Origin of the sequence: Bradyrhizobium sp. 27S5 (genome assembly GCF_037217225.1) — a bacterium.
Lineage (GTDB): Bacteria > Pseudomonadota > Alphaproteobacteria > Rhizobiales > Xanthobacteraceae > Bradyrhizobium > Bradyrhizobium septentrionale.
Window position 1 is genome coordinate 1,479,201 of sequence record NZ_CP147714.1, and the last position, 57,671, is coordinate 1,536,871.

48 protein-coding genes and 16 pseudogenes (1 of these 64 only partly in view) are annotated in these 57,671 nt (G+C 60.8%); 43 read left to right on the top strand and 21 right to left on the bottom strand.

What is annotated here, in order from left to right:
• The 5 genes and pseudogenes from WDM24_RS07045 to WDM24_RS07065 form a co-directional block, all read left to right on the top strand.
• Positions 1-116: the end of a nodulation protein NodZ gene (locus WDM24_RS07045; protein ID WP_338696204.1), read on the top strand. It extends 997 nt beyond the left edge of the window; only the last 116 of its 1,113 coding nucleotides appear in the window; the start codon falls outside the window, past its left edge; its stop codon occupies positions 114-116.
• Positions 117-658: 542 nt separating this feature from the next.
• Positions 659-1,122, top strand: a pseudogene (locus WDM24_RS07050) (IS630 family transposase); the annotation flags it as partial.
• Positions 1,123-1,649: 527 nt separating this feature from the next.
• Positions 1,650-2,562 (top strand): annotated as a pseudogene (ltrA, locus tag WDM24_RS07055) (group II intron reverse transcriptase/maturase); the annotation flags it as partial.
• 125 nt (positions 2,563-2,687) lie between these two features.
• Positions 2,688-3,999, top strand: a pseudogene (locus WDM24_RS07060) (IS1380 family transposase).
• A 604-nt stretch (positions 4,000-4,603) separates the two neighbouring features.
• Entirely contained in the window at positions 4,604-5,455 is an 852-nt protein-coding gene (locus WDM24_RS07065; RefSeq protein WP_338696206.1) for a nodulate formation efficiency C protein, read from the top strand.
• Between the two features lie 56 nt (positions 5,456-5,511).
• Here the strand turns inward: WDM24_RS07065 and WDM24_RS44265 are convergent.
• A pseudogene (locus tag WDM24_RS44265) lies at positions 5,512-6,111 on the bottom strand (IS66 family transposase); the annotation flags it as partial.
• A gap of 20 nt (positions 6,112-6,131) precedes the next feature.
• On the opposite strand from WDM24_RS44265, the gene WDM24_RS07075 reads away from it, so the two are divergent.
• The 4 genes and pseudogenes from WDM24_RS07075 to WDM24_RS07090 all read left to right on the top strand — a co-directional run bounded on the left by WDM24_RS07075 (position 6,132) and on the right by WDM24_RS07090 (position 9,113).
• Positions 6,132-6,458: a transposase gene (locus tag WDM24_RS07075; RefSeq protein WP_338696208.1), complete on the top strand. Its 327-nt coding sequence runs from the start codon at positions 6,132-6,134 to the stop codon at positions 6,456-6,458.
• A gap of 87 nt (positions 6,459-6,545) precedes the next feature.
• Positions 6,546-6,845, top strand: coding sequence for an IS66 family insertion sequence element accessory protein TnpB (tnpB, locus tag WDM24_RS07080; RefSeq protein ID WP_338823135.1), 300 nt, complete (start codon positions 6,546-6,548; stop codon positions 6,843-6,845).
• 104 nt (positions 6,846-6,949) lie between these two features.
• Positions 6,950-8,514 (top strand): annotated as a pseudogene (gene tnpC / locus WDM24_RS07085) (IS66 family transposase).
• A complete protein-coding gene (locus WDM24_RS07090; RefSeq protein WP_338830728.1) occupies positions 8,511-9,113 on the top strand; it encodes a plasmid pRiA4b ORF-3 family protein in 603 nt (200 codons plus the stop codon). Before tnpC ends, WDM24_RS07090 begins: the two are co-directional and overlap by 4 nt.
• A gap of 958 nt (positions 9,114-10,071) precedes the next feature.
• Here the strand turns inward: WDM24_RS07090 and WDM24_RS07095 are convergent.
• Positions 10,072-11,239: pseudogene (locus WDM24_RS07095) on the bottom strand (IS3 family transposase).
• A 363-nt stretch (positions 11,240-11,602) separates the two neighbouring features.
• Entirely contained in the window at positions 11,603-11,791 is a 189-nt protein-coding gene (locus tag WDM24_RS07100) for a hypothetical protein (RefSeq protein WP_338696214.1), read from the bottom strand.
• A 197-nt stretch (positions 11,792-11,988) separates the two neighbouring features.
• Here WDM24_RS07100 and WDM24_RS07105 point away from each other — a divergent pair, with 197 nt between their 5' ends.
• The gene (locus tag WDM24_RS07105; RefSeq protein ID WP_338696216.1) at positions 11,989-12,234 is read left to right on the top strand and encodes a hypothetical protein; all 246 of its coding nucleotides are present in this window, start codon (positions 11,989-11,991) and stop codon (positions 12,232-12,234) included.
• A 377-nt stretch (positions 12,235-12,611) separates the two neighbouring features.
• Here WDM24_RS07105 and WDM24_RS07110 read toward each other — a convergent pair whose 3' ends face one another.
• Complete coding sequence (locus WDM24_RS07110; RefSeq protein ID WP_338696218.1) at positions 12,612-13,013, bottom strand: hypothetical protein; 402 nt, start codon at positions 13,011-13,013, stop codon at positions 12,612-12,614.
• An 85-nt stretch (positions 13,014-13,098) separates the two neighbouring features.
• Entirely contained in the window at positions 13,099-13,566 is a 468-nt protein-coding gene (locus WDM24_RS07115) for a hypothetical protein (protein WP_338696220.1), read from the bottom strand.
• A gap of 309 nt (positions 13,567-13,875) precedes the next feature.
• On the opposite strand from WDM24_RS07115, the gene WDM24_RS07120 reads away from it, so the two are divergent.
• On the top strand, positions 13,876-14,694 hold the full coding sequence (locus tag WDM24_RS07120) for a YopT-type cysteine protease domain-containing protein (protein ID WP_338696222.1): 819 nt from the start codon (positions 13,876-13,878) through the stop codon (positions 14,692-14,694).
• On the opposite strand, the gene WDM24_RS07125 is transcribed toward WDM24_RS07120, so the two are convergent.
• The gene (locus WDM24_RS07125; RefSeq protein WP_338696224.1) at positions 14,672-15,418 is read right to left on the bottom strand and encodes a thioesterase family protein; all 747 of its coding nucleotides are present in this window, start codon (positions 15,416-15,418) and stop codon (positions 14,672-14,674) included. The two genes, WDM24_RS07120 and WDM24_RS07125, sit on opposite strands and share 23 nt — an antisense overlap.
• A 481-nt stretch (positions 15,419-15,899) precedes the next feature.
• A complete protein-coding gene (locus WDM24_RS07130) occupies positions 15,900-16,139 on the bottom strand; it encodes a phospholipase effector Tle1 domain-containing protein (RefSeq protein WP_338696226.1) in 240 nt (79 codons plus the stop codon).
• Between the two features lie 570 nt (positions 16,140-16,709).
• Between WDM24_RS07130 and WDM24_RS07135 the strand changes: the two genes are divergently transcribed.
• The 13 genes and pseudogenes from WDM24_RS07135 to WDM24_RS07195 all read left to right on the top strand — a co-directional run.
• On the top strand, positions 16,710-16,865 hold the full coding sequence (locus WDM24_RS07135) for a cytochrome P450 (protein WP_224924231.1): 156 nt from the start codon (positions 16,710-16,712) through the stop codon (positions 16,863-16,865).
• A gap of 16 nt (positions 16,866-16,881) precedes the next feature.
• Positions 16,882-18,084, top strand: coding sequence for a cytochrome P450 (locus WDM24_RS07140; protein ID WP_338696230.1), 1,203 nt, complete (start codon positions 16,882-16,884; stop codon positions 18,082-18,084).
• A gap of 92 nt (positions 18,085-18,176) precedes the next feature.
• Positions 18,177-19,463: pseudogene (locus WDM24_RS07145) on the top strand (cytochrome P450); the annotation flags it as partial.
• 6 nt (positions 19,464-19,469) lie between these two features.
• On the top strand, positions 19,470-19,778 hold the full coding sequence (locus WDM24_RS07150; protein WP_173640810.1) for a ferredoxin: 309 nt from the start codon (positions 19,470-19,472) through the stop codon (positions 19,776-19,778).
• Positions 19,779-19,841: 63 nt separating this feature from the next.
• Positions 19,842-21,185, top strand: coding sequence for a cytochrome P450 (locus tag WDM24_RS07155; RefSeq protein WP_176533541.1), 1,344 nt, complete (start codon positions 19,842-19,844; stop codon positions 21,183-21,185).
• 137 nt (positions 21,186-21,322) lie between these two features.
• Positions 21,323-22,312 carry a polyprenyl synthetase family protein gene (locus WDM24_RS07160; protein WP_166104103.1) on the top strand — a complete coding sequence of 330 codons (990 nt, stop codon included), beginning with the start codon at positions 21,323-21,325 and terminating at the stop codon, positions 22,310-22,312.
• 65 nt (positions 22,313-22,377) lie between these two features.
• On the top strand, positions 22,378-22,593 hold the full coding sequence (locus WDM24_RS07165) for a hypothetical protein (protein ID WP_176533540.1): 216 nt from the start codon (positions 22,378-22,380) through the stop codon (positions 22,591-22,593).
• Positions 22,590-24,137 carry a hypothetical protein gene (locus WDM24_RS07170; protein ID WP_338830729.1) on the top strand — a complete coding sequence of 516 codons (1,548 nt, stop codon included), beginning with the start codon at positions 22,590-22,592 and terminating at the stop codon, positions 24,135-24,137. Before WDM24_RS07165 ends, WDM24_RS07170 begins: the two co-directional genes overlap by 4 nt.
• Positions 24,134-25,036: a terpene synthase family protein gene (locus tag WDM24_RS07175; protein ID WP_166104093.1), complete on the top strand. Its 903-nt coding sequence runs from the start codon at positions 24,134-24,136 to the stop codon at positions 25,034-25,036. The genes WDM24_RS07170 and WDM24_RS07175 overlap by 4 nt, the downstream gene beginning before the upstream one ends.
• Before the next feature lie 86 nt (positions 25,037-25,122).
• Positions 25,123-26,142 (top strand): annotated as a pseudogene (gene fni, locus WDM24_RS07180) (type 2 isopentenyl-diphosphate Delta-isomerase).
• A gap of 126 nt (positions 26,143-26,268) precedes the next feature.
• Positions 26,269-26,702: pseudogene (locus tag WDM24_RS07185) on the top strand (IS630 family transposase); the annotation flags it as partial.
• Positions 26,703-26,846: 144 nt separating this feature from the next.
• Positions 26,847-27,011, top strand: coding sequence for a hypothetical protein (locus WDM24_RS07190; protein WP_338832348.1), 165 nt, complete (start codon positions 26,847-26,849; stop codon positions 27,009-27,011).
• 79 nt (positions 27,012-27,090) lie between these two features.
• A pseudogene (locus tag WDM24_RS07195) lies at positions 27,091-27,386 on the top strand (IS630 family transposase); the annotation flags it as partial.
• A 106-nt stretch (positions 27,387-27,492) separates the two neighbouring features.
• On the opposite strand, the gene WDM24_RS07200 reads toward WDM24_RS07195, so the two are convergent.
• Positions 27,493-28,791 (bottom strand): hypothetical protein, encoded by a 1,299-nt coding sequence (locus tag WDM24_RS07200; protein WP_338830730.1) that lies wholly within the window; start codon positions 28,789-28,791, stop codon positions 27,493-27,495.
• A gap of 604 nt (positions 28,792-29,395) precedes the next feature.
• On the opposite strand from WDM24_RS07200, the pseudogene WDM24_RS07205 reads away from it, so the two are divergent.
• From WDM24_RS07205 to WDM24_RS07235, 7 genes and pseudogenes are all read left to right on the top strand, one after another.
• Positions 29,396-29,716, top strand: a pseudogene (locus WDM24_RS07205) (transposase); the annotation flags it as partial.
• A 383-nt stretch (positions 29,717-30,099) separates the two neighbouring features.
• Positions 30,100-30,936, top strand: coding sequence for an SDR family oxidoreductase (locus tag WDM24_RS07210; protein WP_338823147.1), 837 nt, complete (start codon positions 30,100-30,102; stop codon positions 30,934-30,936).
• 252 nt (positions 30,937-31,188) lie between these two features.
• Positions 31,189-32,943, top strand: a complete 1,755-nt coding sequence (gene nifA, locus WDM24_RS07215) for a nif-specific transcriptional activator NifA (protein WP_338696246.1) — start codon at positions 31,189-31,191, stop codon at positions 32,941-32,943.
• 582 nt (positions 32,944-33,525) lie between these two features.
• Positions 33,526-34,368, top strand: a complete 843-nt coding sequence (locus WDM24_RS07220) for an electron transfer flavoprotein subunit beta/FixA family protein (protein ID WP_176533534.1) — start codon at positions 33,526-33,528, stop codon at positions 34,366-34,368.
• Between the two features lie 329 nt (positions 34,369-34,697).
• Positions 34,698-35,438 carry a hypothetical protein gene (locus WDM24_RS07225; protein ID WP_338696250.1) on the top strand — a complete coding sequence of 247 codons (741 nt, stop codon included), beginning with the start codon at positions 34,698-34,700 and terminating at the stop codon, positions 35,436-35,438.
• Between the two features lie 62 nt (positions 35,439-35,500).
• Entirely contained in the window at positions 35,501-35,716 is a 216-nt protein-coding gene (locus WDM24_RS07230) for a GFA family protein (protein ID WP_234600203.1), read from the top strand.
• A gap of 96 nt (positions 35,717-35,812) precedes the next feature.
• The gene (locus tag WDM24_RS07235) at positions 35,813-36,484 is read left to right on the top strand and encodes a 2OG-Fe(II) oxygenase (RefSeq protein WP_166072787.1); all 672 of its coding nucleotides are present in this window, start codon (positions 35,813-35,815) and stop codon (positions 36,482-36,484) included.
• A 445-nt stretch (positions 36,485-36,929) separates the two neighbouring features.
• On the opposite strand, the gene WDM24_RS07240 is transcribed toward WDM24_RS07235, so the two are convergent.
• Entirely contained in the window at positions 36,930-37,208 is a 279-nt protein-coding gene (locus WDM24_RS07240) for a hypothetical protein (protein WP_176533533.1), read from the bottom strand.
• A 116-nt stretch (positions 37,209-37,324) separates the two neighbouring features.
• On the opposite strand from WDM24_RS07240, the gene WDM24_RS07245 reads away from it, so the two are divergent.
• The 3 genes and pseudogenes from WDM24_RS07245 to WDM24_RS07255 form a co-directional block, all read left to right on the top strand.
• Positions 37,325-37,528 carry a hypothetical protein gene (locus tag WDM24_RS07245; protein ID WP_338696256.1) on the top strand — a complete coding sequence of 68 codons (204 nt, stop codon included), beginning with the start codon at positions 37,325-37,327 and terminating at the stop codon, positions 37,526-37,528.
• A gap of 44 nt (positions 37,529-37,572) precedes the next feature.
• Positions 37,573-37,749, top strand: a complete 177-nt coding sequence (gene tnpB / locus WDM24_RS07250) for an IS66 family insertion sequence element accessory protein TnpB (RefSeq protein WP_210284304.1) — start codon at positions 37,573-37,575, stop codon at positions 37,747-37,749.
• Positions 37,750-37,968: 219 nt separating this feature from the next.
• Positions 37,969-38,556, top strand: a pseudogene (locus tag WDM24_RS07255) (transposase); the annotation flags it as partial.
• A 6-nt stretch (positions 38,557-38,562) separates the two neighbouring features.
• Here WDM24_RS07255 and WDM24_RS07260 read toward each other — a convergent pair.
• The 4 genes and pseudogenes from WDM24_RS07260 to WDM24_RS07275 form a co-directional block, all read right to left on the bottom strand.
• A pseudogene (locus tag WDM24_RS07260) lies at positions 38,563-38,906 on the bottom strand (transposase); the annotation flags it as partial.
• 264 nt (positions 38,907-39,170) lie between these two features.
• Positions 39,171-40,317: pseudogene (locus WDM24_RS07265) on the bottom strand (IS1380 family transposase); the annotation flags it as partial.
• Between the two features lie 161 nt (positions 40,318-40,478).
• Complete coding sequence (gene groL / locus WDM24_RS07270; protein ID WP_207835117.1) at positions 40,479-42,119, bottom strand: chaperonin GroEL; 1,641 nt, start codon at positions 42,117-42,119, stop codon at positions 40,479-40,481.
• Between the two features lie 78 nt (positions 42,120-42,197).
• Positions 42,198-42,512: a co-chaperone GroES gene (locus WDM24_RS07275; protein ID WP_166072319.1), complete on the bottom strand. Its 315-nt coding sequence runs from the start codon at positions 42,510-42,512 to the stop codon at positions 42,198-42,200.
• A 413-nt stretch (positions 42,513-42,925) separates the two neighbouring features.
• On the opposite strand from WDM24_RS07275, the gene WDM24_RS07280 reads away from it, so the two are divergent.
• From WDM24_RS07280 to WDM24_RS07295, 4 genes are all read left to right on the top strand, one after another.
• The gene (locus WDM24_RS07280) at positions 42,926-43,654 is read left to right on the top strand and encodes a GNAT family N-acetyltransferase (protein WP_338823150.1); all 729 of its coding nucleotides are present in this window, start codon (positions 42,926-42,928) and stop codon (positions 43,652-43,654) included.
• 46 nt (positions 43,655-43,700) lie between these two features.
• A complete protein-coding gene (locus WDM24_RS07285; protein ID WP_338696269.1) occupies positions 43,701-43,925 on the top strand; it encodes a hypothetical protein in 225 nt (74 codons plus the stop codon).
• Positions 43,926-44,002: 77 nt separating this feature from the next.
• Entirely contained in the window at positions 44,003-44,329 is a 327-nt protein-coding gene (locus tag WDM24_RS07290; RefSeq protein ID WP_338823151.1) for a pyridoxal-dependent decarboxylase, read from the top strand.
• Positions 44,330-44,392: 63 nt separating this feature from the next.
• Positions 44,393-44,707 carry a hypothetical protein gene (locus tag WDM24_RS07295; protein ID WP_224924237.1) on the top strand — a complete coding sequence of 105 codons (315 nt, stop codon included), beginning with the start codon at positions 44,393-44,395 and terminating at the stop codon, positions 44,705-44,707.
• A gap of 306 nt (positions 44,708-45,013) precedes the next feature.
• Here the strand turns inward: WDM24_RS07295 and WDM24_RS44430 are convergent, their stop codons facing one another.
• Positions 45,014-45,298, bottom strand: coding sequence for a helix-turn-helix transcriptional regulator (locus WDM24_RS44430; protein WP_414645696.1), 285 nt, complete (start codon positions 45,296-45,298; stop codon positions 45,014-45,016).
• A gap of 229 nt (positions 45,299-45,527) precedes the next feature.
• On the bottom strand, positions 45,528-45,851 hold the full coding sequence (locus WDM24_RS07300; RefSeq protein WP_166072267.1) for a hypothetical protein: 324 nt from the start codon (positions 45,849-45,851) through the stop codon (positions 45,528-45,530).
• Between the two features lie 949 nt (positions 45,852-46,800).
• On the opposite strand from WDM24_RS07300, the gene WDM24_RS07305 reads away from it, so the two are divergent.
• Positions 46,801-47,094 carry an AsnC family transcriptional regulator gene (locus tag WDM24_RS07305; RefSeq protein WP_338830731.1) on the top strand — a complete coding sequence of 98 codons (294 nt, stop codon included), beginning with the start codon at positions 46,801-46,803 and terminating at the stop codon, positions 47,092-47,094.
• On the opposite strand, the gene WDM24_RS07310 is transcribed toward WDM24_RS07305, so the two are convergent.
• Positions 47,048-48,331: an IS256 family transposase gene (locus tag WDM24_RS07310; RefSeq protein ID WP_338830732.1), complete on the bottom strand. Its 1,284-nt coding sequence runs from the start codon at positions 48,329-48,331 to the stop codon at positions 47,048-47,050. The two genes, WDM24_RS07305 and WDM24_RS07310, sit on opposite strands and share 47 nt — an antisense overlap.
• On the opposite strand from WDM24_RS07310, the gene WDM24_RS07315 reads away from it, so the two are divergent.
• Entirely contained in the window at positions 48,278-48,703 is a 426-nt protein-coding gene (locus WDM24_RS07315) for an Lrp/AsnC family transcriptional regulator (protein ID WP_338696274.1), read from the top strand. The two genes, WDM24_RS07310 and WDM24_RS07315, sit on opposite strands and share 54 nt — an antisense overlap.
• A 500-nt stretch (positions 48,704-49,203) precedes the next feature.
• A complete protein-coding gene (locus WDM24_RS07320) occupies positions 49,204-49,851 on the top strand; it encodes an FkbM family methyltransferase (protein WP_176535211.1) in 648 nt (215 codons plus the stop codon).
• A gap of 210 nt (positions 49,852-50,061) precedes the next feature.
• Here the strand turns inward: WDM24_RS07320 and WDM24_RS07325 are convergent, their stop codons facing one another.
• Together WDM24_RS07325 and WDM24_RS07330 are read right to left on the bottom strand one after the other, a co-directional pair.
• A complete protein-coding gene (locus tag WDM24_RS07325) occupies positions 50,062-50,244 on the bottom strand; it encodes a hypothetical protein (RefSeq protein ID WP_338696276.1) in 183 nt (60 codons plus the stop codon).
• A 519-nt stretch (positions 50,245-50,763) separates the two neighbouring features.
• Positions 50,764-51,524 (bottom strand): IS5 family transposase gene (locus WDM24_RS07330; protein WP_224944040.1). Its coding sequence is split into 2 segments (ribosomal slippage): positions 50,764-51,195 and positions 51,198-51,524, totalling 759 coding nucleotides; the frame shifts between segments, so codons are not numbered across the junction.
• Between the two features lie 166 nt (positions 51,525-51,690).
• Here WDM24_RS07330 and WDM24_RS07335 point away from each other — a divergent pair.
• Positions 51,691-51,897: pseudogene (locus WDM24_RS07335) on the top strand (helix-turn-helix domain-containing protein); the annotation flags it as partial.
• Between the two features lie 282 nt (positions 51,898-52,179).
• Here WDM24_RS07335 and WDM24_RS07340 read toward each other — a convergent pair.
• From WDM24_RS07340 to WDM24_RS07350, 3 genes are all read right to left on the bottom strand, one after another.
• Positions 52,180-52,734, bottom strand: coding sequence for a hypothetical protein (locus WDM24_RS07340; RefSeq protein WP_176533522.1), 555 nt, complete (start codon positions 52,732-52,734; stop codon positions 52,180-52,182).
• A 905-nt stretch (positions 52,735-53,639) separates the two neighbouring features.
• Complete coding sequence (locus WDM24_RS07345) at positions 53,640-54,353, bottom strand: carbonic anhydrase (protein ID WP_224924238.1); 714 nt, start codon at positions 54,351-54,353, stop codon at positions 53,640-53,642.
• Positions 54,354-54,387: 34 nt separating this feature from the next.
• Positions 54,388-55,113, bottom strand: coding sequence for a thermonuclease family protein (locus WDM24_RS07350; protein WP_173640820.1), 726 nt, complete (start codon positions 55,111-55,113; stop codon positions 54,388-54,390).
• A 1,027-nt stretch (positions 55,114-56,140) separates the two neighbouring features.
• Here WDM24_RS07350 and WDM24_RS07355 point away from each other — a divergent pair.
• A pseudogene (locus tag WDM24_RS07355) lies at positions 56,141-57,268 on the top strand (IS3 family transposase).
• Positions 57,269-57,671: the final 403 nt, after the last annotated feature.

Here is a 57,671-nt window from a genome sequence, read left to right on the forward strand (position 1 = left end):
GCGCCTTCACGCGCTATGCGCGTCTCTTTGTGCCACGTGTGATAGAGTTCGACCTGAACGATCCGGGCCGATTGATCTTAACCGATGAAACCTCGCAAGAGCTCGTGGGTTTGTGAAAATCATAGCCCGTCTCATCGACCAGATGGCCGCGTTTTGCATCCGGCAGTACTGGCACTATTTCTCCAGACGGCAATTCATAGCCCAACCTGAGGATCCGACGCGACTTTTCATTGAAGAGGAGAAGAAAAGCGCTGGCTCGCCACCATCCGGTGAAGCGCAACTTGGATGAGAGAGCGCTTGTAGTGCTGCCACCGTGCCTACAGGTGGAACACGCCGGTGTCTTCGTCTCGCACCCGTAGAGTGGAAGCTGTCGCTGCTGCCCGATCGCAGGTCAAGCTGTCTGTCGAGCGGCGCGTTCGCCGCGGCGGTCGTCCTCTCGCTCGAGCGCGCTGGCGCACTCAGAGTCGATTATGTGGAACGTCTCGCTAGGCGTTCAGTCCCCGGCTCGCGGTCCCGACGTCAATTGACGCGCTGCTGCTGTACAGGATGGTGATCAAATCAGCGCTAGAGCATTTCATTGCTTAACTGAATCGGAGGGGATTCCGGTTTTGGGCGGTTTATGATTCAAGATGCTGACTGGATTGGAGGCCAGCATCGCATGACCCGACCTCTTTCCCTGGATCTTCGCGAGCGTGTGGTGGCGTCGGTTTTAGCGGGCGAGAGCTGCCGATCTGTGGCGGAACGGTTTGGTGTTGCGGTCTCGTCGGTTGTGAAGTGGTCACAGCGGCAGCGGGCGACCGGCTCGGTTGCGCCTGACAAGATGGGCGGTCACCGCAATCCCGTGCTTGATCCGCATCGTGCCTTCATTGTCGAGCGGATCACTCAGACGCCGCACCTGACGCTGCATGGTCTGAAGGCGGAACTGGCAGCTCGGGGGGCAAGGTCTCACACAACGCGGTCTGGCTGTTCCTGCGCCGGGAAGGACTGCGGTTCAAAAAAACACTGTTCGCCCTCGAACAAGCGCGCGCCGACGTCTCTCGTAGGCGCCAGCGTTGGCAATCCTGGCAGGCCGGACTTGATCCGGGCCGGCTGGTGTTTATCGATGAGAGTGTGCTGCAGACAGCGGAAGGAGTTCAACATGAACTAAAACCGATTGTGAAGCTGCGGGAAAGATGGGGCTGGCCCTCCGAGATCGGCTTTCAGGAGCGGGTCTCAAACCAGTCCGAGCTGCTGCGGTAAATAGCCGTGGTGGTGAGCGTCGGATCAAAAGTTCGGATCAAACCGAGCAGGTGAGTGTCCGAAAGACGAATGAAAGTGAACCCTTCGAGGACGCGTCGTTATGAATCCAAGCGTCGTCAAAACCAGGATCGTTTCGTCATCCTGGGACAAGTCCGCCAGATGCCTGATGACCGGGCGGACGGCGACCGGCGTAGAGGGGGCGTGAGTCGGACACAGGCTTTCGCGCGGAACTGCAGGAACCAGGCTCTTGATGCCAAGGGAGAAGCGCAAGCGGCGCCAACCGTGAGGCGAGAGTACCAATGCAAGAGACTGGGGCGGACCGATCCGTAGGAGCGTTGAGGGCCCTGTAATGGGGCCGGAGCAAAGGGATCGGGTCAGGTAGTCGTACTCTTGAACCAACTGGAAACAGGATGACTTCGAACGGTGCGATAAACAAGCCGTTCTCGATCGAGAAGCGGCGAGTGTACGAAGCGTACAAGGCGGTCAAATCCAATCGCGGTGCGGCCGGAGTGGACGGACAGACCTTGGAGATGTTCGAGACAGATCTGGCAGGGAATCTCTACAAGATCTGGAATCGGATGTCGTCAGGGACCTACTTTCCACTTCCAGTGCGCGCCGTCTCCATTCCAAAGAAGACGGGCGGCGAAAGGATTTTAGGTGTGCCCACTATCAGCGATCGGATCGCGCAGATGGTGGTCAAACAGATGATTGAGCCGGAACTGGAATCCATCTTCCTGCAGGACTCTTACGGATACAGGCCGGGAAAATCGGCTCTGGACGCCGTGGGCGTCACGCGTCAGCGGTGCTGGAAGTATGATTGGGGTCCTGGAGTTCGACATCAAAGGATTGTTTGACAATCTTCCGCATGATCTTCTGCTGAAGGCGGTCCGGAGACACGTGCAATGCAAATGGGCGCTGCTCTACATCGAAAGATGGCTGACGGCGTCAATGGAAAAGGACGGGAAGCTTGTTGAGCGGAGCCGCGGAACCCCGCAAGGGGGCGTGATCAGCCCAATACTGGCCAATCTGTTCCTGCATTATACGTTCGATCTATGGATGGCGCGGACACATCCCGACCTCCCTTGGTGTCGGTATGCCGACGACGGACTGGTGCACTGCCGGACCGAGCAAGAAGCAGAGGCCATTAGGGCGGAGCTTCAAGCGAGGTTGGAGGTGTGCGGACTTCAGATGCACCCGACAAAGACGCAGATCGTCTATTGCATGGACAACAGGCGTCGGCGAACGTATCAGAGGGTCAAGTTTGACTTTCTTGGATATCAGTTCAGGCCGCGGCAGGTGGCAACGTCACAGCGGAAGGAATTCTAACCCGTCTTATTCGTCAGAGGGCGCCCGAGAGGCTGGCGAGCGTGGTGTAAAGCGCTGAAGCGGCGTAGGATTCGGTTGCAAAGCCAACCCCATCACCTTTAGCCGCGAACACCACGCCCGCCATGACCGATGATACGATTCTGCCCTTCTCGTTTCCAGCCGTTCACGCCAAGAAAGTCACAGCTGCCTTCGATGGCGGTCGGCTGACCTCGAACGGGGGCGTGATGCTTCTGGCGATGGCCGAGCGGCGTCTCGGCTTGGCCGACAATTTGGCCCGCGTGTTCCCGGATCGGCGCGATCCGACGCGGGTCGTGCACAGCCTTGTCGATATGTTCCGCGCGCGCATGTTCGCGATCTGCTGCGGCTACGAGGACGCCGACGACCTCGATCATCTGCGGTCCGATCCCGCATTCAAGCTGGCCTGCGGTCGGCTGCCGGACACGGGTCGCGATCTGTGTTCCCAACCGACGCTGTCGCGGCTGGAGAATGCTCCGCGCCTTCGACGCATGGATGGATAGCTACCCGCGCGAGCCGGCATCCGTCACGCTCGACATCGATGATACCTGCGATGTCGTCCACGGCCATCAGCAGCTCTCGCTGTTCAACGCTCATTATGACGAACGCTGCTTCCTGCCGATCCACGTCTACGACACGGAGAAGAGCCGGCCCGTGGCGGTCGTGCTGCGGCCCGGCAAGACGCCGGGCGGCGTCGAGGTGCGTGCCCATCTGCGCCGCCTGATACGGCATATCCGGACGCGGTGGCACAACACGCGAATTACGTTCCGTGGCGACGGGCGCTATGCCCGGCCGGAGGCAATGGCGTGGTGCGAGACCAACGGCATCGACTACATCTTCGGTCTGTCCGGCACCAAGCCGCTCGCCAGAAAAGTCGACGAGGCCGCCGATGGCATCCGCACGCGACGCGCCATCGAGAACCTGCCGGTTCTGCGTGGCTATACCGAGACGCGCCACAAGGCAAAGTCCTGGGATCGCGAACGACGTACCGTCGCCCGTATTGAGGCGACGATGCTCGGCCTCAACATCCGTTTCGTCGTCACCAGCCTCGATGTCGGCTCGGCCGAGTGGATCTACGACAGCCTGTATTGCGCGCGCGGCCAAGCCGAGAATCTGATCAAGCTGCATAAGACGCAGCTCGCCTCCGATCGCACCAGCTGCCGTTCGGCGCTCGCCAATCAAGTCCGCCTCGTTCTCGACACCGCCGCTTATTGGCTGATGCTGACCGTGCGCGACGCGATTCCCAAAGCCCGGGAATTGGCCACAGCCGAGTTCGCGACGCTGCGTCTTCGTCTCTTGAAACTCGCTGCCCGTGTCGTCGAGACCACGAGCCGCATTCGCCTTGCGTTTGCCGCGGCATGTCCCGAAGCCGACCTGATCCGCGGCTTGCCAGGCGCGCTGCTGCCGCTCGGTCCTTGACCGGCGGGGCGTCCGCCCCCCGTTCGCCCAACCCATCCCTCAAGCGCGTTGCAAAGTACCGGTCGTCAGGCGGTGAAAAGCCGAAGGCAATCCCGCGCGCCTCGTCAGAGCAGATGTGCGGCCACATCAATCGGACCAAAAAAAACGCACTCTCACGAATAGGACGGGCTAGACTGTCGTCAGATACCTCGCCGCAAGTCGATCACCTGCGCCATCGGAGATTAAGCGCGTGATCAAGCGCGTGCCATGAATTCTGCAGGTCGAGGCGGACTGAAGGGACGCATTGCAACGTACGCAGGTCGGAAAGTCGACAAAGGCGACACAATTATAGTGCAAACGGCCGCCTATTAGCTGGCACGAAGAATGCAGGCACTCGGTAGCCCAGGCTTCTCCTCCTGGGTAGGTTCAGCATTGCAAGTTGAGGCTGTGGCTAGCCACCGAAGTTAGCGGCGCGTGACACAAAAGGGACTACGCCTGCTCGCGCGGGACACCAGCGGGCGCCCCCGTCACGTCGCCGCTAACTTCATGCGATCGCACATAGCGCGTTGAAGTTACCCGCCTCGGAATTGATGTGTGTGGATGAAAGCCAGACGAGCCGACAACTATGAAGCGTAAAACGGTTGGAAGACATGTGCTTTGGTTCTGGCTCATTCGATCGCTGATCTGCCACGCCGAGCTGGCCACGACGAGCAACAGTGTTCGCGCCAACGACAACGCCCTTGTCGAACGGGTCAGGTCAACATGGCGAGCGCAGGACGGCGAGACCATAGAACAAATTACCTCCAAAGTCTCGAAGGTGGCGCAGTTCGTCACTCAAACGTGGGGGGTCGCTGAAGGAGTTGACCGAACTGAATACGTGTATCTGTCGTGGACAAGGCACCACGAGCGTGCATCAGACGAAGTGTACGTTATCACCTGGAAGATCGCATCTGACGGAGGCATTGAAGTGGCGTCGACATATGCAAAGCCCATTGAACTGGGCTGGCACGCCTTTGCGCTCTCGCTGATCGCGGGTGAAATCGCAGATGGCGAAAGGACCGCTAATCTTCACTTTCTGCATGATCCGGCCAACTTCAACTTCGTGACGACGGCGCAAGGCAAGCTCGGCAATCTTCTGCGGCGCGGCCGCTGCAGCATCATAGAACCCGTTGTAGTGGATTACGTGCCGAAGCCGAATGAGAATGCGACCGATAACGGTGACATGTGGCGTGTCCTGCTTTTGGTGAACTGTAACATTCCAGGGCCGCGCTATTTTACCCGCAACGGGGTCATCACCTTCGAGAAGCGGGCGCGACGAGATTGGGAGCCACAATCCTTCTTTGCCAAGCGCATCGCGGCATTTCCTCCGGGCTCTTGGTTCGATCGCATAGAGCCAGATGAACATGACGCATTGGAGAAGGCGCGAAAGGCCTCGGCAAATGGCCCCACAAATCATGATCCCAGCATAACTCCTTGATACTGAGCGTCACGGAGCAGCCATGCGGTCTGCACTTAGCGCATTCTGTTACTCACGCGGACGTAGATGGCCTCCTGCCGGTAGAGCGGTTGGCCATCGGCATATTTGGCGACGGCGATCTGGGCTAAAAGCGCTTCGGTCGGAATGCCTCCTTCAATGACCGGGGCCGGGCCTGGATCACGCCGTCCTCCTTCTTGAAGGCACGTAGCGATCACACGGAACTTCACCGGCACCACATCCAGACGCTCTGACACGTTCTCGCCGATCAGCACCTTCTGCTTGACGGCATGCTCAGCCAGCTCTTCCGGCTCAATGACCGTTTCGATCCGTTCCAGATAGGGCGCAAAGCCCTGGCGCCGACGCGGTACGCTTGTCATCCGCTTGCTCACGGTCCTCGTTGACCTGGGCCTTGATCGCACCGATGCTTGTCTCGATTTCCTCGAAGAGAAAGGTCTGCTGTTCATCGTCACCGTTCGCAGAGCCGAGCTTTTCCGGTTCGTCGGCCGAACCGGGCGCGGTCGAGGGACCTTCAGGATCTGCGTCAGCCGCTCGATACGCGCATCGGCATAGGCGTTGCGCGCCCTGATCGTAAGCGGGGCTGCGAGGCCCATCAGATTGTTTGTGCGTAGACCTGTGAGCGCCGTTAGAAGAGTCATCTTCTGCAAGGGTGCTCACAATGGACGACCATTCGGACGACATAAGACGACCGTTGACACCGCGCATAGAAGTGTACGCCGGCGGCGGCCGGAAACAGTGGCCAGATGATTTGAAGGCGCAGATTGTCGCGGACAGTCTCGAGCCGGGCGCGATCGTAACAGATGTCGCACGTCGCCATGGCTGCCGGCCCCAGCAGGTGCATGACTGGCGGCGCCGGGCGCGTTCAGGTCAATCTGGTGCTGCCAGTGGCGGGTGCACTGTCGTTTGTGCCGTTGGTGTCGGAATCGTCGCCATCGGCGGCTGCAGCTCCCTCCGGGTCGCCGGAAGCAGCCGTTGTGACGGTTGAGCTCCATGGGGCACGAGTTGAGGTGCGAGGGACGCCTGGCCTTGCCGTGTTGAGTGATGTGTTTGTTGCGTTGCGCCGGACACGTTCATGCTGACGGCTCCCGCTGGCCTCATGATTTACGTTGCGACCCGACCTGTAGACTTCAGGAAGGGCGCGGATGGCCTGGCGCTGTTGGCGAAGGAGACGCTGGGCCACGATCCGATGAAGGGCGTGGCGGTGGTCTTCCGTGCGAAGCGCGCTGATCGGGTGAAGATTGTCGTCTGGGATGGCAGCGGCCTTGTGATGTACTGGAAACGGCTCGATGGCGGCCGCTTCATGTCCTCCCATCGTGGCCGGCGTCATGCGGGTGAATGTCGCGCAGCTGTCCGCGCTTCTGGCCGGCATTGAGTGGACACGCATGCATGCGCCTCGAATCCCGCAGCCGAAAGCGCTTTGCGTAGGACATAAAATCTTCGCTGCATCGTGGCGCGAAGCATGGCAGACTCGGGCCAATGAGTGATTTACCTGATGGCTGCCGAGCGATCCAGGCGACTTGCGTGTCTTTGCCGCGGCTCTGCTGGATCGCTGCGCCAGGCTCGAGCGGTTGCTCAAGCTTGCAAAAGATGCGCAGTTCGGTCGATCGTCGGAAAAGCTGGACGCTGATCAGCTACAGCTTGTTTTGGAGGACATCGAAGAGGCCGTCGCGGCTCTCGAAGCAGCCGAGAATCACGCCAATCCAAGAACCTGCGAGAAGAGAACTTCCAAGCGCGGGGCCAATCGTGGCAAGCTGCCGGAGCATTTGCCACGCATCGTCGAGACCCTGATGCCCGCTGCAACCTGCTGCCCGTGCTGCGCAGGCGCCCTTTTTGAGATCGGTCACGATGAGAGCCAGATGCTGGACGTCGTACCGGCGCAGTATCGCGTCATCGTCACCCGCAGCCCCAAACTGGCCTGCCGCGTCTGTCACGGCGTCGTCCTCCAGCATGCTGCTCCCGAGCGATTGATCAGGGGAGGACTGCCGACCGAGCGGCTGGTCGCGCATGTGATCGACGCCAAGTATCATTGGCATTTGCCGCTCTACCGCCAGGCGCAGATGCTGACGACGCACGGTATCGCCATCGACCGTTCTACGCTCGCCTTCTGGGTCGGCTATGCCGCCCAGGAATTGAAGCCCTTGTGGCATCGTCTGCGCCAGCTTCTGCTCGGCTCTTCGAAGCTCTGTGTCGACGAGACCCCCGCACCGGTGTTGGATCCGGGGCGCGGCAGGACCAAAACCGGCTACTTCTGGGCGCTGTCACGCGATGACAGGCCCTGGGCCGGACCTGACCCACCTGGCGTTGTTTACGCCTATGCACCGGGCCGTGGGGCCGTTCATGGCTTGCAGCTGCCTGAGGGCTTTCGCGGCATCATCCACTGCGACGGCTATCAGGCTTACAAGACTATGACCCGAGAGACGCGTGCGGACGCCTTGTCCGGGACGCTCGCCTTCCGCTGGTCGCATCTGAGGCGCCAGTTTGTGAAGATCGAGCGCGAGGCCGCTCCGGCGCCAGCTCCGGTTGCCCGCGAGGCTCTTGAGTGCATCGCCCAACTTTACGCAGTCGAAAAAGCGCTCCGCGGCCGATCAGATGTCGAGCGCCGTGCTGGCAGGCAGGCGCATGCCCGACCTCTGGCGACAGCCTTGAAGCAGTGGTTTGAGGCCAAGCTTGATCACCTTGCACAGAAGAGCGACACGGCGAAGGCCCTGCGTTACGCGCTGCGTCATTGGGACGGCTTGACGCTCTATCTTTATGACGGGTGCATCGAGATGGACACGAATGCTGTCGAGCGTGCGATGCGGCCGATCAAGCTCAACGCCAAGAACTCCCTTTTTGCCGGTTGCGACGAGGGCGCCGAGAATTGGGCAGTTCTCGCTTCGTTAATCGAGACCTGTAAGCTCAATGGCGTCAGTGCCGAGCACTGGCTCGCTGACGTTCTCGCGAAGCTCGTCAATGGCTGGCCAGCGGCGCGACTGGACGAGCTGCTTCCCTGGGCGTCGACCTATACGATGCATGCACACGATCCGAGGCTGGCGGCATGAGCTTGAACACGACCGCGGTCCGGATCAAGGTAACTCTCAAGGATGTGAAGCCGGAGGTGATGCGTCGCCTTGTCGTACCCGTTACCCTACGCCTTGATCGATTGCATCTGACGCTTCAGGAGGCATTCGGCTGGACGAACAGTCACCTCTTCGAGTTCTTCGCTGGTGAGGCACATTGGGGGATTCCCGACCCCGACAATGCTTACGGCCACCAGCCCATTGATACCCGTAAAGCGCGGCTTTGCGATATCGTTCGAGAGACCGGCGCCAAGACGATCCACTATCTCTATGACTTCGGCGACAGCTGGGATCACGTGATCAAGCTCGAAAAGTGGTTCGACAACACCACGACGGAGGGCATGCCCTTCCTGCTCGAGGCCGCCGGTCGTTGTCCTCCGGAAGACGTCGGCGGTGCGCCAGGCTATGCCGAATACCTCGATGCCATCGGTGACCCCACCCATCCGGAGCACGAACATATGCGCCTCTGGGGCCCGGAGCGGTTTGATCCCAACGTCGTCGACCGGAAGGCGCTTGAGGCCGCCGTCAACGCGTTGTCCGACACATGGAAACCGCGGCGACGCGCCACGCGAACAAAATAGACGTCAAGCGCCATTCAAAAGGGCCGAAGAGCTAGGGTTACGATCCAATGCCTGGCCGGCAAAGTACGTATCAGCCGCGCTCGCGCCGTCTCCGCAACCCTGACCAGCTCCGACGGCGCGAGCACTACCACCGTGCCATGGGCGAATTCAGAAATGTAAAGCTTGACAACAAACCGCAATTAAAGGGCCGAATGACAGGCAGAGCTTCTGTGTGGGCGGCTCGCTGCCACTCAAAGTCAGCTTGGCCTCACCCGCAGCTTTCTTGGCGGCGGTGGTAAGCCCAGAATCAAGTCATCTGCAGGAACCTCTTCGAGCACGCGTATGCGCCGGTCCGTGTCGTTAAGGTTGGTGAGATTCCAATCCGAGGTTGGTACGACCGTCATCGTTAGGCTGCCACGCCGGAAAAAGGCACTCGATGTCCGAACACTACCATTCGAGGCGCCCGCGAGATTGTTGAGGCGGCTCATGGCAAGTTTCAGATACTCTGGCTGTCCTCTCGCGAAGTCGGCCTTCGTCAGTTCATCGGCCGCTTACGGACGCGCCCATCCTTCCATGATGCGCCTGCGCGTCTGCCCGTCCCATGAGACCCGTCCCATCGGACACCAGGCAAAGCTTCTGCCTGTGGCGCCGCTGGTTGCTTGCTGCAGGTCCTCTTGCTGGTCCCGATCGAGATATACGCCAGGGAGCAGAGCAACTCGCAATCTTCGAAAAGAGTGGTGTAACCATTCGACGAAAACAGATAGTCGCCGGTCCAGGATTGGAAGACATCGTGCAGATGATCGCTGAGGGGCGTCTTGCGCTTTTCAAGCCCCGGCAAGAATTTCCAGGCGTTGTTTTCGCCACCCGCACATGACGTGAGAAATGAGTGACTCACCACGGTTGTAGTGAAATGGACCCGCGGAGCGGGGCCGCTTGAGCCGGTTTGTTATGGAAACTGACCGCTCCTGATTACTTCCTATCACGCTGCCAGAGACACTGTCTGCTGCTGTTGCTGTTGTTGCTGTGGGCATGTGGTCAACGCGTCAGCGTTGTCCACCATGTCCACAGCCTTCGCGGCCTGCATCCGTTCGCGCCAGATCGCCATCGGCGTGCGATAGCCGAGCGCCTGATGAAGGCGACGATCATTGTAGAAGGCGATCCAGCTCGCGATCCCTGCCTTGGCCTCGCGGCCGTCGGCATAGCCCTTGAGATAGATGTCCTCATGCTTGAGCGACCGCCACAGCCGCTCGATGAAGACGTTGTCCATCCAACGACCGCGGCCATCCATGGAGATCTTGATCCCTGCGCCCGCCAACGCGCCGGTGAAGGCCGCGCTGGTGAACTGGCTGCCTTGGTCGGTATTGAAAATCTCCGGCCTGCCGTACTTCGCCAGCGCCTCTTCCAGAGCCGCCACGCAGAACGAGACGTCGATCGTGTTCGATAACCGCCACGCCAGAACCGCACGGCTCGCCCAGTCGATGATGGCGACGAGATAAAGAAAGCCACGGCCGATGGGCAGATACGTGATGTCGGCGGCCCACACCTGGTTCGGCCGGTCGATCGTCATGTTGCGCAACAGATAAGGATAGATCTTGTGGCCCGGCGCCGGCTTCGTCGTGTTCGGCTTCGGTCCCAGCGCCGCGATGCCCATCTTGCGCATCAACCGCTGCACGCGCTTGCGAACGGCCAGGCGATGAACAGCTCGTCGATCCGCCGCATCAGGGCAAGGTCGTTGTCGTTGGCCGGCCGGGGCGGCCGGTAGACCCCGGAGCGCGCGATGCCAAGCAACAGGCATTGCCAACGGATCGACAGCGCCTTGTCGGCGCGATCGAGCATTCCTCGACGGTCCGGCGTGCTCATCTTCCGGACCTCCGCGCTAAAAAATCGCGCTCGGCCGTCAGTTGTCCAATCTTGGCGTGCAGCTTCTCGATCTCGCGTTCGCGCGTTTCCTCGCTCTCGCGCCCGACACCCGCATCAAAGGCCCGCGCCGCCTGGTCCAGCAGTTGCTTCTTCCAGGCATAGATCTGGTTCGGGTGAACCTCATAGCGCTGAGCCAGATCGGCCACCGTCGCCTGCTCCCGCACGGCTTCCAGCGCAATCTTTGCCTTCAGTGCCGCGTCGATCTTGCGTCTCGTCTTCGTCGTCATCATGCCCTCCGTCTATCAAACGGAGCGGCCCTTTTCCAACTAACCTCTGGTCCCAAAATCGGGGTCCATTTCAGTAGTGTTGTCGCGCTCGGTCACGATGGTAACGCTGAGGAATTTGAGAAGATCAGTATATCGCCGGGCAGCAAGCAATGCGAGGCCATACGCGTAAAGGAGGAGAACGGCCGGGTAGGTGCGCAGATCAAGGTGCCCAACCAGCCGATACTTTCCCTGACGCCGAATTCGATCCGCAAGTCGAGCACTTAGCGAAACTCTGATCCGGTGCCCCAACGCCCGAGAACACCCACAATGCGCGCGACCGACTCCGTTGCACTCTCTGCTCGGGCCACCTTCTGCATGATCAGGTCATTGGAGAAAGGCGCCGATCAGTGCGAAATCCGGGCCGTTTAGCGTCCTTTCCAGCTTTCGCGCTTCTTCACAAATAAGATCACCCAGCTGAATGCGGAATTCAGGCTTTGCCAAGCGCTTGTCGCTGGCCACCATCAATTCAACGCTCTGTGGGTTTTGCCTTTTGATGTCAGCCTGGCTGCTCACCAAGCGTTCCAAGCTTTCGTGTCCGCGCTATCAATGCGAATGGTCCTGCCGGCCCGCTGTCTAATCAGGTCCGTGGCGATCTTGGAAGGTTCACCTCGCGCCGCCCAGTACACTGGATATCCCCACGTCGGGGCCCGCGTGAGTGCCGCTCTCAACGCGGGGTCCCAATCGGCGGACCAGCCGCTCACGATCAGCCCGTGCTCATCGATGATGCGGTCGAGAACTTTGTTCAGATGCGTCACGTCACCCCCCGACAGCGTGACGACACGCACACCGCCGAAAGCCATATGCTTGAACAGTCCAGCGATATCATCCTGATCGCGGCTCAGGCGATCCATCGCCTCTGCGAGCACGGCGACGAATTTGCCGCGCGTCGCATCGCCGATCAGTTCCTGATGCCGCGACGCAACAGCGACGCACCGGAGTTTGCGCGATCGGTATAGCTGTCGACGACTGTCCAGCCTTGTTTCTCGGCGTGCAGAGCCGCAACTGATCCTCGATTGAAACGTCTCGCTGATTGTCTGATGAGTAGCGGGCGTAGGCGCGACCTTCAGGAGGCGACTCCTTACATCGCAAGGCAGTCTCGTATCCCCCTATCTGTTTCGGCTCGAACGAAGTCCCGTGCGGCCTGTCGCGCCAGCAGTCGGACCAGATTGACGAGGCGTGGATTTGAAAATCCATGGCTTGCCTCGGGTGGTGGCGAGGCAGGGGCGAGCGTCGTCGCAGCAATAATTTTGTTGTGATCGCTCCTCTTGGAAGACGGGCGTCTTGTCATCGGCACACGTCCGATCGACGACGAGCTGGACGAGCGCACCGTCATTCAATGCGTCAATCGTGGCAAGCGAAGGCGGAGAGGGGTTCTGGCCGCGGCGGGGAACGCGGTGATCGGCAAACCTGGCGCCTTCAAGTTCGTATGCCGCGGCAGTGTCTCGGCCCAACGTCGCGACCAGGTTCGATCGGCCGCCGTGAAACGGGGCGTCCCTACCGTGGTGATCTGGTCCGGCGCGGGTTCGAGGAGCATCTCCGGCTTCGGGCCGAATTTCTGCTGCGGAGCCTCGTCGACAGAGTTCCGTTCCCCGACAGTGAAGTCGAGCTGCGCAATTTCGTCGATACGTTTCAGGACGTTGATGAGGGGCAGGCCCTTGCAATGTTCGCCCGGGCATTCGATGGCCCAGCGCTTCGGACGCCATTTCAGCAGGAGAGCAATCTCCACGCGTTCCAACAGGCCATCGACGACACTATCAGAGTGCTCAGCACAGGCATATCTCGCAACGCGAGAAGGTGTCGAAATCCACCGACTTCCCTCGTTACGCCACATCCGCGATGCGAGCATCCGCAGCGCTCTGGAGCTGACGGACGTGAATTGGATCAGCTTCGCCGCCGATTGCGCTGCTGTCCTCCGGAGAAATCAGGCCCTGCGGCTGCGGCAATCCGACTTGGCCCGCCTTCTTGCTTTCCGACGCGGCGGCTCGCGAGATGGACCTAGCGCGCGATCGAGAGCTTGCTGCTTTCCGACGACCGTTCCTTCCTTCAATGTCGTCCTGGAATGACGCCGCCCAGCGCAAAGATAGCACGTCGTTTGGCGACCAGATAACAACCTCGCGGAGGCGATCGCGGAACAGATTGCCGAGCAGCGCCAGGCCGTCACGAAACAGGGAATACCGATGGTCGCCCGCTTCGCAGCTCACTGTGAGGCCCTCACTGACGGACAGCCGAACCCGATCGGTTAAAGGTCGGTAGTTGAAGCGTTGGCGGTATTGCCCGCTCACCGCCACGAATGATTCCGGTGAGCGCACTCAGGAATTCGGCGCCAGCCTCACCGCTACTATCCTGGCAAACAGCGTTGCGGAGGAATTGTCCGTCCCCACGATAGCGCTGCTCAAGGCCACCTACCGGATGATGCGCGGGAGGATCTGACACAGCGCTACGCCGCACCGTATCAGACATTGTCAGAAGTTCGCCAAAGGAACGATTCTAAGCTGGACAACAGCTGCCCGTCAGCTTGGCTGGGTATCCTCGCAGCAGGGCCTAAGCATCCCGAATCGATCCGTGGAGACTAGCGCAGCACAGAAAGGTGAATCGTCATGTACGATCGAATCAGTAGCTCATCGACACGCACTAGCCAAGCTGACGAACTGAGTCAGTCGGTGGATAGCGGCAGCTTTACGGAAACACTAGCACATCTCTCGCCTCAGTGGAACTCACAACCGGGGGAGTTGCCCGACAAGAGGGGGGCCTGCTGCAGCAAGCCACATACCTCGGATGAAAACGACGTTCGAACTTCCAGTGCCTCCGACCCCAGTACATCCGCTCCAGAGAGTCCGGCCACCTCCTTGTTTGATTACAGAACGGCCGATCTGCGTGATGCGAATGTGGACGGCATCTGCGTTGGGCTGACTGCGGAGTGGTTCCGCAATCTTAACAACAGCCCACCAACCCGAATGCGTGCGCTCACACCTGGGTCGCAAACGCACGCCTCAGCGGCTGAACGGCAGCAGCAATATCAAAATCTCAAGGATCAGTTGCGAAGCAGGGGAGCAGACTCTTCTCACGCCGACCTTCGGGCACAGAATGCCATTTTGGAGGAAGCTGGCTTGGAACCGACTGGAGAGGAGAAGAGATTCGCATTCGGCAAGTCTTCGAACGTCGAGCGCATGGTGAACGAAATCAACAAAGACCGATCGAACCATTTGCTCAGCTTGTATTTCGCCGAAGGCGGCGCACACACAGTGGCGACGTCGGCCTCCAATGGAACGACCACGCTTTTCGACCCTAACTTTGGAGAATTTACTGTTCGATCAGATCCGAAACAGATGGCTTCATTGTTACAGAGCCTCGCCGATCGTTACAGGAATCCCAACGGGCAACATTTGTCGACAATCACGACGCAAAGGATGCAGTGAGTTGGGCCTGCAGGCCGGTGGTGATTGACGCCTTCTGTGAAGGCGCGGATGCGTCGGCCAGCGCTTGCGTCGGCCGCGGCGTCGGGAGCCAGCTCTGCGGCAGATGGAGGAATTTTCTTCCAAGAGCTTGGCAGCGGTGAATGAGGCCGCAATGGCAATGATCGTCGCGTATAAGAGCGCCACGACGAGAACAGTCACCCAGTTGGATTGTGAACCTTGAGCAACGTGTCGCTCCGGCGAACTCTGACTTGACGATGTCGCAGCAGAAGGCCAATGCATTGATTTCATCGGGGCGCTGGAGCGTTAAGGCGTGAACGAAAGGCAGATTTATCTGTGCTCTTCCATAGCAAGCCTCAGACCTTGGGATGCGCTGCGCTTTTCCGCCTGAGATAAACGCGACCCGTACCCGCGCCGAGACCAAGAGATCGTCCCCGCGCCTGCACTCCTGCGGCAAGCCAACCGAAGTGCCTCTCACCTCTTGCGGGACCGTGACAATGTCAAGAAGGCCGTCCAAGAACGCCGGTTTTAGAGAATCGATTGTCGTCGAACGGACAACGAAGGCGAAGCCCGGGGCATCGTTCCGCGTTTCCTCGAGCCGCGCTTGCTGATTGGTGCCGAGCGGGCGCAAGTAATTCGTTCTGCCGCGCTCTATGAAACGGAGAAAATTCGTGTGATAAACAATCTGGCAGGGCGTCGATATCTTAAAGTAGACTCGCACCTGCATGTAGCGCCGTCCGTCTCGAATTTCGCCGTCAAGAGAGACTGTCACAGCGCGGTTCCCCTTATTGCGCGTATAGGGACCAATTGTCTTGCACCGAGGGGGCTGGGCGAGCGCTAGAATCCTTTGCTTGGCTCCTCCTGACGCCGGCGGCATCGACGCGGTCGTCGATTGGAAAAGCGACGTGGCTCCGGATGCCTCGAGCACCCGCCGCTACGGGCAGCAGATCGCCGGCTATAGAAGCAGAGCAACGCCAATCCACCGGTCAGGTCGGCGAACTCGCTTAGCAAGCAACGCTGCTGATGGTGAGGCGCTTCGAAGCGACGACAGAGCTTAGTCGCGGCTGAGACTTAATCTCGAAGCCAGCCTTAGCGCGGCGAAGCGCTCAAGCACCGCCGGATGAAGGACTGCCTAGCTCTGCACTTGACGTAACCCTTCGGTCCACTTGACTTGCCCCCGCAAGTGACCCGGGTTCGCGCTCGTCGTGCTACGGACCAAGCGGATCCGGATTCAGCTTCAGGACTCTATCGTCTACCTTGATGCCGGAGCCGTCGGGCGTCTTGCCGTCGGGAAGGTCTCGGCCGCATGCGCCATTCAACCCAGCGAGGGAGAGGCGGCCTTCGTTTTCCGGATAGCTACCGCCGACATCGGAGTGGCTTCCGGCGAACCACACCTGCTGCAGCCAATTCGAATGCTTAAAATATCGCGCAAGGGCTGCCGCGCACATTCAGCGCGAGAGCAGGCCTTTGTCGGGCACTTGCCGCGCCGGTTGTCGGCATTGAGACTCAATGCCGACAACCTGACACTACGCGCCGCTACGAAGTGCCTGTTGAGCCTGCGAATTCAGTTCGGCACGCGATTTGCTCTGTTCGCGGCATCATCACCAACCGCAGTGCGATGGTCTTCGGGGCGGACACGGCGCGCGTCGCTGTTCGCGTCTGGTTCGTTCCGACGGTTTGCTGTGGCAATGACTTGGCGTTGGATTGCGGACCGAGAAAATGCAGGAAAGGGGAGTGTTGGATGCGATCTAGAGTTCTTCTTTTGGGAGCCACAACAATTGCGCTCGTCGCGAGAAGCGGCAGACCTTGAGCCAGGAGTCAAGCTTGCCGCCGGCGGTGTGGGACTGGGCCGGAGGCTATATTGGCGGACACGTCGGTGGCGGGTGCGGTCGAGCCTCCTTCACCAATCCCTGCGGTCAGTCGATCTTTGGCGATGCGGACAGGTTCGATGTCACCCGGCGGGACAACCCGCGCCTGTCGGCCCGGGGGGGGGGCATTTCTGCCTGGGCGCTGCGCTGGTGCACCTGGAATTGCGATGCGCCTTCCCCGGGTTGTTCGTGCGGCTGGGGGATCTGCCGCTGACCGTCGCCGCGGAGGAGGTCGTCGACGTGCCATCTTACGTCATTCGCTGCCCGCAGCGCCTGCCGGTCACCTTCCGCCCTTCCATCGCTTAGAGAGTGAAGTGCCACCATGTCCGAACACCCCTTGCCGACGCTACCGATGTGGCGCGTCGATCACATCGAGCCCTCGCCCGAGATGTTGGCGCTACGCGCCAACGGTCCGATCCACCGCGTGCGCTTCCCGTCCGGGCACGAAGGCTGGTGGGTGACGGGCTACGACGAAGCCAAGGCGGTGATGTCCGACACGGCGTTCCGGCCTGCGGGAATGCCGCCGGCGGCATTCACCCCGGATTCGGTGATTCTCGGTTCGCCGGGGTGGCTGGTCTCGCACGAGGGGGCCGAACATGCCCGGTTACGCACGATCGTGGCGCCGGCGTTCAGTGACCACAGGGTGAAGCTGCTCGCGCAGCGGGTAGAGGCGATCGCCGCGCAGTTGTTCGAGACGCTGGCGGCCCAGCCCCAGCCCGCTGACCTGCGGCGCCACCTCTCCTTTCCGCTTCCGGCTATGGTCATCAGCGCGCTGATGGGTGTGCTCTACGAGGATCACGCCTTTTTCGCCGAGCTGTCCGACGAGGTGATGACGCACCAGCATGAAAGCGGCCCGCGCACCGCGTCGCGCCTGGCCTGGGAAGAGCTGCGCGCCTACATTCGCGGCAAGATGCGGGACAAGCGCCAGGATCCGGGCGACAACCTGCTGACGGATCTGCTTGCGGCGGTCGACCTGGGCAAGGCGACCGAGGAAGAGGCGATGGGCCTGGCGGCGGGCATGCTGGTGGCCGGGCACGAGAGCACCGTCGCGCAGATCGAATTCGGCCTGCTGGCCATGCTCCGCCATCCGCAGCAGCGCGAACGCCTGGTCGGCGATCCATCCCTGGTGGACAAGGCGGTGGAGGAAATCCTGCGCATGTACCCGCCGGGCGCGGGGTGGGACGGCATCATGCGCTATCCGAGGACCGACGTGACCATCGCGGGCGTTCATATTCCCGCGGAGAGCAAGGTGTTGGTCGGCCTGCCGGCGACGTCGTTCGATCCGCGCCATTTCGACGAACCGGAAATCTTCGACGTCGGGCGCGACGGAAAGCCGCACGTGGCGTTCTCCTTCGGGCCGCACTACTGCATTGGCGTGGCGCTGGCCAGGCTGGAACTCAAGGTGGTGTTCGGTTCGATCTTCCAGCGCTTTCCCGCGCTGCGCCTGGCCGTGGCGCCGGAAGAACTGAAGTTGCGCAAGGAGATCATCACTGGCGGGTTCGAGGAGTTCCCGGTGCTCTGGTGATGCGCGGACGCCGCCGGGGATCGGGATCTTCTCCGCAATTTGCCGGCGCGCCTCGCGCGCCGGTCAGATCAGGTAGCCAACAGGTAGCCAAGATGGACATGCAAGAAACCACGGCAGCATGCCGGGACGCCTTCGCCGAACTAGCGTCGGCGGCGTGCACCCACGACCCGTATCCGTTCATGCGGTGGTTGCGCGAGCACGATCCGGTGCATCGCGCGGCGTCGGGGCTCTTTCTGTTGAGCCGCCACGCCGACATCTACTGGGCGTTCAAGGCCACGGGCGATGCGTTTCGGGCGCCGGCGCCGGGCGAACTGGCGCGCTATTTCCCGCGTGTGGCGACCAGCCTATCGCTCAATCTGCTGGCGTCCACGCTAGCGATGAAGGACCCACCGACGCATACGCGTCTGCGCCGGCTGATCTCGCGCGATTTCACCATGCGCCAGATCGACAACCTGCGGCCGAGCATCGCGCGCATCGTCGCTGCGCGCCTGGACGGCATGGCGCCCGCGCTGGAGCGCGGGGAGGCGGTGGACCTGCATCGGGAATTCGCGCTGGCCTTGCCCGTGTTGGTCTCCGCTGAACTGTTCGGCATGCCCCCGGACGACATGTTCGGGCTCGCCGCCGGTATCGGCGCCATTCTGGAAGGCCTGCGCCCGCACGCCAGCGATCCCCAGCTCGCCGCGGCGGACGCGGCCAGCGCCAGGGTGCTGGCCTACTTCGGCGACCTCATACCGCGCAAGCGCGCCGATCCCCGCCACGACATCGTGTCGATGCTGGTCGGCGCACAAGACGACGATGCCGACACGCTGTCGGATGCGGAGTTGATCAGCATGTTGTGGGGCATGCTGCTGGGCGGCTTCGCCACCACTGCTGCGGCCATCGACCATGCGGTCCTGGCGATGCTGGCGTATCCCAAACAGCGGCACTGGCTGCAGGGAGACGCCGTGGGGGTGAAGGCATTCGTCGAAGAAGTCCTGCGCTGTGACGCGCCCGTTATGTTCAGCTCCATTCCGCGTATCGCCCAGCGCGACATCGAACTGGGCGGCGCGGTGATCCCGAAGAACGCGGACGTGCGCGTGCTGGTCGCGGCCGGCAATCGCGACCCGGACGCCTTCGCCGATCCCGACCGCTTCGATCCCGCGCGGTTCTACGGCACCAGTCCTGGCATGTCGACCGACGGGAAGATCATGCTGAGCTTCGGCCACGGCATCCACTTCTGCCTCGGTGCGCAACTGGCCCGGGTGCAGTTGGCCGAGAGCCTGCCGCGGATCCAGGCGCGCTTCCCCACACTGGCATTGGCCGAGCAGCCGACCCGGGAGCCGTCCGCGTTCCTTAGGACGTTCCGCGCGCTGTCGGTGCGGCTGCAAGCGCGGGGGGGGGCTGAGATGCGCGTCGTGGTCGACCAGGATCTGTGCGGAACCACCGGGCAGTGCGTGCTGACGCTGCCGGGCACCTTTCGCCAGCGCGACCCGGACGGCGTGGCCGAAGTGTGCGTAGCGACGGTCCCGCAGGCGCTGCACGCCGCCGTGCGGCGCGCGGCCAGCCAGTGCCCGGTCGCCGCCATTCGGGTCATCGAAAGCGACGCTGGCGATGACCAGCGACCCTGCGCCGACCCTGCGCCTTCTCCGGCGGAGGCCGAGCGGCATGCCGCGAAAGACCAACGCAATCCAGGAGGACACGATGGGGCGGTTTGAAGGCAAGGTGGCCGTGGGCGGCAGAGTGGTGGTACCTGCCGCCGAAGCGGCGCCGCGCTGCTGATGGACATGCTGCTCAACCCGCTGGACCGTCGGCACCGGCTGCGGTACGATATCCCGGTCGTGCCCGGCGCTTTCCCCTTGGTCGGGCATCTTCCCGCCATCGTCTGCGACTTGCCGCGCCTGCTGCTGCGCGCGGAACGGACGCTGGGCAGCTGCTTCTGGCTGGATTTCGGCCCTGCCGGACACCAGATGACCTGCGTGGATCCGGATGCGTTCGCATTGCTCCGGCACAAGGACGTGTCCTCGGCGCTGATCGAAGAGATCGCGCCCGAATTGCTTGGCGGAACGTTGGTCGCCCAGGACGGCGGCGCGCACCGGCAGGCGCGCGATGCGATCAAAGCGGCGTTCCTGCCCAAGGGGCTGACCGAGGCCGGCATCGGCGACCTGTTCGCGCCCGTCATCCGGGCGCGGGTGCAGGCGTGGCGCGACCGCGGCGACGTAACCATCCTGCGCGAAACCAGCGACCTGTCACTCACGCTCATCTTCAGACTCATGGGAATCCCCGCGCAGGACCTGCCGGGATGGCATCGCAAGTACCGGCAACTGCTGCAGTTGATCGTCGCGCCCCGGGTCGACCTGCCCGGACTGCCCTTGCGGCGCGGCCGCGCCGCCCGCGACTGGATCGACGCGCAGCTGCGCCAGTTCGTCCGCGACGCGCGCGCGCATACCGCGCGCACCGGGTTGATCAACGACATGGTGAGCGCCTTCGATCGCAGCGACGATGCGCTCTCCGATGACGTGCTGGTCGCCAATATCCGCTTGCTGCTGCTTGGCGGTCACGACACCACCGCCTCGACGATGGCCTGGATGGTGATCGAGTTGGCGCGGCAGCCTGTGCTGTGGAACGCCCTGGTCGAGGAGGCGAAACGCGTGGGCGCGGTGCCGACCCGGCACGCGGACCTGGCGCAGTGTCCGGTCGCCGAGGCGCTGTTCCGCGAGACGCTGCGCGTGCATCCGGCGACCACGCTCCTGCCGCGTCGCGCGCTGCAGGAATTGCAACTCGGCCAACGGCGCATTCCCGCGGGCACCCATCTGTGCATCCCGCTGCTGCATTTCTCGACATCGGCGCTGCTGCACGAGGCGCCTGATCAGTTCCGCCTGGCGCGGTGGCTGCAACGCACGGAGCCGATCCGGCCGGTGGACATGCTGCAGTTCGGTACCGGCCCACACGTCTGCATCGGCTATCACTTGGTATGGCTGGAACTGGTGCAGTTCTGCATCGCCTTGGCGCTGACCATGCACAAGGCCGGGGTGCGGCCGCGGTTGCTGAGCGGCGTCGAAAAAGGCCGGCGCTATTACCCGACCGCACATCCGTCCATGACAATCCGCATCGGATTCTCATGAGCTGGGATCGCATGCCCCGTGTGGCGAGGCAGCGGCGCCGGCGACGCGCGGCATTGCTGCACTCGGTGCGACGCCGGCAACACCGCGGCGGCTTGGGGCTCGCCGTGGCCGTTTCAGGTACCAAGGAGATGAACAACATGCAGACTGGTTCCACGCTGCACGACGACCGAACTGGCGTTTCCGCGCTCGGCGGATTGGGCGCGCATGCACCCGGCAGGCTGCTGCCGGAGATCTGGATGCAGGACGGCGCAAAGCGGGTCGAACAGGCGATGGCGCGTCTTCTCTGCGCCGAACACGACGGTGAGACCGAGCTGATGGCGGCGATGCGCTACGCCACCTTGCATGGCGGGAAGCGCACCCGCGCCTTGCTCTGTCTGGCTGCCGGCGCACTGGCCGACACGCCGGTGCACATGCTCGACGACGTCGGCGCCGCCATCGAAATGATGCACGCCTGTACCCTGGTCCACGACGACCTGCCCGCGATGGACGACGACGTGCTTCGCCGCGACCTTCCGACCGTGCACGTCAAGTTCGGCGAAGCCACTGCGATCCTGGTCGGCGATGCGCTGCAGGCGCACGCCTTCCTGACCCTGGCGAGCCTGGATGCGCCGGGCGACAACCGTATCGCGCTCGTGCGCGAACTGGCGCAGGCGGTGTCCGCCGAGGGTGCCGCAGGCGGGCAGGCCATGGATCTGTCGCTGGTCGGAAAGCACGTCGAGCTGGACAGGATCGTGGCGATGCACCGGATGAAGAGCGGAGCGCTAGTGCGCGCGTCCGTTCGCATGGGCGCGCTATGCGCCATCGCGGAGGATGCCGCGCACGCTGCGCTGTACTGTGCGCTCGATCGCTACACCGCCTGTTTCGGCCTGGCGTTGCAGGTGGTCGACGACATTCTCGACGCGACAGCGGATACCGCGACGCTGGGCAAGACCCCCGGCAAGGACGCGGCGGCGCAGAAGCCGACCTGCGCGTCGATCATGGGGCTGCAGGCAGCTCGCCACTTCGCGCTGGATTTGTTGCGCGACGCCGGGGAGGCCATCGCCCCGTTGGGGCCGCGTGCGGAACGGTTGGCGCAGATGCTGCAGCGGGCCAACGCGTATCTGTTCAAGCACGCGCCATGCGCGTGAGCGCGCCCGTCCGCATGGAGTCGCGCCTGTGCCGCTGCGATCGGCCGGCGGCTGCATGCTGCACTGTGTCCGAGTCCGCGGCGCCGATCGCAGCGGTTGCCCAGCACGGCCGTGGCGCGCTGCGCGCAAGCCTATGCGGCGGACCGACATCGGGGCGCGTCGCCGCGCCGGAGCAGGGCGGCCGTCCGGCGCTGCCCATGCGCCGGGCCTGCGGTGACGTGCGCGGCGTCTGCCCGATCCTGGTTCTCGTCAACCGTCTGCAGAAGGAACATCCCGCGTGAACTCGCTGTCCGAACAGATCCTTTCCGAATTGCGCCACCTGCTGAGCGAGATGAGCGACGGCGGCAGCGTCGGTCCGTCCGTTTACGACACGGCGCGAGCTCTGCAGTTCCACGGCAACGCCGCTGGTCGGCAGGACGCATACGCGTGGCTTATCGCACAGCAACAGGCCGATGGCGGATGGGGAAGCGCGGACTTCCCGCTGTTCCGCCATGCGCCCACGTGGGCGGCGTTGCTGGCATTGCAGTGTGCCGATCCTCTTCCCGGCGCTGCCGACGCAGTCCAGGCTGCAATCCGGTTCCTCGAGCGCCAGCCCGATCCCTACGCGCATGCGGTGCCGGAAGACGCGCCGATCGGCGCGGAGTTGATCCTCCCGCAGTTGTGCGGCGAGGCCGCATCCTTGCTGGGCGGCGTGGCGTTTCCGCGCCACCCGGCGCTCTTGCCGTTGCGGCAAGCGTGCCTGGTCAAGCTGAGGGCGGTGGCGACGTTCCCGAGCGGCCATCCGTTGCTGCACTCCTGGGAAGCCTGGGGGACGTCGCCGACCACCGCATGCCCGGATGATGACGGCAGCATCGGCATCAGTCCGGCGGCCACCGCCGCGTGGCGTGCGCACGCCGTGACACAGGGGAGCACGCCGCAGGTCGGGCGTGCCGACGCGTATCTGCAGGCGGCATCGCGGGCGACGCGCAGCGGCATCGAAGGTGTCGTTCCCAACGTCTGGCCGATCAATGTGTTCGAGCTATGCTGGTCGCTGTACACCCTGCATCTGGCTGGACTGTTCGCGCATCCCGCGCTCGCCGAGGCGGTGCGCGTGATCGTCGCGCAGCTCGACGCTCGCCTGGGCGTGCGCGGTCTAGGCCCGGCCTTGCACTTCGCGGCAGATGCGGACGACACCGCCGTTGCGTTGTGCGTCCTGCGCCTTGCAGGCCGCGACCCGGCGGTCGATGCGTTGCGCCATTTCGAAATCGGCGAGCTGTTCGTCACCTTCCCCGGCGAGCGCAATGCCTCGGTGTCGACCAACATCCACGCCCTGCATGCGTTGCGACTGTTGGGAAAGCCCGCCACCGGCACCAGCGCCTACGTCGAGGCCAATCGCAACGCGCACGGTTTATGGGACAACGAAAAATGGCACGTTTCGTGGCTGTATCCCACCGCGCATGCGGTCGCTGCGCTGGCGCAAGGCAAGCCCCAGTGGCGCGACGACCGCGCGCTGGCGGCGCTGCTGCAGGCGCAGCGCGACGACGGTGGCTGGGGCGCCGGTCGCGCGTCTACATTCGAGGAAACCGCCTATGCGCTGTTCGCGTTGTACGTGATGGACGGGAGCGAAGAGCCGACAGGGCGCAGGCGCATCGCGCAGGCGGTGGCGCATGCGCTGGAGTGGATGCTCGCCCGCCATGCGCATGCATTGCCGCAGACGCCGCTGTGGATCGGCAAGGAACTGTATTGCCCCACCCGGGTCGTGCGCGTGGCCGAACTCGCCGGATTGTGGCTGGCGCTCCGTTGGGGGCGGCGCGTCCTGGCCGAGGGAGCAGGAGCGGCGCCATGATCCAGACCGAACGCGCGCTGCAGCAGGTGCTGGAGTGGGGGCATTCCCTGACCGGGTTCGCCGACGAGCATGCCGTGGAAGCGGTCAGGGGCGGCCAGTACATCCTGCAGCGCATCCACACGAGCCTGCGCGACACCAGCGCCCGCATCGGCCGCGATCCGCAGGACGAAACGCTGATCGTGGCGTTCTATCGCGAACTGGCGCTGCTGTTCTGGCTCGACGATTGCAACGACCTTGGCCTGATCGCGCCGGAACAGCTCGCCGCGGTGGAGCAGGCGCTGGGGCAGGGCGAGCCCTGCGCGCTCCCCGGATTCGAGGGCTGCGCTGTGCTGCGCGCTTCGCTGGCCGCGCTCGCCTACGATCGCCGCGACTATGCTCAGCTTCTCGACGATACCCGGTGCTACTGCGCGGCGCTGCGCGCCGGACACGCGCAGGCGGCAGGGGCGGAACGCTGGTCCTACGCCGAGTACCTGCACAACGGCATCAATTCAATCGCCTACACGAACGTATTCTGTTGCCTGTCGTTGCTGTGGGGGCTGGACATGGCGACCTTGCGTGCGCGTCCGGCGTTTCGCCAGGTCCTGCGGCTCATCTCCGCGATAGGGCGCCTGCAGAACGATCTGCATGGACGCGACAAGGACAGGTCGGCCGGCGAGGCCGACAACGCGGTAATCCTGCTGCTGCAGCGCTATCCGGCTATGCCTGTGGTGGAGTTCCTCAACGACGAGCTGACCGGCCATACGCGCATGCTGCATCGGGTGATGGCGGAAGAACGCTTTCCCGCGCCGTGGGGACCGTTGATCGAGACCATGGCGGCCATCCGCGCGCAGTACTACCAGACCTCGACCAGCCGCTACCGCAGCGACGCTGCGGGGGGAGGCCAGCGTGCGCCGGCCTGAACGCGCGGGAGGGCGGCGGCGTGCGCGCGCTGCCGTCGGTCCGCTCCGACGCAACGCCGTCGCCCGATGCGACGGATGGAGCGAGCATGAGCGACGCCGCCCTGAGCCAGCGCAAGGACGACCATCTGGACATCGTGCTGGATCGGCGAACGGCGCCGGCCACGGTCGCCGCCGGCTGGGAGTACATCCGTTTCGAACCTGCGCATTGCGCGGGTTGGACCTGACGCAGATCGACCTGCGCGCCTCGCTTCTGGGCAAGACCATGCGCGCGCCGCTGCTGATCAGCTCCATGACCGGCGGCATGCCACGCGTCGAGGCCATCAACCGGCATCTGGGCGAGACAGCGCAAGCCTTGGGGATCGCCATGTGCGTCGGTTCGCAGCGCGTGAGCCTGCAATCCCGCAACTCCCAGGGGTTAACGCGCGCGCTGCGCCGCCTGGCCCCAGACGTCCCCCTTGCTGGCCAATAACGGCGCCGCGCAACTGCGCGAGGCCGACAGCCTGGACCTGGCGCGCCGGGCGGTGGATGCCGATGGACTCATCGTCCATCTCAATCCGCTGCAGGAAGCCGTACAGCCGGAGGGCGACCGCGACTGGCGCGGCGTCCTGGCGCAGATCGCTCGCGCAGCGTGGGCGTGCCGATCGTGGCCAAGGAAGTGGGGTCGGGCCTCTCCGCCTCGGTGGCCTGAGCGCTCGTCGAGGCGGGCGTGGCGGTGATCGATGTCGCCGGCGCCGGCGGCACCAGTTGGGCCGTGGTGGAGGGCCCAGCGCGCCCGCGATGCCGCCGACGGTGGCGATGGCGTTCGCCGATTGGGGGATTCCGACCCCGGCCAGCGTGCAGGCGGTACGTCGGGCCAACGGTGAAGCTGATCGCGGGCGGGATCCGCGGCGGCGTCGACGTGGCCAAGGCCATCCGCCTGCGCGGACACCGCCGGGCAGGCGGCCGGCGTGCTGCGCGCGGCTACGGTTTCCACTGAGGCGGTTGTCGCGCATTTCGAGATCGTCATCCGCCAGTTGGCCGTCGCCTGCTTCTGCACCGGCTCGGCTGATCTGGCGGCGTTGCGTCAGGCGCGCTTGTTGCCAGCGGTGCATCTGCCCGCCGGTTGATGCCGGCGTCGCCCGCACGTGGCGGCGGGCGCCTAAAGCATTTCATTGCTTAACTGAATCGGAGGGGATTCCGGTTTTGGGCGGTTTATGATTCAAGATGCTGACTGGATTGGAGGCCAGCATCGCATGACCCGACCTCTTTCCCTGGATCTTCGCGAGCGTGTGGTGGCGTCGGTTTTAGCGGGCGAGAGCTGCCGATCTGTGGCGGAACGGTTTGGTGTTGCGGTCTCGTCGGTTGTGAAGTGGTCACAGCGGCAGCGGGCGACCGGCTCGGTTGCGCCTGGCAAGATGGGCGGTCACCGCAAGCCCGTGCTTGATCCGCATCGTGCCTTCATTGTCGAGCGGATCACTCAGACGCCGCACCTGACGCTGCATGGTCTGAAGGCGGAACTGGCAGCTCGGGGGGCAAGGTCTCACACAACGCGGTCTGGCTGTTCCTGCGCCGGGAAGGACTGCGGTTCAAAAAAACACTGTTCGCCCTCGAACAAGCGCGCGCCGACGTCTCTCGTAGGCGCCAGCGTTGGCAAGCCTGGCAGGCCGGACTTGATCCGGGCCGGCTGGAAGGCCATGCGAGCAACCATCCGAAGTTTGCACATTCCCCGGCAAACGCCGGGGACGCTGGCTGAGCTTGCCCAACAGATCAATCCGCTCCTCCGGGGGGGATAGGTTATTATGGTCAGTTCAGCCGTTCAGCGCTGTTCTCTCTGGTCGACTACGTCAATCAGAAGCTGAAGGCGTGGATCATGCGAAAGTACAAGCGCTTCCGTACCCACAAAACCGGTGCTTCGCTGTTCTTGCGAAAGCTGGCTCGGAATAACGCGGAGCTGCTCGTACACTGGCAGTTCTTCGGAACGACCACGTTCACCTGACGGGAGCGGTGTGAACCGAGAGGTTCACGCACCGTTCTGCGAGAGGCCGGGGGTGAAAATCCCCCGGCCTACTCACCCCAGCGCCAACACCAAAATGGCGCGGCGTTACGGGCGCTCGCCACGCGGCGAGCTATGTCGTGCAGCTATCCCACACGGACATTGGAAGACGACGACATTCACCGCTGGATTGCGCTCCGACGGTCTGATCGCGCCGCTTGTTCTGGACGGTCCTTCTCCAAACTGAAAGCGCTGTTGCGGGCCGCCGCAGCGCGCACCATGCCCGATCTCTGGCAAGCAATCGCCAACGCTCTCAAACGCTTCTCACCCGAGGAATGTCAAAATTATCTCGTCGCAGCTGGCTACGACGCAACGTGATCGGAAAAAGCTCCAGGTGTTTTCAAAGTATTCCGGCCGCGCTTAAGGAACCCTCGATCGACCTATCCGGCAAACTTCGTGCTTACGCAGAATCGCCTCAAACCGCTCAAATCGCAGAGAGCGTGCCCGCACCATCGCGATTTGCAATCTTGATCCCCGCAACGGCAAGCGCACGCGCAAACGTTTCGTGGGGATAGTGATAATGTTTGAACTGCTCAATTCCATCAAGACGCTTCAGAAGCGCGTTTGCGCTAATGCGTTCTTCGCCAAACTCTCGATGAAGCTTTTCTATTATAGTTTGGCGTACTCTGGGGTCTGCATTCCGCAACGCGTCAACCAAATAGCCCCCTGGGCCTGTTTTTACTTCCGTGGACGTATAAGCGCCTGCAACTCTTACCGCCTCAATATGAGCCGTCATCGAAACGCGACATGTAGGGAACACCCATATATTTAGATCCGATAAGGCCAGGAGATAAAGTGCAGCGAAGAACGAAAAACATTTCTCTATATCTAAGATTTGCTCGGGGCGTCTGTCTGTCTCAGGGGTCGTTATTTCGTTCCATGTTGGCATGCCTATAATCAAGGGGCTCACGGGGGCATACGTCGTGCAAAGATACCTCGCGTGGTGGATGGTCGCCAACACGTCAAAGGCAACGTCTTTGTTTAGCCCAAGCATTGATCCCACCGAAAGATTTAGGCCTGCTTGGGCTGCTCGATCCTGACTCTGTAGCCTGAACAAGAAGCCATTACCATTCTTCACAATGCGGAACTCTTCGTCGATTCCGCAAGCTTTGGGCCCACTCGAGATATGATGATTATACACACTCTCATCATATGTCTCTTGCCACATTATCACTCCATCAGCGCCGCAGGCAGCTAGCGTCTGATACTGCCGCTCCGTGAGTGCCATCGTGCTAAACAACAGGTGACTAGCACCAGTTGGAAGACGAGATTTCAGCCTCCTTAGGAGAACTGGAAGAGCGCGGACAAATCGAATGTCATCGCCGCCGACCAGTTCGATATCCTGAATACCTTTCTCAAGCAAATATTGAGTTTGAATATCGGCGAGTTCTTCATCGATAGTTACGCGCCCCATCTGCGTGTTGTCGGCGCGCCATCCGCAAAAATCACAGTTAGACGCACATCGGTTAGTAACCTCCACGGGGGACATCGTGACAACGGAGCGACCATATTTCCGCACTCTAATTTTGGAGGAACAGTCAAGGACCATCGCCTTAATCTTCTCAAAATCAGGCGTGTTGATCGTCCCAATGAACTCGCCAACTTCCCTAGGGGACAGAGGGCGATGTTGCGTTTCCTCGAGGATGTAAGCTGCGTCCTTGAGAGTTGCTCCGACAGCCGCCGCGGACGTTGCGCGTAATTCATCAACTGGCACTTGGTACATTTATCTGGCCCTAATCGTTGCAGAATCGAATTCGACGGCAACAGAGCTGGTCCCGGTTGTTTGGACAGCGCCTCGCGAAAATTAAGTGGATTCCTGCCGGGTTATGCTGAAGGCGGGGCTTTACGATCTTGCTGTGGCGTTTTGCGGAGCCAGCTCTAACCTTCAATTTTCTTTCAGCCGTCCACTGTTGGCCTCCCGGGACCAAGTTCCTTGGCCACCGATCTGATCGAGCGGCCACCCGATGCAACCAGATCAACCGCTCGCAAGTTGGCAGTCTTTTTAGACATCGTCAGATCTTGATGCTGCACGGAGTCCAGCCCGAAAGGCTAGCGACATTTGACGGTACAACATCAGCATTGGATCGGGCTCCTACCTATTCTGGGCGCGACCGGATCAAGTCAGAGGGACAGGCGAGGGCTCTATCGCGCCGAGCAGGATGACAACCGACGCGACGGCTCACGCCGTTCAAGGAGCAATCTGTTGCGTGGTTTGAGCCTTGGCGATGTCGTCCGCCAACGTCGTCGCCCAGGCTCTCACGGCTGATCCTCGCCTCATTTTTTCTGGGACAGATCCAGAGTCCGGCCGGGGGTCCTTCATCTCCCGCGCTTATGTGAAGCACCTTCCCCTGCCAACCCTGCGCGAAGGCGACATCGTCATTCTCGACAACCTCGGAAGTCACAAGTCGAAAGCTGTCAGGCAGATGATCCAGGCTGCTCGCGCCAGGCTCTGGTGCCTGCCGCGATACTCGCCCGACCTCAACCCGATCGAATAGGCCTTCTCCAAGATCAAACACTGGATGCGGCAGGCTCAGAGGCGCACCGTCGAAGACACTTGGCGCCACATCGGTCACCTCGTTCAGGACATCCAGCCTCGCGAATGCGCAAACTACTTCGCAAACGCCGGTTATGCTTCAGTCAAGATGTGACACGCTCTAGTGACGGGCGAACCTAACGTATGAAGCCGGTTACCTCATGTTCTGTACAAGTTGATGCGGCTGTACATTGCAAAAGCGATCCTGACCGATAGTTGCTCGGACGAGAGACGCTGTCCATCCACTCGCTGGTCAGGCTACGAGCCAGCAAGGCGGGGCGTGCTTTACGCCCTGATCGCGTAGCGCGGGCGAGTGCGCGCGGCATTTTGTAGGTGATAAGCCGTCGCTGTCGCAATGCATACGCGCCTTGTCGCCAAGCCTCCAGCTGTTACGCGAGCGCGACATTAGGACGCAAAAGCGGGGCGCGTTTGCGTGCATAGCGATGGCCCAAATCCTGCTACGTGTCCGCCAACGGTGCTACAGGATGGGAGGCTGGCGTGGGTCTCGATCTGCCAAATGACGATATGGTCGGAGGTCTGTTGTCTGCAACACAGTCGGGTTGTCCCGTGCATGCCTGCCACGCCGGCGTCCACCGGGGAGAAAAGAAGGCGATGTTGCTGACCGGCGCCTCACGCGGGATCGGTCACGCCACTGCCAAGCTGTTTTCGCAGGCGGGCTGGCGGATCATTTCTTGCGCGCGCCAACCGTTCGATCGCGAGCGGTGCCCGTGGGAGTCAGGGAACGAGGATCATGTCCAAGTCGATCTTGGCAATCATCGAATGCTGCCGCGCGTGATCACCGAGGTCAAGAAACGGTTGGCGGGCGCACCGTTGCACGCGCTGGTGAACAATGCCGGCGTCTCGCCGAAATCGTCCAATGGTGGCCGGCTGACGTCGTTGACGACCTCACCCGAAACCTGGATGAGGGTGTTCCATCTCAATCTGGTGGCTCCGATAATGCTGGCGCAAGGGTTGTTTGAGGAGCTGAGAGCTGCGTCAGGATCGATCGTCAACGTGACGTCCATCGCGGGCTCGCGTGTGCACCCATTTGCCGGCAGTGCGTATGCGACGTCGAAAGCTGCGCTTGCAAGTCTGACACGAGAAATGGCCCACGATTATGCGCCGCATGGCATTCGCGTGAATGCGATCGCACCCGGCGAAATACAGACGAGTATGTTGTCGCTCGACACGGAAGCGCGTCTCGTGCCAAGCATTCCGTTGCGCAGAGTGGGAACACCCGATGAAGTGGCCAAGGTCATCTTCTTCCTATGTTCGGATGCTGCAAGTTATGTCACCGGCGCCGAGGTGCCGATCAATGGTGGGCAACATCTTTGAAACGGCGAGGCCCAGCAAGGTAGCTGACTTGAACCGAAGTCGTGGAACTTGCGTTCACGCCGACGTTACGCACCCATTCCGCAAAAGCCGAGATCGAGGCCCTGTGAGTTACCCTCGTGCCGTGAAAAGGTGTGACCCTTCTATGTCATCTCGTCAACACTTGGCGCTAGATCGAGCATGACATGCAAAGAAACGCTCGCAAACCCGAACAAGGTGCCAGGGGAGGCCGATCAGAACAACGGAGACCTCGTTATGCTGCATATCGCATCCACACGCGAAAGACCTAACTCACAGTCAGAGACGGAGCGCGAGGTCTCGGTCGAACCGCTGTGCGAGAGCGCCCTGACCGGCATCTTCGAAATATCAAGGGTGCTCACTGCACCTTGCCGGCTCGAAGTGACATTGGCCAAAGTGGTCGATCTTCTGCAATCGTTTGTGCAGATGCGACACGGCATCGTTTCACTCTTCGACGATGAAGGGATGCCGGACATCGCCGTGGGGGCCGGCTGGAGCGAGGGTAGTGACGAGCGCTACCGGATGCACTTGCCGCGGAAGGCGATCGATCAGATCGTCGCGACGGACACACCCCTGATCGCCGAGAATGTGGCAGTCGAGCCGGCGTTCAGCGCTGCGGACCTGCAGGTGCTCGGCGCCACAGACAGTATGCTGGTGTCATTCATCGGGGTTCCAATTCGTATTGATCCGAAAGTCGTGGGTACGCTGACGGTTGATCGTATTCGGGACGACAGGTCGAGCCAACTACTTGACTACGACGCGCGGCTGCTCGGCATGATCGCCAACCTGGTCGGGCAGACAGTTAAGCTGCATCGCCTGTTCGCCTGTGACCGCGAACGACTGATGGTGGAGAAAGACCGGCTGCATAAGCAACTGTCAGAGCTTAGACAGCCCGCAAGGGAGCGCAAGAAGGTGCCGATCCACGGGATCATCGGCGACAGCCCGGCGCTGCGCGGGCTGCTCGAGAAGATCGCGGTCGTCGCTAAATCGAACAGCACCGTTTTGCTTCGCGGTGAATCCGGTACTGGGAAGGAACTCGTAGCCAAGGCCATTCACGAGTTGTCGTTGCGTGCCAAGCGGCCCTTCATCAAGCTGAATTGCGCGGCGCTCCCTGAGACAGTTCTGGAGTCCGAATTGTTCGGTCACGAGAAGGGTGCCTTTACCGGCGCGTTCAGCGCGCGCAAAGGGCGCTTCGAGCTTGCCGACAAGGGCACGCTGTTTCTTGACGAGATCGGTGAAATTTCGGCCCCGTTCCAGGCGAAGTTGCTGCGCGTTCTGCAAGAGCAGGAGTTCGAGCGCGTCGGCAGTAACCAGACCATCAAGGTGGATGTTCGTGTCATAGCTGCGACCAATAGGAATCTTGAAGAGGCTGTGGCGAGGAGCGAGTTCCGCGCAGACCTATATTATCGCATCAGCGTAGTTCCCTTGATGCTGCCAGCGCTGCGCGAAAGGCGAAGTGATATTCCGTTGCTTGCCAGCGAGTTTCTGAAAAATTTCAACAGCGAGAACTGCCGTACGCTGAGCTTTGAGGCGAGTGCGATCGATGTGCTGATGAACTGCGGATTTCCAGGAAATGTCCGCGAACTCGAAAATTGCATCCAGCGAACAGCGACCCTGGCCGCCGGGCCCTCGATCATGAGAAATGACTTTGCATGTTGCCATGGCCAGTGCCTTTCCGCGATGCTCTGGAAAAGTACATCGGATGAGATGACAGTCCAGCCTGCACCAACCATGCCAATGCCGGCGAGTCCTGTCACACCCGTGACTAAGGCGGACGCGCCGCTGCCGCCTGTTGGCAGCGAGTTGGCCTCACTGGGGCCTCCCGGCACAGTCCTCGTGAGCGGCGCGAAGATTGCCGATCGCGAACGGGTCATTGCCGCCATGGAAAAATCCGGTTGGGTTCAAGCAAAGGCAGCGCGCTTGCTCGGACTTACTCCGCGCCAGATCGGCTACGCGTTGAGGAAATACGGAATCGAGATCAAGCGATTTTGAGAAGGACACAGGAGCGGGAGCTGCGATCATAACATTGAGGCAAATAGCCGTGGCAGGTTAATCGTCGATGGTTTCGGGGGGGGGGCTGGTCTACCCCTCCTCTGAGGACGGTCCTATCCACCGCAGGTTTTCATGATGGATAGAGACCCGGACCGGACTCGAGAGCTGTGAGGAGCATGAGCTCGCTCGACCGGGATAGAGGTCGGCTTGCGCTCGACGTGCAGAACACCACCGAGCGTCGATACGTTCGGTCGTCGTGGCGAGCGGCTTGGTTGATCCATAGTTCAACCGAGATATCAAGCCAACGCCGGCTCGGACGAATTGGATCCGCATCTTGATCGTCTGGAGCAAAACCCACCTCGTTGAGGAGGAACTCTCGCGGGCCGGCTCAATTGCCGATCACGTCGCTCGAACAGCCCTGTCGCAGTCGCGACGAGTGTCGACATTGCTTCGTCGGGAGCGTCGGGCGATATCGCCTGGCTCGCCTAAGCTTTTGTATTGTTGAGCTGATTCCGAAATCATGCGCGCTGGTACAACACTTGCTGTTCTTCTTCGCAGCTTGGCAATTTATGGAGCTGAACTGTGCACAATGTCGTCTGCATTAAACAAGTTCCCGATTCTGCACAGATCCGCGTGCACCCGGTCACCAATACGATCATGCGCCAGGGCGTGCCGACGATCATCAACCCATATGACCTTTTCGCGCTCGAGGCCGCACTGGAGCTGCGCGATCGGTTCGGCGGCAAAATAACCGTGCTTACAATGGGGCCGCCGTCGGCGGAAGACTCGCTCCGAAAAGCACTGACCTTTGGCGCCGATCGCGCGATACTGCTAACCGATCGTTGCTTTGCGGGCTCCGATACCCTGGCCACAACGTACGCACTGGCAACAGCCATTCGAAAGATCGACAAGGAATATGGCCGGCCAGATCTTATCTTTACCGGCAAGCAAACCATCGACGGCGATACTGCGCAGGTCGGGCCCGGCATCGCAAAGCGGCTAGGCGTGCTTCAGCTAACCTACGTCGCCAAGGTCAGGTCGCTTGATCTCGCCGCACGCACAATTGAGGCAGAGCGGCGCTCCGAAGGTGGGGTCCAGGTTCTGCACACCAGGCTGCCGTGCCTGATCACCATGCTGGAGGCGACCAACCAGATTCGTCGTGGCGCCATGGCGGATGCCTTGCGCGCTGCGCGCGCCCCGATCGTGAAATGGAGCGCCCAGGATGTCGGCGTCGAGGACGTCTCAAAATGCGGTCTTAGGGGCTCGCCGACTGTCGTCAAGCGGGTGTTCGCTCCGTCCGCCCGCGCTGAGAAGGCGGCACTGGTTGAAGCGGCCGAGCAACCAGCGCAAGCGCTGATCGACGCCATCTTCAAGCATCAACCGAAGCTAGAAGCCGAACTCGCGGCGTTAGCCCGCAATGCTTGATCTCAACTGCGTTACTGCCTTCGAGTGACGCGTCGAGTCTGCCGGGCGCATCGTCGCCGCCATCATCAAATGGACATGTTTCCATCGATGCGATCATCAATAGGACCGAGCTCGTCATGCCGCAGTCTGTTGCCGTGAAGGTGCCGGCCCAGGGGAGTTTCACATGCATGGTCAACGCCATCATAGACCGCCTTCCCAACGAAATCGTTGATCAGTTGCGTCACCTTAATAGCTAGAGATCAAATGACGTCTTCTCGCGCATCTGAATTTGCACTGGATCAGCCTCCTCAGATCTCGGTCCATGAGTATTTGACACAGAAAGCGCGGGCGTGTTCGGCCCCCATCCGTTCGCTGCGGCGATGTCAAAGGACCAGATTGTCAGCCTGATTCCTGAATACTTGGCGATGTCACAGGCATTCCCATATCTGCGGGCAGGGTCCCAAAAGGACCTTGTATTCGCTGCGATGCATACCAATCGCGACCTTCCGAGGCATGTTGAACTGACCAGCGTGGTCGCAAATTTCATCTGTTGGGATGAGACGGGTGGTCATAGCCGAGTTCTCCGGGCCGGCAACGCGGCGTTACCCGATATTCTGGCCACCGAACAGTTCCACTCGAACCTATTTAGAAAAGATGCATCGCGACTACTCGGTGGGGCAGTAAAACCAAACTATAGCCCCACAACAAAGCGATATCTGCATTCTCTGTATGCCGGGCTGTCATCGAAAGACCCCGTGGTGCGTTGCGCCTACATGGTCGCATTCGAACTGCATGCTGCGGAGATGATCCAGTCGCTATCGGCCACTGTGGTCGAGACCTTTGATGTGGAGGCAGACGATCTTGAGTACTTTCGGGTCCATGTCGGCGGCGAGGATCCAGCGGAAAAATATCACGAGGAGATGACAAGCCGCCTCGTTGGCGAAATTGTCCCGGCTGACAGCAGTAGCCGTTTTTTCGATGAGTTTGGCGGCACAGCTTCGAGTGGTGCCGGGATCTGCTCGCAGGGTTTTCCCTCGAAGGCGATGGTGCCGAGATCCGCCACCATGGCCGCTGTCATTGTGGTTCTGTGAAATTCTGCGTTCGAGCGCCGCGAGTGCTTTCCGCAGTGGGATGCAACTGCTCAATTTGCCAAATGTCGAAATTTTTACATTTGCTCGTGCCTGGCGACAAAGTGGGCATTGAGTGCGGCGAAGAATTTCTCACTTCGTACCAGTTTAATAAGAACGTCGCTCGGCACACGTTTTGCCGGATCTGCGGCGTAAAGCCATTCTACAGGCCTCGATCCAGTCCTTCAGGATTCAGCGTAAATATTGTATGCTTGGATAAACGAACGATCGAAAGCGTATGAATAAAGGATTTTGATGGCGAGCGTTGGGAGCAGGCCATCCACTCGATGCAAGGCGATAGCGAAGGATCCTTAAGTCCGAACTTGGAGTAAACGCGAATGGCACGCGCAGTAAATGATAAATCCCGTCTGCTTGCAGAAGAGGCTCTCACAAAATACCGCATAGAGCTGTTGGTTAAGGGGACGGTCTTGATCGCCCCCCAGACCTTGTTCACCGATGATGACTTGGCAAGGGTCGATCAGCTGCAGACCGAGATTCCCGAAGAGGAGGTGCGGGAAGGGGATGCCGGCGATTCACACAGTGTCTTTGTGAAACGCGTCAGGGTAGATCTGCCCGGCCGCCCTCCTAGCAATGCGCATGGTACAGCTCCAGCTCAAATCATCGAGTTACTCGAAAGGAAACACCGTCGCCTCACGTTGAAAAAGATCTTAGGAGGATGGTCTGATTATGTGATTCGCCGCTGCCAAATACATCGTATGCCGACCGGATCCTTTGTTGGCATCCATTTGGATGCTGAGAGCGACCCTGATTTCGAGTACGCCGTGATTGTTCAACTCACTAGAGAATTTGAGGGGGGTGAGTTTGTGATATATCCTAGTGCGTACGAACAATACGTGTTTCGACCACCATTTGGAAGCGTACTTGTTACTACATGCAGGAACCGGCATGAGGTGAAGCCTGTGCACGCTGGGGAGCGTCGTTCACTGGTTTATTTCTGTTCAAAACGCAGCGGCGCGAACCGCCGGATCATCGAGAGCTCTACTAGTTAGCCGATGACAAGAGGTAGCTGGAGGGATCTGTGGATGCATTGAGTAACGGGCAGCTTGCCGGACGAGATCGGCAGAGCATCTCTTCGGGCAGATGTCCGTGAGCTCGTCATTGCTGTGCGCTACAGTGGAAGTGGCCAGATGGAGCCGGAAACCATGACGTTGGCGCCGTTCGCGAGTCGATACGCGTGGACTGAGAATCGTCCAATCGCCGGTCGGCCTAAATCAGGCTCAAGGCAATCGTGGTTCGGGACGAGCTCAATGGAACGGTCCTCGCTCACAGCGGCGCCCCGTGCGGTAGGCTGGACAGCCGATAGCGCCGATGACATTCTCCGCTTGGATCCGCGAATATGGTCTTCACAACCAATCTCCCACCAGAAGCCGCGCGTCTTAAAGAGCTGTATCACCTCGTGGGGCGTCCTGAAGACCTAGCAGGCTGTTGAAGAACTCAGCCGCGTTCGCAAACGAAGGCTAAATCGTCGCCTTTGTGTATGTAGAAGTGACCGACGGGCCTGCCCGCAGTGCCGATCATAGCCCATCTGCGACCGCAGGCGGGGTCATTCTCGTCGTGCCCTTCCCATGAGAACTCCGCACAGGCCGAACCGTCTCGCGCGCCGTAGCGGACATCGAGGAAGCCCTTCAGCGCACCGAAGGCAATTTCACCGTCGGACTTGCCCGTGAAGGTGAGATGCGCCTGTTCGACGAGGTCGAGGAAGGTATCCTCCATTGAAGGCCGCCTTTGTTTGACGAACGGGATCGCTGCAGGTCCTAGGGGTAATCCTAGGAGAAGCGCTATGACGATTTCGAGGACGGAAGGAGCTCTGCAAGCACGGCGAAGCGAGCATGGCTCCGTTTGTTCCAGTCGAGATTGGGCCGCCTGCGTCACCGCGGGAGCTGGCCGAAGTGCCGTTGACGACGACGGCGCGGCGACGCAAGAGCGATGGCATCATCGAGATCGATCTTGATAGCGGGCATCGCATCCGGGTCGATGGCGACGTTGATGGAGACGCGCTACGTCGCGTTCTCGATGCTTTGGCCCACCGATGATCCCGGTTCCGACAGGCGCGCGAGTGTGGCTCGCGACAGGCCACATGGATATGCGCCGGGGCTTTCCGTCGTTGGCACTCCAGGAGCAAGAGGTGCTGCGCAAGGATCCGCTCAGCGGTCATTTGTTCGTCTTCCGGGGGCGCATTGCACGAACTGCTGCCCTGGGAATGGAAGCTTCTGCGCCACAAGCCGGCAAATCCGACGATCAGCAAGCCGCCTGACCTTCACCCAACGCCATCACATATAGCTCGCCGTGCCCGCGCGCGCACACGGCGATCAGGCGGCCTTCGTCGTAGGCGTACCGAGGAAGTCGCCGTCCCAGTTGTCCATTTCGACGATGCGCCAACGGCCAGCAAAGGCCTTGGCGAAGCCGGGCACCTTGGCCATCAGCGGCCTCCGCGATCAGCTTGGGCAGCCGCACCAGATTGTAGGCGGCGGCGCTGATCGAGGCCTGGGCCTCGATGAAGAGCGTGAAGCCGAAGGATGGCTCTGGCGCGCCGCCGGCGCAAGGCGGCGGGCGCAACGCCGAAGCGGACTTCCATGGCCAGAAGCGCTCGAACGGCACCCATGCTTCGACCACCGATCGGGATGCCAGGCTTTACCGCAAGGGAAAGGGCAACGAAACGAAGCTGTGCTTCATCGGGCATGGGCTGATGGAGAACCGCCACGGCCTGCTGGTCGACGCCTGCCTGACGCGGGCCGACGGGCATGCCGAACGGGTGGCCGCGCTGCACCTGATCGAACCGCGTGCCGACCGGCCGACAGCGATCACGCTTGGCGCCGACAAAGCCTACGACGCAGAAGACTTCGTCAACGAGCTGCGCTCGATGAACGTGACGCCGCATGTTGCGCAGAACACCAGCGGCCGCAGCTCTGCGATCGACGGGCGAACGACCCGGCACGGGGGCTATGCCGCCAGCCAGCGCATCCGCAAGCGGATCGAGGAGGCATTCGGCTGGATCAAGACGGTCGCCGGGCAAGAGAAGACCCGCTTCCCTGGCCATGAACGCGTCGGATGGGCCTTTACCTCCGCTGATCAGCGTGCCATCGACCGAGAAGTGATCGCTCGACAGCAGCTTCTTCACCTTGGGCTGCGCCAGCACCGCCGCGAGGAACTTGGCCGCGATGTCGCCTTCCGGCAACCGGTCGCGGTTTTTCGAGAACACCGAATGGTCCCAGGCTCCGTCGTCGACGCCAATTCCGACGAACCAGCGGAACAGCAGGTCGTATTCCAGCCGTTCGATCAAAAGCCGCTCCGAGCGGATCGAATAAACGCTTGCAACAGCATCGCCCGCAGCAACTTCTCCGGCTGGATCGACGGCCGCCAAATCGGCGAAGAGAGCGCGGCAAACTCGCGCTCCAGCGTCGACAGCGCCTCTGTCGCCGCCGCGCACGCACCATCTCCGAATCTCGTCGGAGCCAATGAATCACGGTCGCTGGTCGGCGGCGAGCACCTTTTTCAACAGCCTGCTAGCCCGTCCTATTCGTGAGAGTGCGTTTCTTTTAGTCCGATTGATGTGGCCGCACATCTGCTCTGACGAGGCGCGCGGGATTGCCTTCGGCCTTTCACCGCCTGACGACCGGTACTTTGCAACGCGCTTGAGGGATGGGTTGGGCGAACGGGGGGTGGACGCCCCGCCGGTCAAGGACCGAGCGGCAGCAGCGCGCCTGGCAAGCCGCGGATCAGGTCGGCTTCGGGACATGCCGCGGCAAACGCAAGGCGAATGCGGCTCGTGGTCTCGACGACACGGGCAGCGAGTTTCAAGAGACGAAGACGCAGCGTCGCGAACTCGGCTGTGGCCAATTCCCGGGCTTTGGGAATCGCGTCGCGCACGGTCAGCATCAGCCAATAAGCGGCGGTGTGGAGAACGAGGCGGACTTGATTGGCGAGCGCCGAACGGCAGCTGGTGCGATCGGAGGCGAGCTGCGTCTTATGCAGCTTGATCAGATTCTCGGCTTGGCCGCGCGCGCAATACAGGCTGTCGTAGATCCACTCGGCCGAGCCGACATCGAGGCTGGTGACGACGAAACGGATGTCGAGGCCGAGCATCGTCGCCTCAGTACGGGCGACGGTACGTCGTTCGCGATCCCAGGACTTTGCCTTGTGGCGCGTCTCGGTATAGCCACGCAGAACCGGCAGGTTCTCGATGGCGCGTCGCGTGCGGATGCCGTCGGCGGCCTCGTCGACTTTTCTGGCGAGCGGCTTGGTGCCGGACAGACCGAAGATGTAGTCGATGCCGTTGGTCTCGCACCACGCCATTGCCTCCGGCCGGGCATAGCGCCCGTCGCCACGGAACGTAATTCGCGTGTTGTGCCACCGCGTCCGGATATGCCGTATCAGGCGGCGCAGATGGGCACGCACCTCGACGCCGCCCGGCGTCTTGCCGGGCCGCAGCACGACCGCCACGGGCCGGCTCTTCTCCGTGTCGTAGACGTGGATCGGCAGGAAGCAGCGTTCGTCATAATGAGCGTTGAACAGCGAGAGCTGCTGATGGCCGTGGACGACATCGCAGGTATCATCGATGTCGAGCGTGACGGATGCCGGCTCGCGCGGGTAGCTATCCATCCATGCGTCGAAGGCGCGGAGCATTCTCCAGCCGCGACAGCGTCGGTTGGGAACACAGATCGCGACCCGTGTCCGGCAGCCGTCCGCAGGCCAGCTTGAATGCGGGATCGGACCGCAGATGATCGAGGTCGTCGGCGTCCTCGTAGCCGCAGCAGATCGCGAACATGCGCGCGCGGAACATATCGACAAGGCTGTGCACGACCCGCGTCGGATCGCGCAGCGACTCAAAAGCGTCCCCAATTGATCTTGAGTATCTCGGCGCAAGCTGCCGATCCAGTTCGAAGCTCGCAAGGGCTGAGGATCATTGCAAGCCCGACCGAAGGCGCAAGAACCCCGGCATTGCTGCCAGGGTTCTGCCAGTCATGGCTGCCGAGAGAGGCTGGATCAGAAGTCCATGCCGCCCATGCCCCCGCCCGGGGGCATTGCGGGCCCGGCCGCAGCCTTCTTCGGCAGCTCGGCGACCATCGCTTCCGTGGTAATCAGGAGTGCAGCAACCGAGGCGGCGTTCTGAACTGCGATGCGCACGACCTTGGTCGGGTCGATGATGCCCTTGGAGACAAGATTGCTGTATTCGCCGGTCTGCGCATCGAAGCCGAAAGAATATTGATCCTTCTCAAGCACTTTGCCGACCACGACCGAGCCGTCTTCGCCAGCATTGATCGCGATCTGGCGGGCAGGCCAGGACAGCGCCTTGCGCACGATCTCGACGCCGGTCTTCTGGTCGTCGTTCTTGGTGCTCAGGCCCTTGAGTTGCCCGGACGCTCGGAGCAGGGCGACGCCCCCGCCAGGCAAAATACCTTCCTCGACGGCCGCGCGCGTGGCGTGCATCGCGTCATCAACGCGATCCTTGCGCTCCTTCACTTCGACTTCGGTCGCGCCGCCGACGCGGATTACCGCTACGCCGCCCGCAAGCTTGGCCAGACGCTCCTGCAGCTTCTCACGGTCATAGTCCGAGGTGGTCTCCTCGATCTGCGCTTTGATCTGGGCAATCCGGGCGTCGATGTCGGCCTTCTTGCCGGCGCCGTTGACGATCGTGGTGTTCTCCTTCTCGATCATCACCTTCTTGGCGCGGCCGAGCATCTGCAGCGTGACATTCTCGAGCTTGATGCCGAGGTCTTCCGAGATGGCCTGGCCGCCGGTCAGGATCGCGATGTCCTGCAGCATGGCCTTGCGACGATCGCCGAAGCCCGGAGCCTTGACGGCCGCGACCTTCAGGCCGCCACGCAGGCGGTTGACGACGAGGGTGGCGAGCGCTTCGCCTTCGACGTCTTCAGCGACGATCACCAGCGGCTTGCCGGTCTGCACCACGGCCTCGAGCAGCGGCAGCAGCTCGTTCAGCGAGGAGAGCTTCTTCTCGTTGATGAGGATGTAGGCGTCGTCCATCTCAACGCGCATCTTGTCGGCGTTGGTGACGAAGTAGGGCGAGATGTAGCCGCGGTCGAACTGCATGCCCTCGACGACGTCGAGTTCGGTCTCGAGCGACTTGGCTTCCTCGACCGTGATCACGCCCTCGTTGCCGACCTTCTTCATGGCGTCGGCGAGGAACTTGCCGATCTCGGCATCGCCGTTGGCCGAAATGGTGCCGACCTGGGCGATCTCCTCGTTCGAGGTGACCTTCTTCGAGTTCTTCTGGAGGTCCGCAACGACGGCTTCGACCGCGAGGTCGATACCGCGCTTCAGGTCCATCGGGTTCATGCCGGCCGCAACCGACTTGGCGCCTTCACGCACGATGGCAGCCGCAAGCACGGTCGCGGTCGTGGTGCCATCTCCGGCCGCGTCAGCGGCTTTGGCGGCGACTTCGCGCACCATCTGGGCGCCCATATTCTCGAACTTGTCCTCCAGCTCCACCTCCTTGACGACCGCGACCCCATCCTTGGTGATGCGCGGAGCGCCGAACGATTTGTCGAGCACCACGTTGCGGCCCTTCGGACCGAGCGTGACTTGAACGGCGTTCGCGAGGATATCGATACCCCGAAGCATGCGATCGCGCGCTTCTACGCCGAATTTGACCTCTTTGGCTGACATAATGATTCCTTCAGTTGTATTTCGACCTTCGGGGCGCCCGGCCGGCACTCTTCGGGGATAAGCAGTGTGAACGACGAACTAGGCGGCCTTCTTTCTTGAGAACACGTCGGTAAGAACGCCCATGACATCGCTTTCCTTCATGATCAATAGCTCTTGGCTGTCGATCTTGACCTCGGTGCCCGACCACTTGCCGAACAGCACGCGGTCGCCGACCTGCACGTCGATCGGGATCAGCTTGCCGGTCTCGTCACGGCCACCCGGGCCAACGGCGATAACTTCGCCTTGCGAGGGCTTTTCCTTGGCTGTGTCGGGAATGATGATACCGCCAGCGGTCTTCTCTTCTGCGTCGATGCGTTTGACCACGACGCGATCGTGAAGCGGACGGAAATTCATGCGGGCCTCCTGAGCATTTGAACGGGTTGGAGATAGGCACATTGCGAACAGCGCCTTTATAGCAAGAGGCAGGCCAAAGATGAGCTGATTGATCCTGCCTGCAGTTCTGCTAAATCGTACACTTGCGCGTATGTTCGTCCGGAAGCAAACGCGCTGGCGTACTCAGCCCGTCAAGCTGTCGTGAAAGTGACATTGCATCTCGTCAAAGCACCAGCATCGATCGTCACGCCTTGGCCTAAATCATGCAGGCTTGGGTCGCGGCAAGTCAGGCTGGTCAGAGGAGTCCGATGCATGCAGGCTCACGATTGGCAGTGCACTCGAGTGCCAACCCTCGTGATCCGCGGCTTCTCCGCGGCTCTGCGCTGTTGGGCTTTGGCATCGAAGCCGCTTGGACGGATTTGGAAGGAGCAATCATGCAGTCCGCGTCAAAAGAGAACGGGTCTATCAAGATCGTCGGCCCTGCCGACCGTCCGAAGGTCATTGCCGTTCTGACGACAGCCTTTACGACCTGCCTGCTGCTAAGATGGCTATATCCAGAACCGGAGCGCTACTTACGCCATTTCGCCGGCTTCCTGGAATACTACGCCGGCGATCCCTACTTCGATGGAAGTGGCGCGTATCTCGAAGACGGCCAGAAAGGTGCGTTGTTGTGGTTAACCGACAAAGCGCACCGTAATGACAAGCGCATGATGGAATATTTGCTCGGCAGTGTTCCAGAGGACCGACGAACGGAAACCGAAAGGCTATTCGAGGAGTTCGGCAAGTATCACCCCGAGGAGCCACACTGGTATTTCACCATGCTGGGCATCGATCCCATGCATCAAGGATCGGGCCGGGGCGGCCGTCTTTTCCAATACGGCCTTGCAATCCTGGACGAGGCGAAAGGCTTGGCATTCAACGAGGCCACCAGTCTCGGGCCGGCACGTCTATATGAGCGGCTGGGATGGAAGATCGGGGTGAGGTTCAGGTCGGCAGTTCGCCGCCCATTTTCCCGATGGTGCGCCGTCAGTCTTGATGGACCGTACGCGCGGGCCGGGCCGGGCAGGAGCTTTGTTCTACCCATGAATCAGGATCCGAATAGATCGCAGGGCCGCCGAGTTCGGCCCCTGCAAGACGCGCTCGTCATGTTGCAATCCCAGTAAATCAAAAAAGTGGACGAACTGTTCTCCTCGAGCAGGAGGCAAATGAATGCTTTCTGAGATACCCGTTCGCGAGGGGATCGACTATGAACCCTTATGGCGCTTCTTGAAGTTCACAGGCAACAACCTTGGAGCCCCGTTCGAACCAGGAACCTATCGCGTCAACTCGCATACCCTGGAACGGCAAGTTATCGAATTCTTCGCCGAGCTGTTTCGAGCACCGCGGGAATTTCGGGGCTACATCACCAACGGAGGGACGGAAGGTAACACGTGAGCTCTATCCGGATGCTGTGACGTATTTCTCGTCTGATACTCATTACAGCGTGAGCTCTGCTCGGGGTTGAGCACCGCGTGGTTCGTTCGCAGCCAAATGGAGAGATTAGCTATGACCATCTGGCGCAGGAAGCGGCTCGTGATCGCAAAAGGCCCGCCGTCGTGGTGGCAAACAGAGGCACCACCATGAAGGAAGGCAGGGACGATACGCTCAAGATACGCGCCGTGCTTCGCGATGTCGGTATTGACGCTATCTACGTTCACTCCGACGCGGCACTATGCGGGGCATACGCGGCTCTCTTGAGCCCGAGGCCCGCATTCGATTTCGCGGATGGAGCGGACTCGATTACGGTCAGCGGACATAAGTGCCTTGGCGCGCCAAGGCCCTGCGGTATCGTTCTCTAGCGTAAAATTCATGCTCAGCGTATCGAGCGTTCTATCGATTACATCGGGAGCTTCGACGCAACCTTGAGTGGCTCGCGTAATGCCTATACACCGATCATCCTTTGGTATGCGATCCGTCGTCTGGGTGTCGAGGGCATCAAACAAATGTTTGTTGAATGTGAACAGCTCGCCGCCTATGCAGCCAGGGAACTCAATGCCCGAGGCGTCAGCGCCTGGCGTAATCCTAATGCGCTTACGGTCGTCTTTCCTGCTGTCGAGGAGTGTATCAAGGCTAAATGGCAAATTGCGGCTCAGGACGTAGGCCATTTAGTCGTTGCGTCAGGGACGACCAAGAGTCAAATCGACGCGCTTATTGAGGCAGTGAGCAACAGCGGCTGATAATCGTCCTCGAGCTGACACCGCTGTGCTGCTTTGCACGCGGGATTTTGGTGCCCTCGGGCGAATGCGTGTTCTGCGTTGCACGGTTGCAATCTGCGGCGATGCCAACGCAGCTGAGGGTCGGCCCGCATTGGCCCGATCCGTCGTCGACGCTCGCTCCACCCACGCCGATTCAACTGTGCTGCGGGAGTTCCTCCCTCGTGTATGGTGAAAGATGGCAACGCCTTGGCAATACGCGCCCTGGAGCAGCGTGTTCTCGCGTGTATTTGTGGGCTGAGAGAGCCATAAGCAACTTCAGTCGGCCCCCTATTTGCAAGCGGGCGATGCAGTCGGCAAAATGCGTTTCAGGCGCGCTCGATCTGACGATCGGTCCGTGCGCGGCGAGACGAACAGCTGCTGTGCGATTTGCGGGTTTGACGCGCCGGTTGCAACCAGATGCAACACTTGGATCTCTATGAGCGAGAGATCGTATGGCCACGAATCTGCTCCTCGGTGACCACGACCATGGTATGCTGGCAAGGTTGAGACGTGATGGCATTGGCCGCTGTCATCGCTCCACAGGAAGCGTCGCGGGGTCCAGGGCCTAAGCATTTCCGCGAGCAGTTTGCACCCCCGTCGCCCAGCTGTCGACCCGCTGCACGTGCCAGCAAGTTGAAAGCGGCGCCACTTGAAGAAATCACCAACGCAAACGAGTTAGGAGCCACGCCTTCTGCGAGTAGAGGGGGCGTTCTCAGCCGGTCGCAGACCTCGACCAGAATGGGACGAAATCGCTGAGTGATGTCCTTGGGCTCATCCGTTGCCCCCGCTGACGTAGTCCACTTCATTGGAAAGCACCGACGTAGCGGCAGTCCGACAACCGCAAGCACATCGTCGAGCCCTCGTGGAGGCCCGATGGAATGAGAAATTCGCGCGCCGTCAGAGTCTCGGGAAACCAAAGGGTCCAGTCTCGCTCACAATCGCGCCACCTGAGCGAGCGCGGATCATCCTGATGCGCAATGGTGAAGGCAGGATTGTCTTTGACGAAATCATCATTGATGTGATCGAGCAGCTTCTCGGAGTAACCGTCACTTGCGAGCGTCTGATGCAGATGAGTCTGCGATAGCGGATCCCAAGCACTCAAAGTAAAAGCGGAACACTGCACCAAGGTCCTATCAATCAGTTACGCCCGTGGATCGACGGATGCCGCATCCCACGGAACGATCACCGAGCTCTCTAAAAGTGCTCTCACCGATTCCCCCCTTAAGATATCATTGCGGAAGAAGCCCGCCGGTCACGCTCGGTCGATGTTACGTTGCGTTTTGGGCGGCTGTCGCGCCGCCTTGTTGCTCTCAGCGCTCCTAGCGGCTCGTTGTTTTAGCCAGCTTACGACAGTTAATATTCGTTCGCGCCGGCTATTGGACTGCTCGGGGCCGTCAAAGGTTAGGTCGGTTGTCCGAGATGGGCTTTTCCACTAGCCCACCAGCTGTTCGACGACGTCCTCGCCAGGCGAATAGAGCGGGCGTTACACGCGCGCATTGGGCGAGACAAGCTGTTCGCTAGCGCAGTCCGTCTGTGCGGCGCTGCTACTGGCTTCGCAAAATCGGTCAACTGATGTATTGAAGCAAGGTGCGGCGCGTCCGAAGCTTGGTCATCGCAGCATTTTGGTCTCGCGATGTCTAAACCGGCGCTGCGGTGAAAAGGTCTGCGATAGAGCGCATCGTGTACGCAATGGGTGTGAAGGGAGATCAGCCGGGCAAGGCACGAAGAGACAACAATGCGCTACTGCTCTGAAACTCTCGGAATTAGCATCGTCAAACGATGCGCCGTCTGTAATGGTCAGTTCGGACTGGTCCGGTACTACTCATGGCGGACCTCTCTTTGTCCAAGGAAGTGCCTCGATCGCCTGCGCGCCCGCCGGCAAGCCGACCGTAGCTGGCTGAGCAAGCTCGTCGCTCGAGAATCAACAAAGCGATCGGGCGTGCGAGCCGAACTGGTCTGACGCCCTACCGCTCCCCGCTTGAACGATCTGATTACGTATTGGAAGGGCAGGGCTCAAGCGAGGGGCCGGGTTTGGTCGTGGAAAAACCTGCTCGCCCGTTGATCCCGCCAGAACCATGAAACTTGACAGAACGGATGCCCGCCTTCTTGACTTACTGCAAAGAAACAACCGTCTGAGCAGTGAAATACTCGGCGCGAAGGTCGGGTTGTCGGCCTCTGGCGTTCAGCGCCGACTGAAGCGCCTGCGAGCACTGCGCGTAATCGAAGCGGACGTCTCAATCATTTCTCCGAAAGCAATCGGACGAAACGTGACCCTGCTGGTTCTCGTGAGCTATCGCCAAATTTTGGTGACGGCGCGGCCGGTCAGGCGGCGGCGGGTATGGGCTGACGGTCAGTCGGTTTGGCGATGACCTCGATCCCGTCGTTGAATGTCACACCGAGAACGAGTTTTGGCAACTGGTTGTGGCCATCGAGACGACGCCAGCTTTTCTGCGCGGCCTCAAGCAGTTTGAAGACCATCGCGAGCGCCGTTCTGTTGGACAGGCAGCCCTTCGATCGGATCGTGCGGTGGCGCACGGTAGCGAAGGTGCTTTCAATGGGGTTGGTGGTCCGCAGGTGTTTCCAGTGTTCGGCCGGGAAGTCGTAGAACGCCAGTAGCGTGTCCCGATCCTTGCTCAGGCAGTCGGCCGCCTTCTCGTATTTGGGCGTATAGCTCTCGATGAAGGCGTCGAACGCCAGCTCGGCGGCGGCCTTGGTTTCGGCCATCCAGATCTCCTGCAACGCGCGTTTGGCTTTAGGCTGCTGGCTCTTCGGCAACTTGGCGATCACGTTGGCGGTCTTGTGTACCCAGCAGCGCTGCTCGCGCGTTTTCGGCCAGACCTCGCCGGCGGCCTTCCAGAACCCGAGCGCGCCGTCGGCGATGGTGAGCCGCGGTGGCACGCCGAGCCCGCGCCGCTTCAGGTCGAGCAGCAGATCGCGCCAGTCCTGCGCGCTCTCGCGGGCGCCATCGGTGAGGCCGACCAGTTCCTTGCGGCCTTCCGGCGTCGCGCCGATCAGCACCAGGATGCAATGCTTTTCGTCTTCGAGGCGTGCTTGGAGATGGATGCCATCGGCCCAGATGTAGACGTCGCGCTTCGCCGACAGATCGCGCCTCTGCCACGCGGTGTGTTCGTCAAGCCAACCGTCCTTCAGACGGCCGCTGGCGGATGCCGACAACCCGGCAGCATCCTTGCCGAGCAGCGCCGCCAGAGCCTCGGAGAAGTCGCCGGTGGAGATACCCTTCAGGTAAAGGATCGGCAGCAGCGTCTCGATCGATTTCGAGCGGCGCATGTAGGGCGGCAGGATCGACGGAGAGAACCGGATGCGGTCGGGATCGGTAGCCTCCGCCTCGCGATCGCGTACACGCGGCTGGCGGACGCCGACCGGACCGATACCATCCATCACCTCGCGTTCCGGCAGGTGACCGTGGCGCACGACGCGCTGGTGGCCGTCCGCAGTCTTCAAATCGGCATGCTTGCCGAGAAAGTCCGCGACCTCGGCCTCGACCGCCTGGGCCAACAGAGCACGCGCCCCATTGCGCAAGATTTCGGTGAGTTGATCGTCGACGTTTCCTGGCTGAATCAACTTGATGATGTTATCTTTGGACACGGCATATCGCTCCTTCGGTGGAGAAGTGGAGGCGTCAAGCACCCCCACGATATGCCGCCTTCCCGATTCCCGCCGTCACCAACTTTCAGCGATAGCTCGGTTCTCGTCTCACTTCACCGGAATCGAGCCGACATCGTTGATCGCTTCAAGCGCACAATCTGCAAAATGACTGAGGTGATGAGCGGATTCTATGTCACCGGTCAGCCCCACTTCGTCCTGCTCGTTACCGCAGATAATCTGGAGGAGTACGAGAAATTTACCCGCCGCCTCTCTCATGAAGATCCGGACATAGAGCGCTTCGAAACCATGGTGGTTATGGATAGGGTCAAGGCAGGCTTTACCTTGCCAATTTCTTCGATCGCATGCTGGTGATCGCCCGATACCGTTCGAACGGAGGCCGGCGCTCGTTCAGTTCATCACAATTATCATCTATGCGGAGTGAACGTCGATCAGTAGCCTTTCCTGGAGCGGGCGCAGTCGCCCGTGGCCGCTCCCGGTACCTGGTGCCCGAAGGTGGTACCAAGACTGGTGACAATCAGACCACAATCCGTTCGGCGCGGGTCTTTATCGCCTTGCGAAGCCAGATCGCGATGCAGTGGTCAAAGGGCCACTCGCAAATCACCTATGTTACCGCGAAGATCGCATTCCAGATGGCGCCCTCGAGAGCACGCCGCGGCCCGCTTCGCAAGACAAGCCGGCAGTGGCGGCAGCATCATCCCTCGCCACGCTCGAGCGAAAGAGAGCGCCATCCGCGACCGCTCGCGCGCCGGCATATGAATTATATACGTTGATATACGTTGTGCTGGCATGTCTGACGTGTGATTGCGCGTCTAGGACAAAGTGTCAACGGAGTTCCAATGGAAAAACAACCCGTGTCTTGTGTGGACGTACATCAGCATATTCTGTCACTTCTTGGGATGTCCAATCCAGTGATCTTGGATATCGGCTGCAATGACGGAACCGATACGGCACATTTTCTCACCCTGTGCCCACAAGCTCAGCTTTACTGCTTTGAGCCGGACCCCCGAGCGATCGCGCGTTTCAAGAAGAAGCTCGGTCCAAATCTCGATAAGGTGAAGCTGCTTGAAATTGCGATCAGCGAACGAAACGGGACGATCGACTTCCATCCAAGCAATGCAGATGGAGATGCAAAGGAATGGGACCTCTCTGGCTCAATACGCCGCCCGAAGAACCATCTTACCGAGTATGATTGGGTTCGCTTCGACCGTCCCTTCTCGGTTGAAACTCGACGGCTCGACGATTGGTGCAGCGAAGCTGGACTGAACACGGTCGATTTCATCTGGATGGACGTTCAAGGAGCCGAGGCCGATGTCATCGCCGGTGGCGTGCAGACGTTAAGCAACACGCGCTTCATCTACACGGAATATAGCGATCGCGAGCTCTACGAGGGGCAGCTGTCCCTGCAAGCCATTCTCGACCTATTACCATCATTCGAAGTGGCGGCTCATTATCCCCGCGAAGTGGAGGGTGACGTATTGCTGAAAAATACGCAATTCTAGCTGCCATATCCGGCAGCCCCGTTCGTCGGTGAAAGAGCTTGCCCCAGATTTATGTAGCACATTGTTGTGTAACAGCGATGGATCGGGCAAGCGGGCTCGTTGCCTCGCTCGCGGCATGTCCTTTGACGTTCTCGGTTGTTGCCGTTGCACGGGCTTACGGACGGGAGATGCATAAGACTCCCGTGATAATTGCTGAGTTGCTGATAATCGCTATTTTGATATATCGGCGCGGTGAGTGACGTCCCGGATAGCCGCGCGAGCCGTTTCAGATGCTTGAATCAGCTCCATCAGCCGGCGCTCATACTGTTTAAGCGTCTGAACGGTTGCTGCATGCTCTGGGCCTCTAGGAAGCTGCTGCGCTGATTCGAACAACTGCCAAAGCAGCTGCATCATGTCGCGTAGTTCCTTGAGCCTCGCCAGTTTTGTCACCCGGTCAACCTTGCTCTAATTGCTCCAATGCGAAGACGGGCTGAAGCATCGGCGTTCGATCCGATCAACACCGCAGATAGGAAGACGTGAGATCGGTAAAAAGGGTCGTTTTTCCCCGCCGGATGCAGTTGGTCGCACGATTGTCTCCGTTGGTTAGCTTCTTTCTCGCGGTTTTTTCAGTCCTGCCGTCTCGCTCATGATCCTGGCGGGAACCATTCAGTCTGCTGTACAGAGGCAAATGTTGCGTGAGGGTTTTGCAACGACCGTGCCATCAGCTCGATCTAGCCTACGGATCTGAGAATACTAGGTTCGTGGTTGTTGCGGATCCGACATCGCCTCGGCGCCCGGCCTGTCAGTGTCCATACAGCATCAATGAATTCCAAGCACCGGCTTTGGCTCTGAGCGTTGTGTTGCGACGCGTGCAATACGCGCTGTGGTCCTTGGCGCCGGAAAGCTCGCTTACAGCTGCTCTAGGATCCGGACTCAATTGATCCACCAAGTGATCGCGGCGGCCAGCAGGATTGCAGACAGGAAGATGTCTGCGCGCTTGTCGTATCTGGTTGCGATCCGGCGGAAGTCCTTGAGACGGCAGAACATCCGCTCGATGACGTTGCGGCCTTTGTAGGCGACCTTATCGTAGAGATGCGGATGCTTGCGGGTCGGATTTGGCGGGATCACGGCCTTGATGCGGCGTGCGGCTAGTTCGTTGCGTAGGCTCCTGGCGTCGTAGGCTCGATCAGCCAGCAGACGGCGCGGGGTACGAACCATGCCGATCAAGCCGCGTGCACCGACCAGGTCGTGGGTGTTGCCAGGGGTGATCAGGAAGGCAAGCGGACGGCCGATATCGTCGGTCAGCGCGTGGATTTTGGTGGTCTGCCCGCCGCGCGAGCGGCCGATCGCGTTGTTGAAGGCCCCCCTTTTGCGCCGGCCGCGGAGCGATGGGCTTTGATGTAACTGGAATCCACCGACATCGATCCGTACATGCCGGTCGATCCGGTCAGGGCGTAAAAAATATCCGTCCAAATCCCCTGTCGGCTCCAGCGGTTGAAGCGGTTGTAGACCGTTGTGTAGGGGCCGTAGACTTCCGGGCAATCGCGCCAGCGCGAACCAGATTTCAGCATGTGCACAATGCCGCTGATCACGCGTCTATCATCGACCCGATGCGCTCCCTTGCGCCCTCGTGGCAACAACGGCTCAATCCGCCGCCATTCCGCATCGCTGAGCCAGTAGACCTGCTTTGCCATTCAAGCCTCCCTTGCGCTGAGAAGCTTGAATCACAGTCCAATTCCAGATGGAATCCCTATTGAGTACAAACCCTAGAGCGGGGTGGGTCAAGCTTGAATCGATTTGGGATTCCCAAATCGGAAGGCTTCTGATTCAACATGCTGGCTGGGAAGGAGGCCAGCATGGATGGGACGAGCCTATTCGGACGACCTTCGTGAGCGGGTGGTGAGAGCTGTCATCAAAGGTGGCCTGTCGCGGCATCAGGCAGCGGCTCAATTTGGGGTGGCCATCAGCACGGCGATCAACTGGGTACAGCGCTTCCACGAGACCGGTAGCGTCAAGCCAGACCAGATCGGGGGCTATCGGCCAAAGAAGATTGCGGGGCCGCACCGCGAAATGGCTGGCAAGCAATCCGATCGGGCGCCCCCTCGGATTGTCCATACAGGACACCATGAAACGGTCGCGAAGTGCGAGGCCGAGCAGATCGAAGGCCTTCCTCCCGAACAAAAGACGGACGCGCGCGTCGGCCGCTAGCTGACAGGGGCGGGAACACACCGTCAGCCGACCCGGTTGCCGATCAAGATCGCCAAATTCTCTGATGTGATGCGCCGGTCCGTCGTGTCGGTTACACACGCAAGCTGCGCGTGCGGCGCAGCGGGGAGCGCCAAATCCAAACTATCGAGGCGGCGCCAAGCAGGCTGCTCGCAAGCGACGTAATGCGTAAGCCTGTTGCCGCAGCGACTGCGCCACCGGCCAGCGCACCCAATGACGCCAGTCCCCACACCACGCTGCGGATGCTCGCATTGGCCCGGCCTTGCAAGCGTTGCGCGACCAACGCGTATCGAAGGGGAACCTGCTGCACATTGTAGATACCTTGGCCGACAGAATGAATTGGGAGAGCGAAACGCATGCCACCGCGGCCCACCGGGGTTCGGTGATCAGGGTGGCCAAACTCATGCCCACGGTGCTCACGGCCAAACCGACCATTAACACCGGGCCGATGCCGATTGCCCGGCCGGCCGAGGGCGAGCTAGCCGCGCCGACCACACCACCAAGCGCGCCGATTCCGAGCACCACGCTGACGATCCGGCTGTCGAACTCGAGATCCTTGGTCAGATGCAACAGAAAGGCTGCAGAATATGCGCTATGGCAAAAGATGAACGTGGCGGTGGCTAAAGTGACCGCCCTCAAGATCGGATTGCCGAACACGCCCGCCAGCCCCTCAGCCACTTGGCAGAGTACCGCGCACGAGGCGGCTGTTGAGCGCCCAGCGGACCGCGTCGGCAACGGAATCGTCGCCAGTGTTGCCGCCACCGGCTCCGAGCCAAGCGCAAGAGCGGCCTCATCAAGCCGCCCGCCGCTGACGGCCCTCCGGTCGGCTCCGCCTCCCCCGTCCCGTCAGCAGCGGAGCCAACCTTCAACCGAGATCATAATCCCGATGGTGGGGGCAGTTCTTTATGACGCAAAGGGGGCAGTTCCGGATGGCGACACATGGTGACGTTGGAGCCCAGCAGCGAAATGGTCTGGCCGACCAGCAGCGCAAGATAGCTGCGCGGCAACCCGCCAATCGCGGCGGAACAGTTCCGGCGACTCACGCGTCGCCAGACGGGCTTGCAAGCGGTAAATAGCCGAGGCGGACCAGCTCACTTCCGGCGATCTGCTCGAACAACGGGATCACTCTGCCAAGCGCATAGACGAACTGCTGGCTTGGGAGTGGCAGCCTCAAAGCATCGCTCAGGCCGCTTAAGCACGATCAACGGAGAATTTGGATCGATGGCATAGCGGATCGCCAGCGTCGAGAAAATTCTGCTGGGCTCGCTGGTGCGGAGGCTGAGCTCAAATCCCAGCGCGATCTTCCGCTCGAGCCAACTCTGTGAGCCAGGACGAACTAACGAGACATCCAGGTTGTCGGCCGGGCCAAGAATCTCTCTTGGTGCTGGCCGCGTGTCGCCAGAATAAGTACAAGGATTACAACGAGAATTAAGAGCCCGCGCATACCTGAGCTATCCGAAGCTGTACTAGAATTGTTGACGATATCCAGGGCACTTGCGGCGGCGGATGAATGAGCGAATGTCGTCCGAGGTCGCTGTTGAGCCAGTTAGGACGAGGCCGCCGCGCATGGCGGCCGCCATCCATTAGCTCAGCAGATCGACTCTGCCCGTATCAAGCCTGTAAAGGCCCCCGACAACCATCAGTCTGTTCTGCTCAACTGCCCGGTTTAGAACCGGTCCCGCCAATCTGAGTTTATTGACGTTATCGATTACATTTTGCCGGGTCGCATTGGCGAACGTGTCGCCGCCTTGCTGCCGAGATTCCTTAACCACAGGTGCAAGTGCGGCGACGAGCGATGGAATATGTCCCAGCGGCGGCTTGTCGTCGTTGAGCGCCTTGATCGTGGCGTCTACTGCGCCGCAATGATCGTGACCAAGTACCACAATTAATGGCGTGTTCAGCACGGCCACGGCATACTCCATGCTGGCGAGCGTGTCCTCGTTGACGAAATTTCCGGCGAGTCGGCAGACGAACAGATCACCAAGTCCGCTGTCGAAGGCCAGTTCTGGCGCAATACGAGAATCAGCGCAGCCCAGAACCGCGGCATATGGATTTTGCCCACCGACCAAAACCCGGCGCTCGCGTTTGAAATCGTGGCCTTGGGAAGCGCCCTGGACGTAGCGATCATTGCCTTCCATTAGCCGCTTCAGCGCAGCACCTGGAGAGAGCAGATTATCCGGCTTCGGCCGCAGTTTTGATTCCTTCGCCTCGACGATATGGTCGGCAAGCAGCATGCCGACAGCCGACATAGTGAACAGCAACAGAGAACGGCGCGAAGGTTCGATCGAATGGCTCATGCTCGAAGAATCTGCTTGCATGTGTGGTGGCACCCTATCGCGCGGCTTTACGCCATCCCAAGGCGGTCGCTTCCGATTCGCTGCAAAGCCAACGTTCACCTAAGTTCTTCGTCATATCGATTTGTTCGTAACTGTTTTGCCCGGGCAAGTGGTAAATGCGCTCGCCCTTACGGCCCACGGTGCCCTTTATCAGACACTCCTGTGAGGGAGGGTCGGTCAGCAAAGCGGATCCGAGCAGGAGTTCTTGAACGTCTGAGGGCACCGAGCTTGCGCCAATAATGATCGTCGACTGGTTGCGATGGCGCCAATCCCAAGGTGCAATGAACGCCCCGGACCAGATGCCCGCATAGGCATTGCTCGCAACAACCTCATAGATGGCATAGCTTGCTGCGGAGCGTGCCGATAATAGCGCCCATCCCGAGCGTACCATCCACGCGTTCACATCCTCGCCTGCGATGAAGCAGTTGCCAAGCGACCTCCTGTACACATCTACCCCTGTGGTATGGCAATCCCAGGTTCGCCCGTTCGAATGCTTGATGAGCTCATCGCGAGCAGCTATGCCACAAGCCCATTTCTGGCCATGGGCGTCGAGGCAGATCTGATCAGTCTCTGGCGCCTCGATGCCCGAGAGCCGGATTTTGGTCTGCTCGATTTCGATCGTGTTGCCGTCGAGAATGCGGGGAGCGCCGCTGAGTGTCGCCGCGCAAACCGGAGATGCGATGATAGCGAGCAATGCGGCCATCATCATGCGTTGTTTCATATCTGACAACCTTTCGTTCTTGGTCCATGGGCCCAGACACACGTACAATCGGTCACCGCTACATTCGACCGCTTGATCACACATCTTTGCCATCTGGCCTGTGCATCGTCCGAGGTTTGCTTTGTCGTTCGTGATTCTCACCCTACGTCCTGACGCAACGTGAGGTTCAAGCAATTTCGTCTGATGTGGGCGTTGCTGCTCGTGACCTGGCTCACCTCGTCCAGCCTCGGCCGTAACGGTGATGCTCGGGCTTCAAACGTCTCGTTGGATATTCAACAGCTGATCCAGCCTCTGCTCAGGCCGATCAGATCAGCTGCCAAAATTGCAGCGGGAACGGCGGCTTCCTGCCGTGCGGCATACTGCTGATCGCGAATAGCGCCATTGCGGGGTCTGCGACTTAGTCCCGATTTGACCAGCGCGTTGGGAGGCCACTGGATAACCTCCAGTTCGAGCGGCGCGCTGCCTGGTTCATTCGAGCGCCGTTATCGATGCGAGCCAAAGGCGCTCGGTTGGGAGTCAGGAAAGCGCCCTGGAGTATTAATGCGATCTGGAGTTCGTTTTTTGGGAGCCTCGGCAGTTGCGCTTGTCCCAAGTGGTAAGACGATTCGGCAGAACTTGAGCCGGCGGTGCAGCGGTGCTGGTCCGGAGGGTGCATTGGCGAACACGTCGGCGGTAATTGCTGCGGACATGCTGAAATAATTCCTACAGTCCGTCGATCCGGCGACGCCGTCATATCCCTGTGTTCGCGGCGGTTTGCCACATCGGCTACTCATCACGGCAGGTCCGGCGTGTTGTCCTACTTTGTCACGGATGATTTCAGCGTCGGCGTACGCGGTCGCTATTGGCGATGCGGACCAAAAAGGACAGCGACTTGACACGCACAGGCCGTGGTGGCCGGGGAAGCAACGTTTTCGAAGCATGAAACCCTGGCGGGCGGTTAGAGCTGGCTCCGCAAATTCGGACAGTAGCTTGAGTGGATTTTCTGCCTGAGAGCGGCGAGGATTCTTGCCGCGAAACAGGAGCGAAGATGACGAAGAGGAGTCGCCGGACGCATTCTCCGGCATTCAAGGCAAAGGTGGCTTTGGTGGCCGTGAAGGGGGAGAAGACATTGGCCGAGTTGGCGCAACTGTTTGATGTCCATCCGAACCAGATCACGACCTGGAAGTCCCAACTCCTGGCAGGCGCCGCCGGAGTGTTTGGGCAGGACAACGGACCGGCCGAGGCGCCGGTCGATTTGAAGCGTTACATGCCAAGATCGGCGAGCTTGCGTTGGAGAACGATTTTTTGTCCGGCGCGCTCACCAAGGCGGGCCTGCTGAGCGCAAAGCGATGATCGACCGCGACCATGATCTGTCTGTCGTGCGCCAGGCGAAGGTCCTGAACCTTGCCCGCAGTACGGTTTACTATGAACCTCGGCCGGTTTCGGCCGAGGACTTGTCTTGATGCGCCGGCTCGATGAGCTGCACCTCGATTATCCCTTCGCAGGGGGGCGCATGCTGCGATCGCTGTTGCAGCGTGAGGGCATGCAGGTTGGCGGCCGCCACGTCGCGACGCTGATGAAGCGCATGGGGATCGAGGCGATCTATCGCCGTCCGAACACGAGCAAGCCCGCACCGGGCCACAAGATCTACCCGTACCTATTGCGCGGATTGAAGATCGAGCGGCCGAACCAGGTCTGGGCAATGGGCATCAGCTACATTCCGATGCGACGTGGATTCGTTTACCTCGCGGCGGTCGTCGATGTGTTCAGCCGAAGGGTATTGGTCCATCGCGTATCGATCACGATGGAGACGATATTCTGCGTCGAAGCGCTCCAGGAGGCGTTGGCGAAGCACGGCAGGCCCGAGATCTTCAACACGGATCAGGGTAGCCAGTTCACCAGCCTCGACTTCACCGGCGTGCTGCTGGACGCGAACATCGCCATCAGCATGGACGGCAAGGGTGCCTGGCGCGACAACGTGTTCGTCGAGCGGCTGTGGCGCACTGTCAAATACGAGGAAGTCTATCTGCGTGCTTACGACAGCGTGCTCGAGGCGCGAGCATCGATTTCCAAATATCTGGCGTTCTACAATCGAGGACGTCCTCACTCGAGACTTGACGAACGCACGCCCGACGAGGCTTACTTCGGCACGCAAACGATGGTGACGGCCGCATGATCGTCGCCAACGATTTTGCTGCGGATCTGGTCGAGCTTACGCCCTCCCGGCAGGAATCCACTTAATTTTCGCGGGGCCCTGTCCAAACAACCGGGACCAGCTCTAACCTCCACGATTCGAAATCCCTGTCCCATGCCTTCCTGAATGGCGTGACGATCGTGAACTCGGCGTTTCTGGATGCCGATCTTGATCAATGTGAATTCGGCGATACCATCACGCTCGAACAGGTCTGCCTAGTAAGTGGCGCGCGTCCCACGCGGGTATTCGATCTCGTGCGCGCGATCGAAGTAGAATGCGCAAATTTCAGCGGTTGGTTGAAAAAAACTGCGACTCGAATTCATTTCCAACATTGTGCGTTTGATGGCATCGGAGCGAACCATAGCACCAAGCTCCCTTGTCTACA

Bases quoted from the DNA above. Each gene is read 5' to 3' on its own strand.
- tnpB (WP_210284304.1), top strand. From the start codon at position 37,573: ATGGATATGCGCCGGGGCTTTCCGTCGTTGGCACTCCAGGAGCAAGAG.
- WDM24_RS07240 (WP_176533533.1), bottom strand. From the start codon at position 37,208: ATGGAGGATACCTTCCTCGACCTCGTCGAACAGGCGCATCTCACCTTC.
- WDM24_RS07345 (WP_224924238.1), bottom strand. From the start codon at position 54,353: ATGAGCCATTCGATCGAACCTTCGCGCCGTTCTCTGTTGCTGTTCACT.
- WDM24_RS07155 (WP_176533541.1), top strand. From the start codon at position 19,842: ATGGACATGCTGCTCAACCCGCTGGACCGTCGGCACCGGCTGCGGTAC.
- WDM24_RS07285 (WP_338696269.1), top strand. From the start codon at position 43,701: ATGCTTTCTGAGATACCCGTTCGCGAGGGGATCGACTATGAACCCTTA.
- WDM24_RS07140 (WP_338696230.1), top strand. From the start codon at position 16,882: ATGTCCGAACACCCCTTGCCGACGCTACCGATGTGGCGCGTCGATCAC.
- WDM24_RS07230 (WP_234600203.1), top strand. From the start codon at position 35,501: ATGTCGAAATTTTTACATTTGCTCGTGCCTGGCGACAAAGTGGGCATT.
- WDM24_RS07235 (WP_166072787.1), top strand. From the start codon at position 35,813: ATGGCACGCGCAGTAAATGATAAATCCCGTCTGCTTGCAGAAGAGGCT.
- WDM24_RS44430 (WP_414645696.1), bottom strand. From the start codon at position 45,298: ATGCTTAGGCCCTGGACCCCGCGACGCTTCCTGTGGAGCGATGACAGC.
- WDM24_RS07200 (WP_338830730.1), bottom strand. From the start codon at position 28,791: ATGTACCAAGTGCCAGTTGATGAATTACGCGCAACGTCCGCGGCGGCT.
- WDM24_RS07075 (WP_338696208.1), top strand. From the start codon at position 6,132: ATGGACGACCATTCGGACGACATAAGACGACCGTTGACACCGCGCATA.
- WDM24_RS07120 (WP_338696222.1), top strand. From the start codon at position 13,876: ATGTACGATCGAATCAGTAGCTCATCGACACGCACTAGCCAAGCTGAC.
- WDM24_RS07125 (WP_338696224.1), bottom strand. From the start codon at position 15,418: ATGCAGGTGCGAGTCTACTTTAAGATATCGACGCCCTGCCAGATTGTT.
- WDM24_RS07160 (WP_166104103.1), top strand. From the start codon at position 21,323: ATGCAGACTGGTTCCACGCTGCACGACGACCGAACTGGCGTTTCCGCG.
- WDM24_RS07090 (WP_338830728.1), top strand. From the start codon at position 8,511: ATGAGCTTGAACACGACCGCGGTCCGGATCAAGGTAACTCTCAAGGAT.
- WDM24_RS07275 (WP_166072319.1), bottom strand. From the start codon at position 42,512: ATGAATTTCCGTCCGCTTCACGATCGCGTCGTGGTCAAACGCATCGAC.
- WDM24_RS07065 (WP_338696206.1), top strand. From the start codon at position 4,604: ATGAAGCGTAAAACGGTTGGAAGACATGTGCTTTGGTTCTGGCTCATT.
- WDM24_RS07130 (WP_338696226.1), bottom strand. From the start codon at position 16,139: ATGTGCGCGGCAGCCCTTGCGCGATATTTTAAGCATTCGAATTGGCTG.
- nifA (WP_338696246.1), top strand. From the start codon at position 31,189: ATGCTGCATATCGCATCCACACGCGAAAGACCTAACTCACAGTCAGAG.
- WDM24_RS07280 (WP_338823150.1), top strand. From the start codon at position 42,926: ATGCAGTCCGCGTCAAAAGAGAACGGGTCTATCAAGATCGTCGGCCCT.
- WDM24_RS07325 (WP_338696276.1), bottom strand. From the start codon at position 50,244: ATGATGCAGCTGCTTTGGCAGTTGTTCGAATCAGCGCAGCAGCTTCCT.
- WDM24_RS07245 (WP_338696256.1), top strand. From the start codon at position 37,325: ATGGCTCCGTTTGTTCCAGTCGAGATTGGGCCGCCTGCGTCACCGCGG.
- tnpB (WP_338823135.1), top strand. From the start codon at position 6,546: ATGCTGACGGCTCCCGCTGGCCTCATGATTTACGTTGCGACCCGACCT.
- WDM24_RS07350 (WP_173640820.1), bottom strand. From the start codon at position 55,113: ATGAAACAACGCATGATGATGGCCGCATTGCTCGCTATCATCGCATCT.
- WDM24_RS07175 (WP_166104093.1), top strand. From the start codon at position 24,134: ATGATCCAGACCGAACGCGCGCTGCAGCAGGTGCTGGAGTGGGGGCAT.
- groL (WP_207835117.1), bottom strand. From the start codon at position 42,119: ATGTCAGCCAAAGAGGTCAAATTCGGCGTAGAAGCGCGCGATCGCATG.
- WDM24_RS07305 (WP_338830731.1), top strand. From the start codon at position 46,801: ATGAAACTTGACAGAACGGATGCCCGCCTTCTTGACTTACTGCAAAGA.
- WDM24_RS07150 (WP_173640810.1), top strand. From the start codon at position 19,470: ATGCGCGTCGTGGTCGACCAGGATCTGTGCGGAACCACCGGGCAGTGC.